This is a genomic window from Aquimarina spongiae (genome assembly GCF_900141785.1).
GTDB classification, from domain to species: domain Bacteria; phylum Bacteroidota; class Bacteroidia; order Flavobacteriales; family Flavobacteriaceae; genus Aquimarina; species Aquimarina spongiae.
The window spans coordinates 173,015-230,685 of sequence record NZ_FQYP01000001.1; the positions used below are offsets into that span (position 1 = coordinate 173,015).

Annotated in this window: 54 protein-coding genes (2 of these 54 running past the window's edge); 36 read left to right on the top strand and 18 right to left on the bottom strand. The window is 35.8% G+C overall.

The genetic code is table 11. The features are described 5' to 3' along the window. From BUE24_RS00715 to BUE24_RS00740, 6 genes are all read left to right on the top strand, one after another. Positions 1-1,978 carry the 3' portion of a hypothetical protein gene (locus BUE24_RS00715; RefSeq protein WP_073312564.1) on the top strand. The gene continues 3,533 nt to the left of window position 1, outside the view, so the window shows 1,978 of its 5,511 coding nt (coding positions 3,534-5,511); its start codon lies off the left edge, out of view; the stop codon is at positions 1,976-1,978. A gap of 21 nt (positions 1,979-1,999) precedes the next feature. Then, entirely contained in the window at positions 2,000-5,803 is a 3,804-nt protein-coding gene (locus BUE24_RS00720; protein WP_073312566.1) for an RHS repeat domain-containing protein, read from the top strand. 107 nt (positions 5,804-5,910) lie between these two features. Beyond that, on the top strand, positions 5,911-6,336 hold the full coding sequence (locus BUE24_RS00725; protein WP_139241885.1) for a hypothetical protein: 426 nt from the start codon (positions 5,911-5,913) through the stop codon (positions 6,334-6,336). A gap of 259 nt (positions 6,337-6,595) precedes the next feature. Beyond that, on the top strand, positions 6,596-7,336 hold the full coding sequence (locus BUE24_RS00730; protein ID WP_073312570.1) for a hypothetical protein: 741 nt from the start codon (positions 6,596-6,598) through the stop codon (positions 7,334-7,336). A gap of 152 nt (positions 7,337-7,488) precedes the next feature. Next, entirely contained in the window at positions 7,489-8,205 is a 717-nt protein-coding gene (locus BUE24_RS00735) for a toxin-antitoxin system YwqK family antitoxin (protein ID WP_073312572.1), read from the top strand. Between the two features lie 11 nt (positions 8,206-8,216). Continuing rightward, positions 8,217-9,188 carry a hypothetical protein gene (locus tag BUE24_RS00740; RefSeq protein ID WP_073312574.1) on the top strand — a complete coding sequence of 324 codons (972 nt, stop codon included), beginning with the start codon at positions 8,217-8,219 and terminating at the stop codon, positions 9,186-9,188. A 149-nt stretch (positions 9,189-9,337) separates the two neighbouring features. On the opposite strand, the gene BUE24_RS00745 is transcribed toward BUE24_RS00740, so the two are convergent. Further along, entirely contained in the window at positions 9,338-9,895 is a 558-nt protein-coding gene (locus tag BUE24_RS00745; protein WP_073312576.1) for a hypothetical protein, read from the bottom strand. Positions 9,896-10,114: 219 nt separating this feature from the next. Between BUE24_RS00745 and BUE24_RS00750 the strand changes: the two genes are divergently transcribed. Next, positions 10,115-12,295, top strand: coding sequence for a T9SS type A sorting domain-containing protein (locus tag BUE24_RS00750; RefSeq protein ID WP_073312578.1), 2,181 nt, complete (start codon positions 10,115-10,117; stop codon positions 12,293-12,295). A gap of 75 nt (positions 12,296-12,370) precedes the next feature. On the opposite strand, the gene BUE24_RS00755 is transcribed toward BUE24_RS00750, so the two are convergent. Both BUE24_RS00755 and BUE24_RS00760 read right to left on the bottom strand, forming a co-directional pair. After that, positions 12,371-12,751, bottom strand: coding sequence for a RidA family protein (locus BUE24_RS00755; RefSeq protein WP_073312580.1), 381 nt, complete (start codon positions 12,749-12,751; stop codon positions 12,371-12,373). 53 nt (positions 12,752-12,804) lie between these two features. Continuing rightward, positions 12,805-15,588 (bottom strand): putative LPS assembly protein LptD, encoded by a 2,784-nt coding sequence (locus BUE24_RS00760; RefSeq protein WP_073312582.1) that lies wholly within the window; start codon positions 15,586-15,588, stop codon positions 12,805-12,807. A gap of 201 nt (positions 15,589-15,789) precedes the next feature. Between BUE24_RS00760 and BUE24_RS00765 the strand changes: the two genes are divergently transcribed. The 9 genes from BUE24_RS00765 (at position 15,790) to BUE24_RS00805 (ending at position 25,823) form a co-directional block, all read left to right on the top strand. Then, positions 15,790-16,920, top strand: coding sequence for an N-acetylmuramoyl-L-alanine amidase family protein (locus BUE24_RS00765; RefSeq protein WP_073312584.1), 1,131 nt, complete (start codon positions 15,790-15,792; stop codon positions 16,918-16,920). 85 nt (positions 16,921-17,005) lie between these two features. Next, a complete protein-coding gene (locus tag BUE24_RS00770) occupies positions 17,006-17,956 on the top strand; it encodes an MlaD family protein (protein WP_073312586.1) in 951 nt (316 codons plus the stop codon). Between the two features lie 7 nt (positions 17,957-17,963). Next, the gene (locus BUE24_RS00775) at positions 17,964-19,283 is read left to right on the top strand and encodes a 4Fe-4S dicluster domain-containing protein (RefSeq protein WP_073312600.1); all 1,320 of its coding nucleotides are present in this window, start codon (positions 17,964-17,966) and stop codon (positions 19,281-19,283) included. A 52-nt stretch (positions 19,284-19,335) separates the two neighbouring features. After that, positions 19,336-19,782 (top strand): LNS2 domain-containing protein, encoded by a 447-nt coding sequence (locus BUE24_RS00780; protein WP_073312602.1) that lies wholly within the window; start codon positions 19,336-19,338, stop codon positions 19,780-19,782. Positions 19,783-19,827: 45 nt separating this feature from the next. After that, entirely contained in the window at positions 19,828-20,619 is a 792-nt protein-coding gene (locus BUE24_RS00785) for a (Fe-S)-binding protein (RefSeq protein WP_073312604.1), read from the top strand. A gap of 112 nt (positions 20,620-20,731) precedes the next feature. Then, positions 20,732-21,217, top strand: a complete 486-nt coding sequence (locus BUE24_RS00790; protein ID WP_073312606.1) for an ABC transporter ATPase — start codon at positions 20,732-20,734, stop codon at positions 21,215-21,217. Positions 21,218-21,311: 94 nt separating this feature from the next. Beyond that, complete coding sequence (locus tag BUE24_RS00795) at positions 21,312-24,218, top strand: serine hydrolase domain-containing protein (protein ID WP_073314378.1); 2,907 nt, start codon at positions 21,312-21,314, stop codon at positions 24,216-24,218. A gap of 41 nt (positions 24,219-24,259) precedes the next feature. Then, positions 24,260-25,168, top strand: coding sequence for an aldo/keto reductase (locus tag BUE24_RS00800; RefSeq protein WP_073312608.1), 909 nt, complete (start codon positions 24,260-24,262; stop codon positions 25,166-25,168). Between the two features lie 202 nt (positions 25,169-25,370). Further along, a complete protein-coding gene (locus tag BUE24_RS00805; protein ID WP_073312610.1) occupies positions 25,371-25,823 on the top strand; it encodes a hypothetical protein in 453 nt (150 codons plus the stop codon). A 4-nt stretch (positions 25,824-25,827) separates the two neighbouring features. Here the strand turns inward: BUE24_RS00805 and BUE24_RS00810 are convergent, their stop codons facing one another. From BUE24_RS00810 to BUE24_RS00820, 3 genes are read right to left on the bottom strand one after another with little or no spacing between them, the layout of a single operon-like run. Beyond that, positions 25,828-26,367: an RsmD family RNA methyltransferase gene (locus BUE24_RS00810; protein ID WP_073312612.1), complete on the bottom strand. Its 540-nt coding sequence runs from the start codon at positions 26,365-26,367 to the stop codon at positions 25,828-25,830. Beyond that, entirely contained in the window at positions 26,368-27,192 is an 825-nt protein-coding gene (locus BUE24_RS00815; RefSeq protein WP_073312614.1) for a DUF3822 family protein, read from the bottom strand. It lies immediately after the preceding gene. Continuing rightward, positions 27,173-27,817 (bottom strand): hypothetical protein, encoded by a 645-nt coding sequence (locus tag BUE24_RS00820; RefSeq protein ID WP_073312616.1) that lies wholly within the window; start codon positions 27,815-27,817, stop codon positions 27,173-27,175. The genes BUE24_RS00815 and BUE24_RS00820 overlap by 20 nt, the downstream gene beginning before the upstream one ends. 134 nt (positions 27,818-27,951) lie before the next feature. Between BUE24_RS00820 and BUE24_RS00825 the strand changes: the two genes are divergently transcribed. The 4 genes from BUE24_RS00825 to BUE24_RS00840 all read left to right on the top strand — a co-directional run bounded on the left by BUE24_RS00825 (position 27,952) and on the right by BUE24_RS00840 (position 32,536). Continuing rightward, entirely contained in the window at positions 27,952-29,379 is a 1,428-nt protein-coding gene (locus tag BUE24_RS00825; RefSeq protein ID WP_073312618.1) for an ATP-dependent DNA helicase, read from the top strand. 42 nt (positions 29,380-29,421) lie between these two features. After that, entirely contained in the window at positions 29,422-29,982 is a 561-nt protein-coding gene (locus tag BUE24_RS00830) for a DUF4126 domain-containing protein (protein ID WP_073312620.1), read from the top strand. A gap of 133 nt (positions 29,983-30,115) precedes the next feature. Beyond that, the gene (gene kdsB / locus BUE24_RS24435) at positions 30,116-31,957 is read left to right on the top strand and encodes a 3-deoxy-manno-octulosonate cytidylyltransferase (RefSeq protein WP_073314379.1); all 1,842 of its coding nucleotides are present in this window, start codon (positions 30,116-30,118) and stop codon (positions 31,955-31,957) included. A 24-nt stretch (positions 31,958-31,981) separates the two neighbouring features. Then, positions 31,982-32,536 carry a 1-acyl-sn-glycerol-3-phosphate acyltransferase gene (locus BUE24_RS00840; protein WP_073312622.1) on the top strand — a complete coding sequence of 185 codons (555 nt, stop codon included), beginning with the start codon at positions 31,982-31,984 and terminating at the stop codon, positions 32,534-32,536. On the opposite strand, the gene BUE24_RS00845 is transcribed toward BUE24_RS00840, so the two are convergent. The 3 genes from BUE24_RS00845 to BUE24_RS00855 all read right to left on the bottom strand — a co-directional run bounded on the left by BUE24_RS00845 (position 32,533) and on the right by BUE24_RS00855 (position 34,461). Next, on the bottom strand, positions 32,533-33,036 hold the full coding sequence (locus BUE24_RS00845) for a hypothetical protein (RefSeq protein WP_244548099.1): 504 nt from the start codon (positions 33,034-33,036) through the stop codon (positions 32,533-32,535). The two genes, BUE24_RS00840 and BUE24_RS00845, sit on opposite strands and share 4 nt — an antisense overlap. 124 nt (positions 33,037-33,160) lie before the next feature. Next, entirely contained in the window at positions 33,161-33,445 is a 285-nt protein-coding gene (locus BUE24_RS00850; protein ID WP_073312624.1) for a GNAT family N-acetyltransferase, read from the bottom strand. A 134-nt stretch (positions 33,446-33,579) separates the two neighbouring features. Further along, the gene (locus BUE24_RS00855) at positions 33,580-34,461 is read right to left on the bottom strand and encodes a helix-turn-helix domain-containing protein (RefSeq protein ID WP_073312626.1); all 882 of its coding nucleotides are present in this window, start codon (positions 34,459-34,461) and stop codon (positions 33,580-33,582) included. Positions 34,462-34,604: 143 nt separating this feature from the next. On the opposite strand from BUE24_RS00855, the gene BUE24_RS00860 reads away from it, so the two are divergent. The 3 genes from BUE24_RS00860 to BUE24_RS00870 all read left to right on the top strand — a co-directional run bounded on the left by BUE24_RS00860 (position 34,605) and on the right by BUE24_RS00870 (position 36,757). Beyond that, positions 34,605-34,988 carry a DUF983 domain-containing protein gene (locus BUE24_RS00860; protein WP_073312628.1) on the top strand — a complete coding sequence of 128 codons (384 nt, stop codon included), beginning with the start codon at positions 34,605-34,607 and terminating at the stop codon, positions 34,986-34,988. Between the two features lie 52 nt (positions 34,989-35,040). Then, on the top strand, positions 35,041-35,880 hold the full coding sequence (locus BUE24_RS00865) for a helix-turn-helix domain-containing protein (RefSeq protein ID WP_073312630.1): 840 nt from the start codon (positions 35,041-35,043) through the stop codon (positions 35,878-35,880). Between the two features lie 148 nt (positions 35,881-36,028). After that, entirely contained in the window at positions 36,029-36,757 is a 729-nt protein-coding gene (locus BUE24_RS00870; protein WP_073312644.1) for a cysteine hydrolase family protein, read from the top strand. Positions 36,758-36,868: 111 nt separating this feature from the next. On the opposite strand, the gene BUE24_RS00875 is transcribed toward BUE24_RS00870, so the two are convergent. From BUE24_RS00875 to rlmH, 7 genes are all read right to left on the bottom strand, one after another. Then, the gene (locus BUE24_RS00875; RefSeq protein ID WP_073312646.1) at positions 36,869-37,591 is read right to left on the bottom strand and encodes a YebC/PmpR family DNA-binding transcriptional regulator; all 723 of its coding nucleotides are present in this window, start codon (positions 37,589-37,591) and stop codon (positions 36,869-36,871) included. 111 nt (positions 37,592-37,702) lie between these two features. Then, positions 37,703-37,990, bottom strand: a complete 288-nt coding sequence (locus tag BUE24_RS00880; RefSeq protein ID WP_073312648.1) for a 4a-hydroxytetrahydrobiopterin dehydratase — start codon at positions 37,988-37,990, stop codon at positions 37,703-37,705. A gap of 36 nt (positions 37,991-38,026) precedes the next feature. After that, a complete protein-coding gene (locus BUE24_RS00885; protein ID WP_073312650.1) occupies positions 38,027-38,959 on the bottom strand; it encodes a septum formation inhibitor Maf in 933 nt (310 codons plus the stop codon). Positions 38,960-38,998: 39 nt separating this feature from the next. After that, complete coding sequence (locus tag BUE24_RS00890; RefSeq protein WP_073312652.1) at positions 38,999-39,586, bottom strand: Maf-like protein; 588 nt, start codon at positions 39,584-39,586, stop codon at positions 38,999-39,001. A 6-nt stretch (positions 39,587-39,592) separates the two neighbouring features. After that, entirely contained in the window at positions 39,593-40,465 is an 873-nt protein-coding gene (locus tag BUE24_RS00895) for a geranylgeranylglycerol-phosphate geranylgeranyltransferase (protein ID WP_073312654.1), read from the bottom strand. An 85-nt stretch (positions 40,466-40,550) separates the two neighbouring features. Continuing rightward, positions 40,551-41,519, bottom strand: a complete 969-nt coding sequence (locus BUE24_RS00900; protein ID WP_073312656.1) for an oxidoreductase family protein — start codon at positions 41,517-41,519, stop codon at positions 40,551-40,553. Between the two features lie 66 nt (positions 41,520-41,585). Beyond that, positions 41,586-42,059 (bottom strand): 23S rRNA (pseudouridine(1915)-N(3))-methyltransferase RlmH, encoded by a 474-nt coding sequence (gene rlmH, locus BUE24_RS00905; RefSeq protein ID WP_073312659.1) that lies wholly within the window; start codon positions 42,057-42,059, stop codon positions 41,586-41,588. 51 nt (positions 42,060-42,110) lie between these two features. On the opposite strand from rlmH, the gene nadC reads away from it, so the two are divergent. From nadC to priA, 7 genes are all read left to right on the top strand, one after another. Further along, positions 42,111-42,968: a carboxylating nicotinate-nucleotide diphosphorylase gene (gene nadC, locus BUE24_RS00910; protein ID WP_073312660.1), complete on the top strand. Its 858-nt coding sequence runs from the start codon at positions 42,111-42,113 to the stop codon at positions 42,966-42,968. Between the two features lie 3 nt (positions 42,969-42,971). Continuing rightward, entirely contained in the window at positions 42,972-43,889 is a 918-nt protein-coding gene (locus BUE24_RS00915; RefSeq protein WP_073312662.1) for a YihY/virulence factor BrkB family protein, read from the top strand. 36 nt (positions 43,890-43,925) lie between these two features. Further along, on the top strand, positions 43,926-44,489 hold the full coding sequence (locus BUE24_RS00920) for a chalcone isomerase family protein (RefSeq protein ID WP_073312663.1): 564 nt from the start codon (positions 43,926-43,928) through the stop codon (positions 44,487-44,489). Between the two features lie 148 nt (positions 44,490-44,637). Further along, positions 44,638-45,207: a chalcone isomerase family protein gene (locus tag BUE24_RS00925; protein WP_073312665.1), complete on the top strand. Its 570-nt coding sequence runs from the start codon at positions 44,638-44,640 to the stop codon at positions 45,205-45,207. 99 nt (positions 45,208-45,306) lie between these two features. Next, on the top strand, positions 45,307-45,735 hold the full coding sequence (locus BUE24_RS00930) for a DUF2147 domain-containing protein (protein ID WP_073312667.1): 429 nt from the start codon (positions 45,307-45,309) through the stop codon (positions 45,733-45,735). Between the two features lie 114 nt (positions 45,736-45,849). Then, a complete protein-coding gene (locus BUE24_RS00935) occupies positions 45,850-46,416 on the top strand; it encodes a chalcone isomerase family protein (RefSeq protein ID WP_073312669.1) in 567 nt (188 codons plus the stop codon). A gap of 140 nt (positions 46,417-46,556) precedes the next feature. Then, positions 46,557-49,013 carry a replication restart helicase PriA gene (gene priA, locus BUE24_RS00940; RefSeq protein WP_073312671.1) on the top strand — a complete coding sequence of 819 codons (2,457 nt, stop codon included), beginning with the start codon at positions 46,557-46,559 and terminating at the stop codon, positions 49,011-49,013. Positions 49,014-49,068: 55 nt separating this feature from the next. Here the strand turns inward: priA and BUE24_RS00945 are convergent, their stop codons facing one another. Next, positions 49,069-49,782 (bottom strand): LytR/AlgR family response regulator transcription factor, encoded by a 714-nt coding sequence (locus tag BUE24_RS00945; protein WP_073312673.1) that lies wholly within the window; start codon positions 49,780-49,782, stop codon positions 49,069-49,071. A gap of 165 nt (positions 49,783-49,947) precedes the next feature. On the opposite strand from BUE24_RS00945, the gene rpsF reads away from it, so the two are divergent. The 5 genes from rpsF (at position 49,948) to BUE24_RS00970 (ending at position 55,057) form a co-directional block, all read left to right on the top strand. Beyond that, the gene (gene rpsF / locus BUE24_RS00950; protein WP_073312675.1) at positions 49,948-50,286 is read left to right on the top strand and encodes a 30S ribosomal protein S6; all 339 of its coding nucleotides are present in this window, start codon (positions 49,948-49,950) and stop codon (positions 50,284-50,286) included. A 3-nt stretch (positions 50,287-50,289) separates the two neighbouring features. Beyond that, the gene (gene rpsR, locus BUE24_RS00955; protein ID WP_073312677.1) at positions 50,290-50,586 is read left to right on the top strand and encodes a 30S ribosomal protein S18; all 297 of its coding nucleotides are present in this window, start codon (positions 50,290-50,292) and stop codon (positions 50,584-50,586) included. Positions 50,587-50,602: 16 nt separating this feature from the next. Next, complete coding sequence (gene rplI / locus BUE24_RS00960; protein ID WP_073312679.1) at positions 50,603-51,055, top strand: 50S ribosomal protein L9; 453 nt, start codon at positions 50,603-50,605, stop codon at positions 51,053-51,055. A gap of 104 nt (positions 51,056-51,159) precedes the next feature. Continuing rightward, positions 51,160-54,387: a TonB-dependent receptor gene (locus tag BUE24_RS00965; protein WP_073312681.1), complete on the top strand. Its 3,228-nt coding sequence runs from the start codon at positions 51,160-51,162 to the stop codon at positions 54,385-54,387. 187 nt (positions 54,388-54,574) lie between these two features. Next, positions 54,575-55,057: a DUF6495 family protein gene (locus tag BUE24_RS00970; protein WP_073312683.1), complete on the top strand. Its 483-nt coding sequence runs from the start codon at positions 54,575-54,577 to the stop codon at positions 55,055-55,057. A gap of 15 nt (positions 55,058-55,072) precedes the next feature. On the opposite strand, the gene BUE24_RS00975 is transcribed toward BUE24_RS00970, so the two are convergent. After that, positions 55,073-56,308 carry an ABC transporter permease gene (locus BUE24_RS00975; RefSeq protein ID WP_073312685.1) on the bottom strand — a complete coding sequence of 412 codons (1,236 nt, stop codon included), beginning with the start codon at positions 56,306-56,308 and terminating at the stop codon, positions 55,073-55,075. Positions 56,309-56,491: 183 nt separating this feature from the next. Between BUE24_RS00975 and hisS the strand changes: the two genes are divergently transcribed. After that, positions 56,492-57,671 carry the 5' portion of a histidine--tRNA ligase gene (gene hisS / locus BUE24_RS00980; protein ID WP_073312687.1) on the top strand. Its footprint extends 191 nt past the window's final position, so the window shows 1,180 of its 1,371 coding nt (coding positions 1-1,180); the start codon lies at positions 56,492-56,494; its stop codon lies beyond the right edge, outside the window.

A 57,671-nucleotide genomic window follows, 5' to 3' on the forward strand; every position in this document is an offset into this window, starting at 1 on the left:
AATTAATTCTAATACTAATAGCTATTTGGAGAAAACGGTGTACAAATTCAAAGTGTTAGGTGAAAAAGAACAAAATAATATAAAATTTGGAGACTTGTTCCAGATAAATGATCAAACAATCTCCAATACCTATAATGCAGGTCAAAACAAGGACGTAAATATTCAGAAATTCGAAATTGAAGATAACTTAGCACGCTTAGGGCAAATTTTGGAAGTGAATACATTCAATAGTAGAGATCAATTGTTGTCTAAAACAATAAATAACTATGCGACATCTTCAGAGATAACTCAAGGAGTCATTAAGGAATCGTTTCAAACATACAAGGAGATTGATTATGATTCAAATATTAGGGATGAATGGATGATCAATACTTCTACTAGGACTATATATCCTTCCGTTCTTAAGAGTACAACTACAATACAAGGAGGGTTTAGTTCTACCACAAATTTTGATGTTCATGATAATGTGTCTGGACAATTATTAGAGACTACAACCGAAGATAGTAAGGGGAACAAGTTTAAAACCAAAACAGTTCCTGCGTATACAATACCACAATACTCTACTGGTTTAAGAAGTATGGCCTCTAAGATAGATGGTATTACAAATAAAAATATGTTAACACAAGAAGCAGCTAGCTTCACTTATCTTGATGTCAACGGATCTTGGAAACCTATTTCAGCACAAATCAATACATGGTCAAACCAATGGCGTAATCATTTTATTTTGAATAATACATATTCAGAAATTTTACCTAGCAGTGATAAATTAGTATGGCGGAAGTATCAAACTTATGTTTGGGGAGGAAACGTAAATCCTGATGGGACTTATCAGAATTATACGGGTGAGTATGATAGCTTTAACTGGAATATTGATGGTAATCAAACCAATTCAGAATGGAAGAACGTTTCGACTATAACGAGGTATGATAATTTCTCTATGTCAATCGAGGAAAAGGATATTAATGATAATTATGCTTCCACCAAAATGTGTGATGATCATACTAAGGTGTTAGCTACTGCTAATGCAAGGTATACAGAGATGTTTGCGTCGGGTGCCGAGTATTATTCAGGTACTTTAGGAACTTATGAAGGTGTTGTATACACAAATGCGCAACACTCTTCTGAAAAATTCCATACAGGTAGGTATTCTTCCAAAACTTCGGCTGGCAAACAAGGATTTAAAGTAGAATTATATGGGCCACATAGAAACGGTCGTTATCAAATCTCCGTGTGGGCTGATAAAATTAATCATACCAATGCAAGAGTTAATATAGGTAATGGTAATGTACCATTTAATGGCGAAATCATTCCTGCTGGAAATTGGGTGCAATTGAATCATTATTTTGAGGTTCCTGCTGTAGGATTGACTGCCTACGTTACTTCAGCATCCGGAACCATTTACTTTGACGATTTTAGAATGTTACCTGCAAATTCTAGTATTATGACCTATGTTTATAATGACTGGGACGAATTAACCCATATTATTGGAAGTAATAACTTGGCAACCAAATATGAATATGATGATGTAGGAAGATTAAGAAAAACTTATGTGGAAACAATTGATGATATTGGTGTAACCGGAGGATTCAAAATTAGTAAAGAAGTAAACTATAACTATAGTGAAAGTACTACGACAACTCCACCGCCACCTCCTACCTTATCCGTAGGTTTAGGTATAGGTGATATTAATGTGTCTAATACCACAATTACTGCCTATGTTTCTAGCGGTAGTGGTGACTATGAATATCGTTGGGCAGTAAGTAGTACAAATAATTCCAACTTAAGCTATGGATCTTGGACCACATCAAATACCCGAAGTTTGTATACAGAATGTGGAGAGTTTGGTAGACGATATTATGGTTGTATCGTAAGGGATAAAATCACTGGATTATCTACTACAAAAACAGGTAATCACCAACGACAAAATTGCTCAGGTGGCGGTGGCGGTCCAATTTTAGAAGAAATCAATCAACAATAATTAAGCTAAACAACAGATAAGATGAGAATCAATAAAATATATACTACGATTTTGTTATTACTAGGGTTTGTAGAAGTTAGTTTGGCTCAAACTACTCCTAAGTCTGTTACGAATACGGATATAAATTGGACTTCAGTAAATAGCTATGATATCACGGGAAGAGTTGTGGGAGCTTCAGTTAATTTTTTCGATAACTTAGGTAAAGCCACACAATCTCAGACTTTTGATGTAAAGACTGGTAAGCACTGGGCCAGTGAAGTACTATATGATAGAGAAGGACGCCCTGCTTTACAGACATTTAGTGCCCCGATTGGAGTAAGTACAGACTTTACTTATAAAACTGGGTTTATAAAAAAAACAAATAATGTTAATTTTGGCATTAGCGATTTTGAAGACTCTAATACAGAGACTCCATCTTTATTAGGAGCACAACTAAATACACTAGGCTGGTACTACAGTCAAAGTAATACTACAGAACCATATCAGGACGTAACACAGCGCCCCTATTCACGTACGATATTTAGTGAACTAAACCCTGGCGAAGCACTAAAAATTATAGGAGGCAATAGAATTAATGGTCAATGGAAGAATGGGTATGTTTTCTCCATGCCGGCAGGTCGAGAGTTGGCTCAAGCTGGAGCATTTAATGATACTAAATACTATGGAGAAAATTATAATATCATCAAAACAGTATCTCGCGATGTGCATGGGGTTGAAAATGTAGTTTTTACAGACGCAGAAGGAAAAACTTTGGCAACCGCACGAAGTGGAAATGAAGAAGGGAATACCGCTACCCGAATTTCTGTAGTACGTATCGGTGAACAAAGATATGTAGATGTTCATGTTCCTGTTGGGACTACAGGTATTACAGTAAGAGATTATCAAGGAAGAATTTTAAATAATGATGCTCGATTTGAGGTATATAACTTGATTACAGAGCAAAGAGTAAATTCGGCTTTTAGCAGTTTTCCTAATGGGTTTTATAGAATTGTTGTTGTGGATGGTAGCACAACCAACTATACGGTTAATTATTCAGAGAATTACTATGATTATGCTCTTAATGAGTACGATAACGCTGGACGATTAGTTGCTTCCTATCAGCCATTAGAAAAACTAAAAAGTGAATTTCAATATGATGCTTTGGGGCAATTAACCTATACCAAAAACCCGGATGAAGGAGAAGCTTGGTTTAAGTACCGCAGAGATGGGCAAATACGATTTTCTCAAAACAGCAAACAAAAAACGGCGGGTGAGTTTTCGTATACCAATTATGATGATTTAGGAAGGCCTATAGAAAGTGGTGTTTTATTAAGTACAGCATTTGGTACTGCAAATCCTGATAATACATTACCATCAGGAACCAAAAAAGAACAGTTTAACACGATTTATGATACCATCAGTACTACAGATAATAATGCGTTGCCTTCGGGATACAAAAATCCTTTGTTTTTGTCTGGGAATGTAGCTAAAACGTGGAATGAAAATACGACTACTTACTATAGCTATGATATCTATGGGCGTGTGGCATGGATTGTACAAAATATATCGGGATTGGGGATCAAAACTATAGATTATGAATATGATCCTGTAAGCAGTCAGGTAACCAAAGTGTATTATCAAAAAGGACAGACAGATCAGTTTATCCATAGGTATACCTATGATGCTGTAGATTATAGTTTAACCAAAGTAGAAACCTCTACGAACGGTTCAACATTTACCGAACACGCGTCGTATACATATTATGAGACAGGTGCTTTAAAACGCACCAATCTAGCACAAGGATTACAAGGAATCGATTATGTCTATAATTTGCAAGGCGCCTTAAAAAGTATCAATCACCCTAGTTTGTCAGGCTCTAATGACCCTGGGGGCGATACAAACGACTTGTTTGGGATGATTATCGATTACCATAGTTATGATTATAATCGACCTAAACGTAATATAAAAAGTGCAAGCTACGGTGTAGATCAATATAATGGTAATATTAAAGGAATTCGTTGGAACTCTAGTTACAGTCCCGTGGCAGGAAAGGAACATGCCTATAGCTATGGTTATGGTAGAGATAATTGGTTAAAAAGCGCTAACTATGGATATTTTACGGGTGATTACAGCAGTCTGCCAGTAATAAACGAAGGAGAAGCGGGGACAGCAGCTGATGAAAATATTACTACTTCTGCAGTATGGAATTCTGGAACTAGTAAAAACTACCTTGCTAATAATACCATTGTATTGAAACCAGGATTTCATGCAAAATCGGGAAGTGTCGTTTCTGCCAAGATTTCTGGATCTTCTACAGTCCATGATGTAAATGCTGGTAACTTGGTTATGAATGCTAATGGAGATTATAAGGTAGATAATTTGAGTTATGATGCTAATGGAAATATTCAAAGTCTGAATCGAAACAAAAATACAGTTGGTGGCAGTAACGCTATGGATCAATTAAGTTATGTCTACAAAACCAATAAGCCTAATCAGTTGTTACGGGTGGATGATGCAGCAGGAGACGTATCTGGAGCAGATGATATCGGCGATCAAAACGGGAACAACTATTTGTACAATGAAATCGGGCAATTAATACAAAATAATCAAGATAATATTAGTTATCTTTATAGCCCAAGGGGTTTGGTGACCGAGGTTAAACAAGGAAATCAACCCTTGGTAAAGTTCTTTTACAATGATAAAAACCATAGGGTAAAAAAGGAATCATATAATCCTACTAACGGTAGTTTAACCTATACTGAACATTATGTGCGTGATGCTGCGGGCACAGCGATGGCGATCTATCGTAATGGACAAATGATAGAGAATACGATTTATGGTAGTACTAGATTAGGAGTACGTAAAAGTGATGGAAGTCATTTGTATCAGCTTACTGATCATTTAGGCAATGTACGTGCTGTTGTGGGTAGAACAGCATCTGGTCAAGCCATGGCACTGACCAGTGCTACCGATTATTATCCTTTTGGGATGCCAATGCCTGGTCGTAACTTGCAAGGAGATTACCGATATGCATACCAAGGGCAGGAAAAAGATCCTGAGACTGGTAAAGAGGCTTTTGAATTGCGTTTATGGGATAGTCGAATAGGAAGATGGTTGACTACTGATCCTGCTGAACAATATCATTCACCATATATGGCAATGGGAAATAATCCAATAACTGGCGTTGATCCGGATGGCGCTAAAAATATTAGATTTGATAAAAAAGGTAATTATATAGGTATAGATCATGATGTGTGGTGGCATAATTTGTTTTTCGGTAATAGAGGACAGTATGCAGATGGTAATGGTGGTTGGACTAATTTTACCTTTAATGATGAATCAGATATTGCCAGGTTTCGCTTGGACCCAAGTGATGAAAAATATCTTAGTGGAATAAATTTAGATTTTCTTAATGGCGTTGGTTATGATAGGGTTGATCAGGCAATTGAAATATATGGAGGGAAAGATTTTTTTCCTGATTTAAGAAAAATCTACAATTCAAGTGGTGCAGGGGCAATATTTGATTATCAAAAGCATATACCTAGAGGTGTTTTATATCTTAATAAAAATTGGGCAGGAGCTAATGTCGTTTATAATCCAAAAGATGCCGGAAATTTTTTATGGGGGCGAACAATGAGACTTCTAGGAGTTCCTTTAGATTGGGCAGGAGCTGGTGCGGAGTACAATGCCTTTCGGTATGGAAAATCACAGAATGGAGAGTCTAATTATCATGATCCTTGGTATAAAAAAATTACTTTTTTTGGGGATTCCGTTCATGATAAAAGAGCTATCCGTAACGGATGGGGTTCAGTATCAGATCATTATTGGAATCGATTTCAACAGTAACTGCAAATTTGATTATCAAACTTTATTCGACAATGAATTTTTTTAAAACTTTTCTGTTAATTGGAATAATATTTTTGTGTATTATCTCGTGCAAAAAAAGAAAAAATGTGGAACTGGATTACATAGAAGAAAATTATGCAAACATTATTAGTAATTTAGATTGTATAACAGATCTTCAAGGTATGGTAATTCAACAAAGAGATATAGAATCAGGTTATTTTATTTCTAAGGATAATAATTCATGTTACTGTTTTTTTAACGAAAAGAAGGACTCATTGATAGCTGCTTTGGATACCCCTTGTTGCTTCAGAAATAATAAGGATAACGAATTATTGAGGACAATCAGTTGCTTGAAAAAAATAAAAGCAATCTCTTTAAAAGTTAGTGATACAAATAATATATCTATAACAATTAATAAAAATATTACATTCATTAAATTCGAAAAACTGCCAAAATATCCTGTAAATATTATAGGGAATAGAGGATGGTATTGGTACCATCATGATGTTTACAGTTCCGAATATACCCAATAATACGGAAATGAATTCTAAAGAAGATACTTAATGGTATAAAGAATAAGTCATTATGGAAAGTATGACAATAAAAATATCAAACTTTAATGACTAGGAAATGTTTTCCAATGTAATACACTGCATACTGTGAAATACTGTTCTGTAAAATAGAACTAAAAAAACATCAAACTTTAACATTTACAACAGGTAATAAAACACAAAAAACAGTCACCTACCCATAAGTGACTGTTTTTTTATATCATTTCAATAAATTTAATTTATGAAGAATCCAACAACGAGTTATGTAAGTATTGCGTATAGTATGCTAATTCTATTATTATTCTCCTGCTCCTCAGATAATACCGTAGACGAAGGACCAGAGGAAGAACCAGTACCCATCCAAGAATTTTTCTTTCAAGGGACTTTGGGAGAGGAAGAGTTTAATATGAAATCAGAGCTATATGCTTCTGGAGTCATACCACCTATCGATGATTATACATTTGATTTTGGTGGGTTTGGGATTCAAAAAAGACCACGTAACATCAATGGAGAAGAAGTAGAGTTTTGCTCTGGCTCTTATGCCTTTGGGTTGTTTCCGGTTATTGGGTCTGATGCTAATATTGTTTCAGCAAAACTGTTTATCAGAAATATCGACCTCGATCAATGTTCTATAGAAAATGAAAGACTGGGGCTGGAAGATGCGTTTGCTAATCAGGATTTTACTTTTGCAGAGGCTGTAGGAGATGATCGATTCAATCAGGTCACCTTTTTCTTTTTTCTACCAGATGTACCTGGGGTACCGGAAAATGAACAGGATTTTTACCGATCTAATGAAGAAAATTCCAATAGTACTTTTAAAATCACGAATGTAACTAGAGAAGAACCTAATAGCTTTGCAATAGAGGGGATTTTTTCTTGTAGAATGTATAGCCATTTGGATGAAACCAAATTTAAAGATATAACAGACGGAAAGTTTAAAGTAAGAATACTCACCAACCTGGATAGAGATGTGAATTTTTAAATGTATAGTTTCAAATGAAATAATTAGTTAGTTGATCTTAATATCAAAATAATACAAACCAAGTCATATCAGTCGGGTAAAACAATTAATCAACAGTCAAGTCAAAACAGGCTTGACTGTTTTTTGTATTTTCACCAACAAATAAGAAACGCATGACAAAGAATCATAGTTCATACATTTCCGTAATACTTTTACTATTTTTAGTATTAGCTTGCAAAAAAGAACCCAAAGGCACACAAAAAGTAGAATATCATGATAATGGGAACGTGAGTGGTATTGGTAAGGTAATTGGTTCTAAAAAAATAGGGGTGTGGGTGTATTATGACGAAGAGGCGATTATTTTCGATTCGATACCCTACAAGAACGGTGTAAAAGAAGGAGAAGCCAGAGGCTATGATAACCGCACAGGTGCTTTAGCCAGAAAAGGGATGTATGTCAATGATCAACAAGAAGGTGTGTGGGAGTCTTATCATGAAGATGGTGCCGTACATGGTAGAGAACTATTCAAAAAAGGTGTCCCGCAAAAAGAACGGATCTACTTTTTTGCAGACGGTACGGTTAAACTACAAACTGCCATACAAAATGGAGAGCTGCACGGTAAGCATAAGGAGTATTATCCCAATGGACAATTATCAGTCACCGGATTTTTTCACAATGGTAAAGTAGATGGAGAGTGGAAAGAGTATAGTGTTCAAGGCGTACTTAAAGAAGTTTATTACTGCCAATCCGGTCTATGGCATGGCGCTTACGAAAAATACTATCCTGATGGGAGCTTAGCCGAAAAAGGCACTTACGAATTGGATAAAAAATCAGGAACCTGGGAGTATTTTGATCAAGAAGGTAACGTATTGGCTACCGAGAAATTTTAAAACGTAAACCTGTGAAAATATATAAAGTACTGCTATTGTGTTTGGTGTTTTACTCTAGTTACGGGCAAGAACTGCAAAATACAGCCTCTAAAACGACTTCAGCGCATAAAATCATTCCTGGGACTAAGTTTAGTATTATTCCTCCACAAGGATTTAAGATGGAAGCGATCATCAAAGGGTTGATGATGGAGCATGGTGTGGCCAAAATTAAGACCATGACCTTGTCTAAATCCATGTTTTCCAACATTAAGAACACCGTTAGTGAAAAAAAGTTCAACTCATATGGTATATCCGGCACAAAGATCCTACGCTTTTTATTTAATAACAAAGAAGCGATATGGGTAAGTTTCGAAAGTACCGATGCACCTGGTATTGATACACATAATCATTTACTATATATAGAAATAGATCAGGGTAAAGGAGCAGTGGTCAATGCAAAATATCAAAGTTCTCTAAAAGATATTTTGGATCAGGATATTAGAAAGGCAATGCTGAGTATTGTATATCATCCTGAGCGAAAAATTTCTGATCTAGATGAGCTTGGGATTACCTTGGATTTAGAGACTTACGGACTCAAAAAACAGGGAGGATTTTGGGGAGGATCGGTTAGTTTTACAGGAGATGGAACCGGAAAACCACTATCGGACCCTGCTTTTTCTTATACCATAACTCATGCTTCGATACGAAACCAAATAGAAGATAAAAAAGAATTTGTGATCAACTATGGATATAAAGAAATTCGAAGCAAAAATACCACAGCCGACCCAATCACCATAGATAGTCTAGAAGGGTATGAACTGTATTTTTCGCAGCCAAACGACAAAGAGCAAATCATAAAGACCTACACATTGATCCTACTATTTGATGATCAAAATTATTATGCGCTTCAGGGAATAATAGATTCAAAAGAAATATCACCACAAGAGTTTGATGAGATCAAAACGCATTTTAGAGCTTTATCTCAAAGTTTGAAGAAAATGTAAAAATGGTGATCAAAAAATCGATCTCCTCAGGTAGCAAAAAGATCGATTTAGCAGAATTTTAAACGCCAGTATTGCTAGTAGGTTTGTAATGTTACAACGTTAAATAATTGATATTATTGTAGTTAGGGTGGTTTGTTTGTGTTTTTGATTCAAGAAGATAAGTTTTTGATACACTGTTCTCGTAGGTTCCAAACCTCTTCAAAAGATAAACTGATGTTGTTTTCTACAATCCATTCTTTTATAAAAATCTTATGAACGTCTACCTTATACGCACCCACTTGCTCTGGGATAATTGCTTGTTCTTCTAACACAGCATCTTGGATACGATCAAAACTTGAACTTGCTGAGGTTACATCTATAGTTTGATCTCCTATTCTTAAATAACAATGCGCCTCAGGAATATAGTCTAAATCATGTTCTTCAAGAACATTTCCAATTTTTGGAGTATTGTTCACATTCATTTTATATATCCCCATAATCAAGGTTGCTGGGATTGAATTAAGATCAGCCACCGTTTTTAATAAGGCATGTTTAGAACTACAGGTACCTTGATGTTCTTTTATGACTAAAGAGACATCTGTGCGATTCGCATTACGACCATAGGGGATGTGACGAACGTATTCGAGCAAACCAGACCAATCTTTAATTCCTTTGGATAGAATGGGTTGAGTAAGAGGATCTTCTGCCAGTAAATGGTAATTCTTCATGTTGTAAGAACAATTCTAATATTGTAAGTAACTGCTTTAAGATACTAATTCATTTCGAAAAATGGATAAACTACAGATTATTTCATAGGTGTGATTTCAGAAAAAATGGTTAGCTATTTTAAGCTTTGATTAAATGCAATTCTTTGGGTGTTTTTTGTAAAGAGGTTCACATATTTTCGCGGAAAATTCAACAACGCTAACACAAAAATTGAATCTAACATGAAAACACAATTATCTTTTGTTTTTGGGCTGCTATTAGTATCTCAACTTTTTTATGCCCAGCAAAAAGGACAGCTCACCAGGATTGAAAGAGCAACCAGCAACAAATCAATCGACACTTATTTTGATTCAGGTTTAGCACCTTTTTATCACGGAGTAGCTTCTGGAGACCCTTTGGAAGATGCGGTAATCATTTGGACGCGTGTGACTACCAATGATACTTCAGTTCCGGTATCCTGGAAAGTGGCTACTAATCCACAAATGACTCAGGTAGTACGACAAGGACAGCTTACTACCAATCAAAGTAAAGATTACACAGTAAAAATTGATGTTACTGGCCTGGATCCATTTACGAATTACTATTATCAGTTCGAAGCTTTAGGGAAACAGTCAATCGTAGGTAAAACGAGAACTGCTCCTGCACAAGATGACTTGGTAGATAACCTAAGATTTGCGGTAGTGTCTTGCTCCAACTATCAAAACGGATATTTTAATGCCTATAACCAAATCGCGAATCGTAATGATATCGATGCTGTGATTCATCTAGGGGATTATATCTATGAATACGAATCAGGAGGGTATGGCTATAGCAATGAGATAGGAAGAGGGCATTTGCCAGAAAATGAGATCATTACTCTAGATGATTACCGGGTGCGCTATTCGTATTATCGATTAGATGCCATGCTTCGCAATGTGCACCAGCAACACCCTTTTATTCATATTTGGGATGATCACGAATTTGCCAATGATGCCAACAAGTTTGGAGCAGAGAACCATACACCATCTACCGAAGGAAATTGGGAAACTAGAAAAAGCAATGCACACAAAGCTTATTTTGAGTGGATGCCGGTTCGTGCCAATTCCATCGAGCAATATCGTTTGTATCGTAAGATTTCCTACGGAAAGTTACTGGATTTGATCATGCTGGATACAAGAATAGAAGGAAGAGATACACAAGTGTCTACTTCAAAAAACCTAATAAGTGCTGCAGCTACCAACAAGGAGTTTAAGCAATATGTACAGCAGGTTATTGCCAAAAAGGACTTGAATAATATCAAAGATGTAAAAGAGATTTTGACCACGGTATTACCTATGGTTCTTCAGATAAAAGCTACCAAAACGTCTAATGGCAAAGGGCTGTCTACAACTGAATTTGAAAGAGCGGTAGATCTTTTTGCTGAAGCTATCGTACAGAGAAAAACTGCAGATGCTAAAAGCGGATCTATAGAAGAGTTGGAAACTTTATTAAAAAAAGGGACTTTATATTCTGAAGCAAATAATGCGAAAGACAACAAAGCAACCTATACTTCAATTTTGGGTGCTGAACAGTTTGATTGGCTAACCGATCAATTATCAGCTTCTACTGCAAAATGGAGAGTTATTGGTAATCAGGTAATGATGATGCCCTGGAACGGAGTCCCTTCTAATGACGCTTGGGATGGGTATAGTGAAGAAAGAGATCGCTTATTACAATATGTAAGAGATAATGATATCAACAATGTAGTAGTACTTACTGGAGATATCCACAGTACGTTTGCTGGAGAAGTACGGTATAGAAGAAATTGTGAAATGTGTGAATTTGTAGTGCCTAGTGTTACTTCTCAAAATTTGGACCTTGTTGGGGGAGTTGCCTCTGGAATAGGCCAGTTTTATATCCGCTTGTTAAATCGACATATTAAAGATGTGGATCTGGATAATCATGGGTACTTTGTGCTAGACGTAAATGAAAACAGAGCACAGGCCGATTGGTACGATATCGAAGACCTTACTCGCCCTAGAGTGGGAGAAAAACGCTCTCGAGGATGGTATGTAAATGCCAATGATTGTCGATTAAGAGAAGCGTCAAATCCTGCTCGAGCTGCAGCTAGAAGCAATGAAGAAGATGTATTCACCAAACAACCTACCGTAAAAGATACAGATGAAGATTTTGTAGTGATAGGAGTGTATCCTAACCCGATGCAAGACGAAGGGAATATTCATTATGTAGCAAACAAAAATGCGACGATCAAAGTTTCTTTGTTCGATATGAACGGAAAACTGATCACAGAACTTCAGCATCAAAGTGTAGAAAAAGGAATCTATAATTTATCCTTTGATCCTAACCAAATCAGAGAAGGAAACTACATTGTCGTGATCGAGTCTGGTGCGACCAAGGCCACTAGAAAAATCATTATAAAGTAATACTCAACCTAACCAATAAAAACAAAAAACCCGGTGTTAATCCTAACACCGGGTTTTGTATAGTTCAAAGAAATGTTATTTAACAGCGATTACCGAAATTTCTACATTTACAAATTTTGGTAGAGCGGCAACGGCAACGGTTTCTCGCGCTGGAGCAGTATCTTCGTTAAAATAGCTTCCGTATACTTCATTCACTTGTGCAAAGTTGTTCATGTCGTTTAGAAAAATGGTCGTCTTGATCACATTTTCGAAAGTCATACCTACTTCATCAAGAATAGCTTTTAGGTTTTGCATAACCATTTCAGCTTCGGTTTTAATGTCATCCATTACTAACTCTCCAGTTTCAGGATTGATGGCAATTTGTCCAGAGGTATACAGGGTGTTTCCGTTTAAAATAGCCTGATTGTAAGGTCCTATTGGAGCCGGAGCTTTTGAGGTGGTAACAATTTTTTTCATGATGTGAAGTGTTATAAGTTGTTTTATTTGATGTAAAGCTATTCTTTTTCCTCTTATAACTGGCGATCTGGTTCTCTTCGTTTATCCCATTTAATATCGCTAAGCACAGAGGATTTGATACCAATAAAGAAATTCCACGACGTACGTTCACTAAATGGAATCCAGTTAAAACTCATACGCCAACTTTCTAGATCTCTCTGAAATCTGAGATTGGTAAAGGTGAATCCAGGATTTCGTAGATCATATCCCGACGAGACCCCTACGGACCATCGGGGAGCCAATTCGACATCTCCCGAGAACATGATCGAATGCGAGGAAATCTCATTTTGCCGGGCGCTGTTATTGTAATTTACATTATAGGAGACTCGGAGATTCCAGGGGATCTTATAATGGTAATCCTTTTGATCTGTATCTGTTTTCTTGTCTTTATCTTCTACAAAGGATCGATCTTCTCCAAAATCAGTTACACCTCCAAAGAGGTTATCCGGTCGCCCTTCATTTCTAAAATTTTGATTTTCAAGAGGATCTTCATTGACCTTTCCTTTTTCAAAATCCTGACTAGAGAACGAATATCCAAAATTGGCACTTGCACGTGTTAATCGGAATAAACTTCCTCCGTTTTCAATATTAAAGACATCGATCTTTCGATTATTGTTATCCAGAGCATAAGGATCCAGAGCTGCACTAAAGTTGATGTCCAGCTTATTTTGAATAATAGGAATATTACCAGTAATAGATAACGGACTAATTTTTAAAGAATCTCCTGCGATATTGTATGCTGTGCTGAAGTTGAGGTTGTTTAACAAAGTTATTTTTCTGGGTTCGGTCGAAGTAGTGTCTTTACTTCGGACTTTCATCTCCACATTATTACTTAATGAGAAACCTATGCTGCTCGAGAATACATTACTTGGAGCTCCAAAGAAACCACCTTCAAATCTGGAGTACTCTACAATTTCTGTTTCATCTTCGGGAGTTGTAGGATCATCGGTGATTGTAAATTCATCATAGAATTGATCAAAAGCAGGGTTGATACTATAACTCACCGATGGACGCATGGTATGGCGAATGGCTTGTATCTTTTTACCTTCTTTAAAATTAAATGTACCATAAATAGTGGTTCCTAAACTAGCTGAAAAGTTATAGGTTCTAAAAGCATCAAATCCAGATATAGTATCTTCAACTACCTCTCGAGTATCTTCATCAAATCGTTGTTCAATGGTTTCAAAAACCCAGCTTTCCTGATAGTTAGTTCCTGCTGTAGCACTTAAATATTTAAAAATTTTAAAGTTAGTAGTTAGCGGAATCGAGTGTCGCATCCCGGTACTTGCATTTTCAAACATACGTGCCGAAAATAAATCATCATCATTAGTAACTATTCGATTCTCTCCAGTAAAGTTATATTGTGTGTTAATGTTTTGAATAATTCCTTTCTTAACTCCCACCTTTGGTGCAAAAGGGAATACCCGGGATACACTTGCATTTACATTAGGTAAGGACATATTGACGATACCCGTATTGGTGTTCGAATTATGCGTGGCTGCTACATTTATATTTACCTGGGGATCTCCAGGAAAGGTCTTAGAGTACGAAATATTCGAACTGATCTGATTGTTCAAGAAATTTCCAGTGTTTAACTGGTTGGTAGACTGCTGGAAGAAATCGCTACTTCCAAAGTTCACCGAAGCCGTGAAACGAGAGTTGGGATTTGCTTTGGCATCCTGACTATGGGTCCACTGAATATTATAAGTAGTGGTACGCGAAAAATCTGGAAATCCACGTTCACTTTGTAAGTTGTTCTCAAACCTGAAGCGTAAGTTTCCTCTAAAACGGTATCGTTTTGCATAGGCAGATTCGACGGCAAAGGTATAACTACCATTAGTATAATAATCTCCTAGTAGCGTTAAATCCGCATAATCACTAATTGCGAAATAATACCCACCATTTTGTAGAAAATAACCACGTCTGTTTTCTTCTCCGGGATTAGGGATAATAAATCCAGATGTCCTGTCCTCGGATAATGGGAAATATCCAAAAGGTAGACCTAAAGGAGTAGGCACATCTGCAATAAACATGTTTACCAATCCCGTAACGATTTTCTTTTTTGGTACAAATTTGATCCTACGGGCATAAAAGTAGTATTCTGGGTTTTCGATATCCTCGGCAGTGGTAAACTTTACATTACGCATATAGATAACCGAGTCGTTCTCCCGTTTGGATACTTCATTTTTGATTTTAAATCCGTTTTGTTCTGTTCTGGAATTATAGATCAGTGCTTTTTCTGTATCAAAATTAAAACGTATAGAATCAGGTTCGACCACGTTTTGAGCTTGTTTAAATATTGGAGTCTGAGTATACTCGCCCAAAGAATCCTTAATTCCATAAGCGTACACCTCGTTTTTTTCGTTATCTACGATAATCAATCCAGAATTGATCTGCATATCTCCATAGATAATCTCAGCCTCATTGTAGAGATACATTTTGTTTTCTCTTCTGCTTAGCCGCATATAATCTGTAGCCTTATAATCTACTTTGTCTGTAAGTAATTGCGGTTCTGGAACAATAGAGTCCTGATCTGTAGTGTCTTGCTCTCTTTCGTTTATCAGAAGTTCTGAATCAACTTTAATTTCTTCTTTATTATTGGTAATCGTGTCTCTGACAGAAATAGAATCTCTCTCTGCCGGGATTGGTACCTCTGTAGTCTTGTTTGTCTCCTGCGCAGTTATTTGAAATATACAAAACAGTGAAAAACTCAGTGAATAAAGTATGTGTCGTACCGTTGTTTGCAATGGTTTAAATCCTATTTTTGTAAAACTATGGCTTAGTTTTTGAAGTGCCAAAATTACATATATTTTTTATGCCTCGTTTGTAAATGATAAAAAAATAAAAAATTATGTTGTAAGTACATTCCTAAAGCCATTTAAACGAAAGGGATATGGAATTATTTTTATAGATCATAATCTTTATTTTTTTACGATATACATTAAATACGGGAACATAAAGAGAATGTTTCAATATAGATTGACAAATTATCAAAATTGATGAAAAAAAGAATTGTACATATTATTTTGCTGTGTGGGTTAATGGGAGGTGCATCATTTACTAACTTTGAAGCTTTTGCGCAAGAGAAAGATCAGTTTGTCGTGGTTTTGGATGCTGGTCATGGAGGACATGATCCTGGGAATAGAGGGAATGGATATAAAGAAAAAGAGATTGCTTTAAATGTAGTGCTTGCCGTAGGTAAAATTCTTGAAAAAGACGATCGCTATAAGGTGGTGTATACGCGAAAAACAGATGAATTCATAGAATTACATGAAAGAGGTAAGATCGCTAACAAGGCCAATGCCGATTTGTTTGTGTCTATACATTGTAATTCTCATCGTTCTCAAGCATATGGTACAGAAACTTTTGTACTTGGATTACATGCCAATAATGAAAATTTTAATGTAGCCAAAAATGAGAACTCGGTAATTCTTTTAGAGGACAATTATGAAGCTAATTATGATGGATTTGACCCTAATTCTCCAGAATCTATTATTGGACTTACTTTAATGCAAGAAGAATATTTGGATCAAAGTCTTACTCTGGCAAGTTTTGTGCAAAACCGTTTTAAAAAATCATTAGATAGAAAAAGTAGAGGGGTAAAACAAGCAGGTTTTGTAGTGTTGCATCAAACCTATATGCCTAGCGTATTGATCGAACTTGGATTTTTGACCAATATTAGAGAAGGGAAATATCTAAACTCAACCAAAGGGCAAGACGATATGGCAAAATCGATATCAACTTCTATTATAGATTATAAAGAAAGTTTGGATGCGATTTACTACGTGCCGGATCCGGTTGTTACTCCCGAAGTAGATACCACCGCTGAAACAAGTGGTGCTAATGATAAAATTTATGAAGGAATCACTTTTAAGGTACAAATTGCAGCAGGATCTACCGATATAGAATTAGAATCGTTTAATTTTAATGGATTGGATCAATTGACCAAAAGTAAAGATGGAGATTTGTACAAATATTTCTACGGAAGCACTTCTAACTATACTCTTATTCAGGAGTTAAAAGATATAGCTTTAGGCAAAGGGTTTGATTCAAGTTTTGTTGTTGCTTTTCGGAATAATGAACGAATTTCTTTAACAGATGCGCTAAAACCTAACACTTCTTCTAACTAATCTTAATAAATACTGATAATTCATCAAAAAATAAGCTACAGAAAAGTATTTTTATTCTAAATTTGTGTCCTAAATTTGATCTATTTTGAAATTTACAAGAGAAGTCAAGACTGGAATACTTGCAATTTGTGCAATCGCACTTCTAATTTTCGGATATAGTTTTTTGAAAGGGCAGAATCTGCTCGAAAACGACAGAACTTTTTACGCGGTTTATAAGAATGTAGAAGGCCTTATACCTTCTTCTCCCGTTACTATAAATGGGTTGGTAGTTGGACAGGTAGTTTCTATCGATTTCTTGGATACCAAAGGAAACTTGTTGGTAGAATTCATAGTGGATAGCGACTTTTCATTTTCAAAGAACAGTGAAGCCAAAGTGTATGGAGGAGGGTTGATAGGAGGAAAGTCTCTGGCAATTATCCCCAAATATGAACAAGGGTTTGAAGCCAAGGATGGTGATACTCTACCCGGTAGAATAGAAGCAGGTTTGTTGGAATTGGTGAACGACCGATTAACACCATTACAGGAAAAATTAGAATCTGCGATAACGGATGCCGATACACTGCTAACTTCTGTAAATGGTATTTTGAATGTAGACAATCAAAACAATTTGAATTCGATATTCAAGGACTTGAGCATAAGCGTTAAGCAGTTTAAGGGAACGTCAATTCGGTTGAATAATCTTCTTGCGCAAAACGAAGAAAAACTAAACTCTGCTTTTACAAATGCAGATCAGATTTCTACAAAGTTGAATGGAGTTTCGGATTCTTTAGCTCAAATCAATGTAAAGAAAATCGGAACAGAACTGGAATCGGTACTGGCAAACTTTAAGAAGATCTCAAACGATTTGAATGCTGGCAAAGGTTCAGCAGGTAAATTGCTTAAAGATGATAAGTTGTATACCAACCTGGAGCGTACCAGTAAAGAATTAGAACTTTTATTACAAGATTTAAGGTTAAATCCAACCAGATATATCAATGTATCCGTTTTTGGAAAAAAGAACAAGCCTTATAAAAAACCAACAGACTCAGTAAATTAATACAAGCATGCAATACATACCTAACATCTTATTTATCATTGCCCTGGTAGCAGGAATTGGATATTTTACCAAAAATATTCGTAAAGTAATCCGAAATATTCGTTTAGGTAAAGATGTTGACCGATCAGATAATAAAGGACAACGTTTTAAAAATATGGCGATGGTAGCCATAGGACAATCAAAAATGGTGAGAAGACCAATAGCCGGAATTCTACACATCATTGTTTACTTAGGATTTATCATTATTAACATAGAGGTACTAGAGATCATAATAGATGGGATCTTTGGTACGCACAGAATATTCGCTTTTCTAGGTGGATTTTATGATTTCTTGATCGGTTCCTTCGAGTTTTTAGCATTCTTGGTACTAGTGAGTGTAGTTATATTTTGGGTAAGACGAAATATAAGTAATATAAGAAGGTTTAAGACCTTGAAAGGATGGCCAAAAAATGACGGAAATATCATTCTGTATTTTGAAGTAGTACTAATGACTTTATTCCTGACCATGAATGCTGCAGATCTGCAGTTACAGGCTTTAGGTGCTGATCACTATATCAAAGCAGGAGCATATCCAGTTAGTCAATACATCGCTCCATTGTTTAATGGACTTTCTGAAGGGACATTGATCTTTTTGGAAAGAGGAGCATGGTGGCTACATATTTTAGGAATATTGGTATTCTTGAATTACCTATACTTCTCTAAGCATTTACATATTATGCTGGCGTTCCCTAATACCTATTACGCAGATTTAAATCCAAAGGGTGAGTTAGACAACTTAGAAGCTGTTACTAACGAGGTGATGTTGATGATGGACCCTAGTGCAGATCCTTTTGCAGCACCTGCTGAAGGCGAGGAAGAGTCAGAACCTGCAAAGTTTGGTGCTTCAGACGTTACTGATCTAAACTGGGCACAACTACTTAATGCATATACCTGCACAGAGTGTGGTCGTTGTACCAGTGAATGTCCTGCTAACCAAACAGGAAAGAAATTGTCTCCTCGTAAGATCATGATGGATACCAGAGATCGTTTACAAGAGGTAGGAGCTAATATAGATAAGAATGGAAGTTTTCAGGATGATGGTAAACAATTATTAAACGATTATATCACTCCAGAAGAATTATGGGCTTGTACAAGTTGTAATGCTTGTGTAGAAGCTTGTCCGGTAGGAATTAGCCCATTATCGATTATTATCGATATGCGTAGATATCTGGTAATGGAGCAAAGTGCAGCTCCTTCAGATTTGAATAATATGATGTCGAATATAGAAAATAATGGAGCTCCATGGCCATTCAACCAAATGGACCGTTTGAATTGGAGCAACGAATAAATAACCATAAAAATTAACCAATTAACCTTTAATTTAAGAGAAAAAAGAAGTTATGAAGAAGGAAGAAGTAGAGAAATTATTGCATGATAAGATTGAGGCAGGAGAGCATGTGAGTCCCGTATTACCAGAAGGGATTAAAAACTATCTTATCGATATCGATGGAACGATTACCGAAGATGTTCCTAATGAAGAACCAGAACGAATGGAAACTTGTGAACCATTTCCGGATGCTCTAGAAACCTTAAATAAGTGGTATGAAGAAGGACATATGATTTGTTTTTTTACTTCTCGTACCGAGGATCATAGAGAAGTTACAGAAATATGGTTGAAAAAGCATGGTTTTAAATATCACAGTCTGTTAATGGGTAAACCAAGAGGAGGTAACTATCATTGGATTGATAATCACTTGGTAAAAGCAACTCGTTATACAGGAAAGTTTACCGAATTGGTAGAAAGAGTGGTTACCATTGAAGTGTTTGATGATGGAAAGCACGACTAGGCGTAGCAAAAGAATTGTAAAGTAAAGAATTTTAAGAAGTAGTATATGAGTGAAACAGTAAAGGTGCCAACAATGGCAGAATATATGGCTGAAGGAAAACAACCAGAAGTTTTGTTTTGGGTAGGCTGTGCAGGTAGTTTTGATGATAGAGCCAAGAAGATAACCAAGGCTTTTGTAAAATTATTGCATAATGCCAAGGTGGACTTTGCTGTATTAGGGACCGAAGAAAGTTGTACTGGAGATCCTGCAAAAAGAGCAGGAAACGAATTTTTGTTTCAAATGCAAGCCGTTACGAATATTGAAGTGATGAATGCTTATGAAATAAAGAAGGTAGTGACCGCTTGTCCGCATTGTTTCAATACCATAAAGAACGAATATCCTTCTTTAGGAGGTAATTATGAAGTAATGCACCATACACAATTTTTGAAATCTTTGTTGGATGAAGGAAGGTTAGCTGTAGAAGGTGGTAAGTTTAAAGGAAAAAGAATCACATTTCATGATCCTTGTTATCTGGGTAGAGCAAATAGTGTTTACGAAGCTCCTAGGGATTTATTGAAGAAACTAGAAGTAGAGCTAATCGAGATGAAACGCTGTAAGCGTAATGGATTATGTTGTGGTGCGGGAGGGGCGCAAATGTTTAAGGAGCCAGAACCAGGAAATAAAGATGTAAATATCGAAAGAACTGAAGACGCTCTGGAAACAAAACCAGATATCATTGCTGCCGGATGCCCATTTTGTAATACCATGATGACTGACGGAGTGAAAAACAAAGAGAAAGAAGATAGTATCGAGGTACTAGATGTTGCAGAATTAATAGCAAATGCACAAGATTTGTAATTTTTTTTGAAATTATACACAATTTTAATAGAGTTAATATGTTTGTTCATATTAACTCTTTTTTATAACAGGAAAAAGTAATAGTTTTTAGTATTTTAGTAAAAAATAGCTGATGTTGGTAGATTTTAAGGACCTTCCGGAGACATCTCGAGTGTGGATTTATCAGGCAAATAGGTCATTTACTCAAGAAGAGTTAGAGGAAATAAAGGAAAAATTAGATGGTTTCTTAGCGCAGTGGACAGCACATGGTGCTAACCTTAGAGCGGGCTATGAAATTAAATATAAGAGATTTATAACCATTGGATTGGATCAGGGGCTCAATGCTGCTTCAGGTTGTTCTATTGATGCATCCGTTCATTTTATTCAGGAACTAGAGCAGGAGTACAGCGTAGACCTGATGGATAAAATGAATGTTTCTTTCAAACAGGGCGAATTTGTTGCGTATAAACCGCTGACGGATTTCAAAAAAATGGCGAAAAATAGATCAGTATCCCCAAATACTATCGTTTTCAATAACCTGGTGACCAACATCGCTGAGTATCGTACCAATTGGGAAGTGCCAGCAAAAGATAGTTGGCATAACCGTTTTTTAAATTAAAATATACGTGTGGCATAAAATTAATAAGCATTCTTTTTTATTAATTATTCTTTTATTGAGTTTTGGTGCTGGTGCGCAAGAATTAGAATCTGAGATTGTTGAAAATGAAACGCAAAATGATTCTAGTGCGGCGCAAGTGGCAGAACCGTATAACCCCTTGATTGTTGAGGATATTGAAGCCCAGCAACGATGGGTCGATAGCGTGTACAATACAATGACCCTGAAGGAAAAAATCGGGCAGCTATTTATGGTGGATGTTTTTTCCTCTCACCCCCCAAAAGATATAGATCGGGTAAAAGAACTTATCAAAGAATATCATATTGGCGGTATCATTTTTTCTAAAGGAGGTCCCAACAGACAAGCCAAAATAAACAATGAATTCCAGGAGCTTTCCAAAATCCCATTAATGATTGGGATGGATGCAGAGTGGGGGCTAGCCATGCGTTTGGATTCTACCAAAGCTTTTCCCTGGAATATGACGCTGGGAGCCATAAAGGATAATCAACTCATTGAAGAAACAGGAAGACAAATAGCAAGGCATTGTAAGCGATTGGGAGTACATATCAATTTTGCACCTGTGGTAGATATCAATACCAATCCCAAAAATCCAATTATTGGGAATCGTTCTTTTGGAGAAAATAGAGATGATGTTACCCAAAAAGCATTGGCTTTCATGAAAGGGATGCAAAAAGAAGGCATACTAGCCAGTGCAAAGCATTTTCCAGGACATGGCGATACGGATAGCGACTCGCATAAAACCCTGCCTACCATTAATTTTGAAGCAGAACGTATCGATAGTATAGAATTATACCCCTATCGTAAGTTGATTAATGATGGACTCTCTAGTGTAATGGTAGCACATCTTAATATCCCTAGCTTAGAGTCTAGATCAAATTATCCTTCTTCGATTTCAAAAAATGTAGTAACTGGTTTACTTAAAGAAAAACTAGGATTCAACGGACTGATTTTTACAGATGCTTTGAATATGAAGGGAGCTTCAGATTTTAAAAGCCCTGGAGAGATTGATCTTGCGGCTTTATTGGCAGGGAATGATGTTTTGTTGATTTCAGAAGATGTTCCCTTAGCTACCCAAAAGATTGTTTCGGCCTATTATTCAGGGTTGATTACCGAAGAACGCCTGGCGCATTCAGTACGAAAAATACTCATGGCCAAATATAAAGTTGGCCTTCATAAATACAAGCCTGTAGACTTTTTGTTTTTGAATGAAGAGTTGAACAGTGTGAGTAATGAGGTTCTGCATCATAAACTGGTAGAAAATTCTTTGACTCTCATCAAGAATAAAAGGGCAACGCTACCTGTAAAAAACCTGGACCTAAAGAAAATAGCCTACGTATCTCTAGGAGATGATTCTGGTGATGCCTTTTATGAGCAACTAAATAAATACACCCAGGTAGATTGGGTAAAAGCTGCGCAATTGGGTGAAATGATCGAGAAGCTTAAAAAGTATAACTATGTCATTGTAGGCTTTCATAAATCTAATGATAATCCCTGGAAAGGATATAAGTTTAAGGATAAAGAATTGGTCTGGTTGTATGAAATCGCTAGATTAAATACCACTATTCTTTCCGTTTTTGCCAGACCATATGCTATGTTGGATATGATGACTACTACCAACTTGGAAGGTATATTGATGGCATATCAGAATAGTACTGTGGCTCAGCAAAAAGCTGCGCAACTCCTTTTTGGTGCTTTTGAAGCCAATGGGAAACTTCCGGTAAGCCTGGGAGAAGAGTATCCGGAAGGAACAGGTCTGGAAACACGTTCCCTCAAAAGATTACAATACGGCCTACCAGAAAGTGTAGGGATGAATTCGTATCGTCTCAACCGAATAGATTCTATTGTAAACATCGCACTGAATGAAAATATGGCTCCTGGATTACAATTAATAGTAGCCAGAAAAGGAAAGGTGATTTTTGATAAAAATTATGGGTATCATACCTATAGTAAAACCAGAAAAGTAAAGGGTTCAGATATTTACGATTTAGCGTCGCTAACCAAAATATTGGCAACCCTTCCATTAATGATTGAGTTAAAAGATAAAGGGATTATTTCGCTGGATTCTAAAGTAGGAGATTTGCTGCCATCGTTTAAGGAGTCAAACAAAAAAGACATCACTGTGCGATCGATGCTTTCACATTATGCAAAATTGAAGGCTTGGATTCCTTTCTACTTGAAGACTATGGATAGTGTGACTGGCCGTCCGGATAAAAAGTACTACAGAACTACGTCCTCAGATGAATTTAAAATTAAAGTGACGAATAACCTTTATCTAAGAAGTGATATGAAAGATTCGCTCATGTTACGCATAAAGGATAGTGAGTTACGAACAAGATTAAGTTATAAGTATAGTGATCTTCCTTATTACTTACTTAAATCCTATATTGAGAAGCATTATGGTAATTCTTTGAATGCTCTTACGCAACAGCATTTTTATAAACCTTTGGGTGCTAATAATACCTCGTATTTACCTTTGTCAAGATTCAAGAAAAAGCGAATTGTTCCTACCGAAAATGATCAGGCTTTTCGAAAGGAAGTTGTTCATGGTTACGTTCATGATCAAGGTGCCGCAATGTTTGGTGGTATAGGTGGCCATGCAGGTTTATTTGCGAATGCCAACGATGTAGCCAAGATTATGCAGATGTATCTCAACGGTGGGTATTATGGAGGTAAACAGTATTTTAAACAACAAACCTTCGAAGAATTCAATACTTGTTACTATTGCGCTAGAGATGTGCGCAGGGGAGTAGGGTTTGATAAGCCTCAATTGGGAGAAGTGGGACCTACCTGTGGTTGCATATCAAAAACTAGTTTTGGACATAGTGGGTTTACGGGTACGTTTACCTGGGCAGACCCCGAAGAAGAAATTGTCTATGTCTTTTTGAGTAATAGGACCTATCCGGATTCGGCCAATAGAAAATTGATTTCAAACGATATCCGATCAGAGATACAGAGACTTATTTATGAGGCTATAGATTATTAGCCGTACCGTCAAATATTTATTTCGTTTTAAGAATTGCAACTATGAATACTAGAATTGATTTGCTTGAAAATGAGCTTTCTTTTTCAAGAATTGTAGCAGGATGTATGAACTGGGGAGAATGGGGAGCAAAACTATCTGTTGCCGAGGCACAACAATTGATTGAAGATTGTTTAGAAATTGGCGTAACTACTTTTGATCATGCCGATATTTATGGCCATTATACAACAGAAGCTTTGTTTGGGAGTGCAATCAAGAATAACCCTTCCTTACGGGATAAGGTACAATTGATTACAAAATGCGGAATCAAACTGGTAACACCAAATAGACCAGATTATCGAATCAAGTCCTATAATACCACAGCTGATTATATCAAACAATCTGTAGAAAACTCACTGGTTAATTTGTCTACAGATTATATAGATTTATTATTAATTCATCGACCAAGCCCTTTGATGCATCCAGAAGAAATAGCAAAGGTTTTTACAGAATTAAGAGAAGAAGGTAAAGTGCAACATTTTGGAGTTTCTAATTTTACCAATACTCAATTTGAGATGCTGAATACTTTTTTTCCTCTGGTTACCAATCAAATTGAAATTTCGCCATTACATCTCGAACCATTTGTAGATGGGACTTTGGATCAGTGTTTATTGCACCAAATAAAGCCAATGGGGTATTCCACTTTAGCCGGAGGTAGTTTTTTTGCTAAGAATGCAATGGAACAGGTAGTTCGAATTAACAAAGTTGCGGAGCAGTTGGCTGCAAAATATGGAGCTACCCTGGATCAAATCCTAACGGCCTGGATACTTAAACATCCTTCGGGTATATTACCTATTATCGGGTCCACCAAAATAAACAGGATTGCATCTGCGGTAAAAGCACTTCAAATAGAAATTACGGATGAAGAATGGTTTATGATTTGGGAAGCTTCTAACGGAGAGGAAGTTGCCTGATTAAGAGTGAATAACCTCGTTTCAGTATGGGTTTTCTGGATTTTGTTAATGTTAAAATACTTGTAAATTGTAGTGTTCATTGGTTTTTTACTTATATTTAAACTGTCAGACTCTTAACGAATACACAATAATAATCATTGTCGAACCGTAAAAAAGCTTAGATCCACACAAGTCATTCCCCCTAACTTTAACCCTAACACTAATGAACAAGTATAGATTAACACTAATCGGATTGGTATTGTCTATTTTTATTTATTTCACCTCCACATTTTTAGAACTCAACCTTTTTCAACAATTCGTATCTCTTTTAAATAGCATACAAGAGCTTAAACTGGAAGGAATTGTGATTCCTTTTATTATCTTCTCTGTTTTTGTTATTTATGATATCAGGCAACGTATTAAAAAGGTAAAAATGGAGAATGCAAAGCAAAACATTTATAAAGCAATGCTTTCTTCTAGTCATCATATTCTCAATAACTTTATTTATCAAATGGATCTTTTTAAGATCACTGCAGAGGATACCCCTGGCTTTGATAGCAAAGTATTGGCTTTTTATGAAGATATTATAAGTGATGCTTCGGATCAAATCGATTCCTTGAGTAATCTTACCAGTATAGATGAGTTTTCGATACGTTCTTCTGTAATGAGGAGTTAATGGGTTAGTGGCTTTTAAAAAAGCTAAAAACCGAACCTCCGTACCTTCTAGAGTTATCAAAAAAAGATGAACTCTCTAATGAGGTGTGCTTTGAATGTTCGATAATCAAAACACCATCTTCTTCAAGGAGTTGGCGTTCAAATACAAGTTCAACGATTTTTAAAAATTGTTCTTGTTTAAAATCATAGGGAGGGTCTGCAAATATGATATCTGCTTTTCTAGTGGTCTTTTCTAGATAGGTATATACATCACTTTTGATCGTTTCTATGGGGAAGTCCAGTTCTTCGGCAATACTTTTGATGTACCCCATACAGGCATAATGTGCATCAACCGCTGTAATCTCTTGTGCTCCTCTCGATGCAAACTCATAACTAATGTTCCCAGTACCAGCAAAAAGATCTATTACCGAAAGGTCTGTAAAATGATAGATGTTATTTAATATATTAAATAAGCCCTCTTTGGCCATATCGGTAGTTGGTCTTACAGGTAACTTTTTGGGAGCTACCAGTCTTTTTCCTTTATATTTTCCTGAAATAATTCTCATTTAGAAATGGCTTAATAAAACGAAATGCTGATGGGCAGGGATGGGGTTGATTTCACTGGATAGCTTCGGTGCTCTTTGATGTTTTCCGAAGGAAATATTCCGAACGTAATTATGTGCTATATCAAAATATGGACTGTTTTCTTCTATCTTTCCCAGGAAAATAAGCTTGAATTCTTCTGGATTAAGCTTTAGTTGCTCTGCTACAAATAATAAGTAATACAAGAAATCTTCTTTTGAAGTATGAATATAGGTGTTAGCAAGTAGTAATCTCCCTTTGTGGATAACCACGAGATCAAAAAATTTGTCTTGCATATTTGCATATACCCTCAAATCCTCATTATTCTTTTCTTGAACTAATAATGAAGAAATTAAGATCGTACTAGCGTGTTTATAGGTGAAGGATCCAAACGTTTCAAAAAAGAAGTTATTGATATTTGCATAAGGGATATAGACCACAACCATGTCATGCTGTTCTAATTCGTCATAAGCGATAAAATCATTGTCTAATACCTTTATATTGTATTTTAGATAGTCTTTTAAAGCGTCTTCTTTAAATAATGCTTTTGGAACGGTGGAGTATAAGTCATTTTGGTAAATGACTTCGATGTTGTGAAAATTCTTTTTTAACGCTTGGTGATGATCAAATGTATATTTGATCTTGTCTAATACCTGTTCTGGAGTTAATTGAATACCAAAGTGGTCACAAGCTAATGCAGTGATATGATCTTCTTGATCCCGTGTACAAAAAGAAAGTCCATTCAAGCTTACTTGAATGGACAATGTATGTAATGTATTGTCTTCTATGTTATTGGTCGTTTGCACCATAAGTTCTAGGCCAGTTACCAGAAGTTTTCACATCTGTCATTGATCCTACTAATAAATATGGACCATCAACTCCATCCACAGAAACCACTTCTTTTTCCTGAGCTAAAAGATCTTTATCTTGATCGTGTAACAACACTTCTTTAGAAACCTTAGCTTCAAATACAGGGATTCTAAGATCGTTTTTGTTGATATATCCAGCATCCAATTCAAATTTAGAATCTACTCCTTGAATAGGTACTTTCATCATGTTTTTGTGACTTCCTGTCTTAAATAAAGAATCCTTTACAGAAGCATATCCAAGTGTATCGATCACAACAGTGTCTCTAGGCTCATCGATTTTAAGCACTTTGTTGAAACGAATAAAACTAGAATCTCTTCTTTGCGTAAGCGTAAATTTCGCAGTATCAATAAAAGCGATTAGTTTTTCAGGATTTTTTTCGAATCTTCCAGTGATGGTTCTATGTGCTAACTGTGCTGTACGTATATCCCTTAGATTTTCAACTGCCTTAGCATATCTTGCTTGTTTAACCTTATTGAATTTCACAGGACCGTTAATAGAGTTGAATACCATGTATCCCAAAACTCCTATAACTACCCACAGTACTAATTGAATGACAATTTTCATTTTATGATTTTAGCTTTAAACATTAGTGTATACGCAAATCTACAATTTTTTTTTAATCGTAAAAGTTTATTGCGAAAAAATCATCCCTATCTTTGGATTCTTAACAAAATAAGGAAAAACAGAGAATTTACCGCATGAGGGAAAAAGAGTTTTATGAGTTGTTACGGAAGGATTTCCCCTTCGAACCTACTTTAAAACAAGATGTTGTACTTCAAAAATTGGCTTTTTTTGTTCTGGAAAGTAATAAAGACGCTTTATTTCTTTTAAAAGGATATGCAGGTACAGGTAAGACGACATTGATTGGGAGTCTGGTAAAAAATTTATGGAAAGCAAAGCTGAAATCTGTGCTACTGGCACCAACTGGTAGAGCAGCAAAGGTAATTAGTAATTATTCTGGAAGACAAGCGCACACTATCCATAAGAATATTTATTATCCTAAAAAAGACAAAGCTGGAGGAGTTGCTTTTCAGTTAAAACAGAATAAACTTCGGGATACCATTTTTATCGTTGATGAAGCTTCTATGATACCCGATACCCCAAGTGATAGTAAATTATTCGAGAATGGATCGCTGTTGGACGATCTGATGATGTATGTGTACTCTGGACATAATTGTAAAATTCTTTTAATTGGTGATACCGCGCAGTTGCCTCCGGTAAAATTAGAAGTAAGCCCGGCGTTGGATTATAATACTTTGGAAATTGGTTTTAATAAAGAAGTAGTACAAATTGAATTAGACGAAGTAGTGCGACAAGCAGAAGATAGTGGTATTTTGATGAATGCTACTGCTTTGCGTGAAACACTTCGCGAAGAGTTTTATGATTCCTTTCAATTTGATGTCTCTGGATATCCTGATATTATAAGATGTCAAGATGGACATGAGATTATGGATGCGCTACAAGAGGCGTACACAAATGTAGGACATGAAGAGTCTGTTATCATTTTGAGATCAAATAAGAGAGCTAATTTGTACAACCAGCAAATTCGATCCAGAATTTTATTTCAGGAAGAGGAGTTGGCAGCTGGAGACCATCTGATGGTTGTAAAAAACAATTATTTCTGGTTGGATAATAAAGCAGAAGCTGGATTCATAGCAAATGGGGATATTATTAAAGTGCTAGAAATATATGCTATAAAAGAATTATATGGTTTTCGATTTGCTGAAGTTAAAATTAGTATGATTGATTATCCTAATCAAAAACCTTTTGAAACTGTCTTGTTGTTAGATACTTTAACTTCTGAGACTCCTTCTTTATCCTATGAAGAATCAAATAAATTATATCAGGAGGTGTTAAAGGATTTTGAGGGAGAGCGATCTAAGTATAAGAAGTTCTTGGGCGTAAAAAACAACAAGTTTTTTAACAGCCTTCAGGTAAAATTCTCTTATGCTATTACATGTCATAAATCTCAAGGGGGACAATGGGATATTGTTTTTGTAGAACAGCCTTATTTGCCTGACGGAATATCTAAAGATTATTTACGATGGTTATATACTGCAATCACCAGAGCGAAGAGAAAAATATATCTGATTGGGTTTAAAGATGATTTTTTTATTGAAAACTAGTATCTTTTGAGTACGATTAAAAAATGTAATAGATAAAAAGATATGCAAGAAATTATACTGAGCATTTGTTTAGGAGTGGGATTAGCAGCGGCTGTTGGTTTTCGGGTTTTTCTGCCATTGTTAGTACTAAGCTTGGCAGGCCACTACAATATTATTCCTCTAAACCAAAGTTGGGAGTGGGTAGGGAGTACACTTTCGATCTGGGTGTTGGTAATAGCAACTTTGGTTGAGATTTTTGGGTATTTCATTCCCTGGTTTGATAATATTTTAGATACTTTGGCTATTCCTCTGGCAGCAGTAGCAGGTACAGCGGTTATGGTATCTACCGTTGCGGATTTAAATCCTGTGATCACCTGGGCGCTTGCAATTATAGCAGGCGGTGGTACCGCAGCTACTGTTAAAAGTACTATGGGAGCTACTCGATTAACCTCTACCGCAACAACAGGAGGTGTAGCAAATCCAGCTGTGGCAGCAGTAGAAACTGGCACAGCAGCGGTAATGTCTACAGCATCTATATTTGTTGCTCCTTTGGCTATTATTATGTTGCTCCTTTTAATCTTAGGATTCCGAAAAATTTATAAAAAGTTGTTTGCAAAGAGGTAACAAAACCTATTAGTAATACATTAATACCAAAAATATAAATCGTTACTTTTAGATATACTAATAAAAAAACTTACTTTTGTAATTTCAAAAAAGCAACAAAACTTTGAACAAAAATACTCTAAAAACCATCGCAATGATTCCTGCGAGATACGCTGCTACGCGTTTTCCTGGAAAGCTAATGCAGGATCTTGGTGGTAAGACAGTGATTAGACGAACCTACGAAGCTACTATAGAAACAGGTCTTTTTGATGATGTTTATGTAGTAACAGATAGCGATATTATTTTTCAAGAAATTACTACTCATGGTGGGAAAGCTATTATGAGTAAGAAGGAGCACAGTTGTGGGAGTGATCGAATCGCCGAAGCAGTAGAGGAAATGGATGTTGATATAGTGGTGAATGTGCAAGGAGATGAACCTTTTACAGAAAGAGAAAGTTTGGAAAAAGTACTTTCTGTGTTCTATGGAGAAGATTCAGATCGAATAGACCTAGCCAGTTTGATGACTCCTATCGATGATTGGGATGATATTATGAATCCTAATAGCGTAAAGGTAATTGTTGATGAAAATAATTATGCCCTATATTTTTCCAGAGCACCTATTCCTTACCCAAGAGATAAAGAAATAAACTACACTTATCATAAGCATAAAGGCGTTTATGCATTTAGAAAGCAGGCAATTTTAGATTTTTATCATTTACCGATGAGGGCATTGGAAGCATCAGAGAAAATTGAATGCATCCGATACCTGGAATATGGTAAAAACATTAAAATGGTCGAAACACAACACGAAGGTGTTGAAATTGATACCCCAGAAGATTTAGAAAGAGCAAAGAAATTAATTAACAAACAGAATCCATTGAATACAAAAACTGTCACAACTTCTAAAGAACATGCGGTTCATAAAAACTTTCCGATGGTTCCAAAAGTGGTTTTCGGAAAAGGGGCATTCAATCAGATAGAGGATATTATTTCTACCGAAAGAAAAGGTATTGCACCGTTTATCTACTTGATTGATGATGTATTTCAGAACGATACTTCTTTTATTGAAGATAGAATACCATTATCTTCGACGGATGAGATTATATATGTGTCCACCAAAGAGGAACCAAAAACCTCTCAGGTGGATCAAATAGTATTTACCATTAAAGATAATTATGAGTTCATCCCTAGTGGGATTATTGGTATCGGGGGAGGATCTATTCTTGATCTTTCTAAAGCCGTTGCAATAATGTTGACCAATCCTGGGAGCGCAGCCGATTATCAAGGATGGGATTTGGTAAAAAACAAAGCGGTGTTCCATGTAGGAATACCAACAATTTCTGGTACCGGAGCCGAAGTATCTAGAACTACTGTATTGACAGGCCCAGAGCGTAAATTAGGAATCAATTCAGACTTTACTCCTTTTGATCAGGTAATTCTTGACCCAGAATTAATTAAAGACGTACCCAAAAACCAATGGTTCTACACCGGTATGGATTGCTATATCCATTGTATAGAATCTCTGGATGGAACATATCTCAATGCGTTCAGCCAAAGTTATGGTGAAAAAGCGTTGGATCTTTGTAAGGAGATATTTTTAGAAAATTCGTTAGATAAAGCAGAAGCAGATGCCAAATTGATGATGGCTTCCTGGCATGGGGGTATGAGTATTGCATATTCTCAGGTGGGAGTAGCACACGCAATGAGTTATGGATTGGCTTATGTTTTGGGAACAAAGCATGGGATAGGTAATTGTATTGTTTTTGATAAATTAGAAGAGTATTATCCAGAAGGTGTAGCGGTTTTCAAGAAAATGAAGGCCTATCACAATATAGAATTGCCAAAAGGTGTTTGTGCTAATGTAACCGAAGAGCAATTAAATACTATGACTTCTGTTGCTTTAAGTCTGGAACCTCTTTGGGAAAATGCACTGGGTAAAGATTGGAAATCAAAGATAAATGATGATAAATTGAAGGATCTATACCGTTCTTTGTAGTTTTGTCTTTTTAAATGATTCTAGATGAAACGGCTTTCGTCCTTTATATACCATAAAATCCTGGGTTGGAAAATGATCGGGGATTTTAAAGGAGATAAGATCAAAAAGTGTATCGTAGTGGTTGTTCCTCATACGAGTTGGCATGACTTTTATATTGGTCTTCTAATACGACAAATAGTAGATCTCAAAATCAGTTTTTTAGGAAAAAAAGAACTTTTTAAATGGCCACAAGGATGGTATTTGAAAAAAGTTGGGGGTATTCCTTTAGATCGAACACCAGGTCAAAATAAAGTAGAAGCGATAGCTGAGCTTTTTAAAAAAAGAGATGAACTTCGAATAGCGATCGCTCCAGAAGGAACTCGAAAAAGAGTTACTGAATGGAAAACTGGGTTTTATCATATTGCAAAAGCTGCAGAAGTACCTATCCTTATGGTTACTTTTGACTTTGGAAAAAAACAAAACGTGATTTCTGAACCTTTTTATCCTACAGATGATACTGAAAAGGATATTCAATTTATGTATCAGTTTTTTAGAGGAGTAAAAGGGAAAGTAGCTAAATACAGTTTTAATGTAGATTAAAACTTACGTGTTTTTTCTTCGATGATTTTGGGTTCAGATTTTTCCTTAGCGGCACCTCCTCCAAAGATCAATTCAGTACTGGTAAAGGTGGTCCCAAATGTAGTAGCTGCATAATATACCTGAGAAATAGCACTTTCAATCTGTTCAGGAGTAAGTTCTTTTAAGGGGTGGATATATACCGACCATAGGATTCCATTAGAGATGGCATACTTTACATCCAAGGCAGAGTGAAAATTGGCGGTCATCGAATCCAAAAGTAAATCTTTATCCAAATTAGAAGATTCTGTTATAGGAGAAATGATGCGCATTCTGTTGTTGGTTTGATCCGTTACGCAAAGCATAGGAGTTTCTTTGTATAGAAGTTTCCAGTTTCCTGTTGCACCACCCAGAGTATCTGCATTTTTTTCTAGAATTTCTCCTAGTAAGCTGTTATCCATATTTTGAGAGAAGGAATACAAAGTTCCAGTAAAGAATAATAGAGTAAGAAACAGCTTTTTCATGATGTACGTTTTAAGAATAGTCGTTTTAGTCTTATAAACTTAACAAAAAAAAGAGGGTAATCATTATAGGCTTTTTGCATTGTTTATTTGAATAATTCATAGAGCATTTAATGGGGATGTTTTTCTACGATTTTAATACATCCTGGATATCATCTAGTTTTTTGAATATTGCACTTGCAAAAGGACATAAGGGTAAAATTTTCAATTCTTTTTCACGTGCCATATCAACAATCTTATAGAGTAACTTTTTACCTACACCTTGTCCCTTAAAAGCGTCATCTACCTCGGTGTGATCTATGATAATAAAATCACTATCCGGGATGGAGTAGGTCATCAATCCTGCCTTTTTTTCATTTTCTCGTGCAATAGCAAAACCTTTATTTTCTCGTTCTCTTATTTCAATTTCCATCTTTATTGTATTTCTATTTTAATCTTTACATCATATTACATGATGTGTAAGCTATCTTATCCTAGCTGCTAAAATTTTGAATACTAAAGATAAGGTACTGTTTGCTAAAATGAAAAAATAGAAACGGATGAGTTTTAGTATTTCTTTCTAAAATCAAAAGGAGTACTACCGGTGTTGGCTTTAAAAGTCTTAGAGAAATAGGAATACTCTTCAAATCCCAAAAGTTCGGAAATAGAGCTTAAAGAATGTGTACTGTGTACTAACATTCTTTTGGCTTCGAGTAATACTCTTTCTTTTATGACATCAGAGCTGGTTTTATTAATGGTAGCTTTTGTAATTCTGTTCAAATGCTTTGGCGTAATATTTAGTTGATCTGCATAAAATTGAACCGATTTCTCCGCTCGGAAGTGTTTTTCTACCGCAGCGTGGAAGTTTTCCAGTGCTTTTAAGTACGTTTTTGAAGTTTTTCTAATAACAGGGATGGAGGAGGTGTAATATCGAGTTAAATCAATATATAGTTGATCAATCAGACTGGTTAATTTCTGATATTTATAAACTTCGTCTCCCTGATGTTCTTCGTTAATTTGGTGGAATAAATATTTGAAATGAGCAATCATGGAATCACTCAGGTTCAGTATCGAGGGATTTTCAATCGAGAAATAAAAAGGAAACTGAGACAAACTTGCATTGACAAAATTAAACTCATAAAATCCTTGGGTGTGGAAAAATATGTATCCTTTTGGTGAAGAGTTAAAATCCCAAAAATGGGTTTGACCCGGCTTTAAAAAGAATACACTACCCGGTTGAATGTTGTAAGTGTTAAAGTCTATTTCATGAATACCGGTACCTTCAGTAAAAAATACACAAAGGAAGAAGTTATGGCTATGAGGTTTACTAATTATGCTTTCATTTCTTTTTAAATGATTTTCAAAAGTATTGCTGTAAAAATCATGGCTAGAGACCTTGTGATCAAACTGCTCGATTTTTAGAATGGGGACGGTCTTGTTTATTTCCATAATGTCCTAAAAGTACAAATTACTGGGATAATACTGTTATTTTAAGAAAGCTTCATATGTTAATTTTATAGGCTCAAATACAAAACGATATATCCGGTAAGTGTATATGATCACTATCTGGAATGCTAATAAAAATAAAGATGATGAATTTCTTGAAAGGAACAAAACTGCATAGTATTTTGGGAGGGAGTTGTCCTGTTTGTCAAAATGAAAGTATGTATAAGGAACCCAATCCATATGTGGTTTCTAAGCTGTTTGAAATGAACGAACGTTGCCAATCCTGCGGCACAAAATACAAGATCGAGCCTTCGTTTTTCTACGGTGCCATGTATGTAAGCTATCCTGTGGGGATTATTTTTGCCGCTACAGCCTTTGTGCTTTCCTATTTGGTTTTTGGTTTAGATCTTATCCCTACCTATATCATTATTGTAGCGGTGATGGTGATCTCATTACCGATCATAATACGACTGTCACGAAATATTTGGATTAATTTTTTTATGAATTACAGAAAAACAAAATCTGTTTAGGATGTATTGGTAAATACATTAAAACCAACAAAAACAAAGAAAATCAGATGATATGAAGTTCACTGGTAGTACAGAAGAGTTTATTTATCTAGATACTATAGATCATACCTCGTGCGAAGTGTTGAAACAAAAAGTCAAAAGTTCGCTCACTGTACTTTGGTTCAAATCTGATGAAAACATTTTGAGGATCGATGGAGAAGAAGTGGCCTTTCAAAAGGATCAAATTGTTTTTTTAACAGAGTTTCATCATCTAGAGCCTGTCAAGATCGTTACGATTAGGGTGCTTCGATTTAATCGTTCTTTTTATTGTGTACTGGATCATGATAGTGATGTAGGCTGTAAAGGAGTGTTGTTTTTTGGCGCGGCGCAATTACCTGTTGTTTCGATTTCTTCAGAAGAATTATACAAGTTTAACACCGTATGGGAAATGTTTGTTTTAGAAATTAATTCTCGAGACAAACTGCAACAAGAGTCTCTTCAGGTAATGCTAAAACGCTTTTTGATCTTGTGTGTTCGATTGTATACTCAGGAAAAACAGTATCCTAATGAAAAAAAAGAAATCAACCTTATACGTGAGTATAACTTTTTGATCGAACAATATTTCAAAAGTAAACATACTGTAAAAGAGTATGCCAGTTTATTACATAAATCTCCAAAGACCTTATCCAACATTTTTTCAAGGTCGGGCTTTAAATCTCCTCTATTCTATATACAAGAACGAATTTTGTTAGAAGCGCGCCGCCAATTGCTACATTCTAACAAATCAGTAAAAGAAATAGCTTTCGAACTGGGGTACGAAGATCTGCAAACCTTTAGTAGATTTTTTAAAAAACATCAAGGTTCCTCTCCTACAGAATACAAAAAAGACCTCAAAATGTCATCAGTAGCATAGTGAGCTATTGGTTTTGTCCATTCTCACAAGCGCTGAGAAAAATTGTTAACTCCTAGGGAATAGTTGTCTACCTCTTGCGCTGCTTTACTTCAGATCTTTGTAGGGTAATCAATAGATGATTATCAAAAACATTTAAAAATATAGAACTATGAAAAAAATATTGATGATGACTATTATGGTAATAAGTACATTTGCAGGTTATGCACAATTACCAGATCCTGGTTTTGAAGTAGATGCCAGAACGGCAATCGTGATTACAGATCCACAAAATGATTTTTTGAGCCCAGATGGTGTAACATGGGGAGTAGTAGGAGAGAGCGTTACTGCCAATAATACTGTAGAGAATTTGGAAAAGCTATTCAAGGTAGCCAAAGAAAAAGGGATGATGGTTTTTGTTTCTCCTCATTACTATTACAAACATGATCATAATTGGAAAATAGAAGGAGCGCTGGAGGCTTTAATGCACAAAATTAACATGTTTGATAGAAGTCATACTCTCAAAACCGATGGGTTTGAAGGTTCTGGAGCCGATTGGTTAGACCGATACAAAAAATATATTGACGAAGATAATGTAGTGGTTACCAACCCGCATAAAGTATATGGCCCAGAATCTAACGATTTGGCACTACAGTTGCGCAAGCACGGTTTTGATAATGTAATTCTGGCAGGGATGTCATCCAACCTTTGTACAGAATCTCATATGAGAGACTTGGTAGAATCTGGATTTAGAGTAGCTGTGGTTAAAGATGCAACGGCAGGAGCTATTTTACCTGGGTTAAATGCATATGAAGCTTCAGTAGTCAACTTTAAAATGATTGCGAGTCACGTATATGATACCGACGAAATTGTAACTAAAATAAAGGCTCACAAAAAATAGATTTTCAATAGTAATTTTTCATGAGTAGTGGTTAATTTTTGTGATAACCAGAAAAGGAGCTGTTTTTGAGAACAGCTCCTTTTTGTATGAAATAATAACTATAAATCTGTTTTATTCTCCAGAAGTCTCCTGCATAGTGTGATAGACATTCTGCACGTCATCATCTTCTTCGATTTTTTCTAGTAGTTTTTCAACATCCGCTACCTGCTCTGGAGTCAATTGTTTGGTCACTTGTGGGATGCGTTCAAAGCCAGAAGAAAGGATTTCTATGTTTCTGCCTTCTAGTTCCTTCTGTATCGTTCCAAAACTTCCAAAAGGAGCATAAATTAAGATTCCGTCGTCGTCCTGAAAAACCTCTTCGGCACCAAAATCAATAAATTCTAGCTCTAATTCTTCTGGATCAATACCTTCGCCATTAATTCTGAAATTGCAGGTGTGATCAAACATAAATTCTACAGAACCTGAAGTACCCAAATTGCCATCACATTTATTAAAATAGGATCTGATATTGGCTACAGTTCTGTTGTTGTTGTCAGTTGCTGTTTCTACCAAAATGGCGATCCCATGTGGAGCATATCCTTCAAAAAGCACTTCTTTATAATCTCCTTGATTTTTATCTGAAGCTCTTTTTATGGCTCTTTCAATATTATCTTTGGGCATATTAGCAGCTTTCGCATTTTGGATTACTGCTCTTAACTTTGAATTCGAATCAGGATCAGGGCCGCCTTCTTTTACAGCCATTACTATATCTTTTCCTAATCTTGTAAACGTTTTGGCCATGGCAGACCAACGCTTCATTTTACGTGCTTTTCTAAATTCGAAAGCTCTTCCCATAGTATAAATTTAATCGTGTAGAATACAAACATAAGTAGAAACCAAGTTTTTGGCAAATGTTTGTTCTACATATCTATTGCCAGTATGTATTGTCCAAAGAGAATTTAAAAATTATTCTCCTTGAATGATAGATTCGATACTTTTTGCAAGGGCAAAATCATTTTCGGTTACTCCTCCTGCATCATGGGTAGATAGACTAATGTATAGTTTGTTATACACATTAGACCAATCGGGGTGGTGCTGTTGTGCTTCTGCCTCGAATGCGATTCTGGTCATTACCGAGAATGCATCTTTAAAATCGATAAATTCGAAAGTAGTATGAATAGCATTTTCGTTATACTCCCATCCATTAATCTCTTGTAATTTTTCTTTTATTTCTGATTCTGAAAGTTTTTTCATTAGTGAATTCTTATAGGTTATTTGATATTTTTTTGGTTATTGAAGACCTAACTCTTCTCTTAAGACTTCATCCTTATTACTGTTTTTACCCCAATAGGCAGATTTAATACTTTTTATTTTGGTGGCCTTGGTTACCAATTCTTTGGCGTTGGGTCCAAAACCACTTTTAAAGGTTTCTGCCCAGCTTTCAATTTCATAAGGAAAAGCACTTGCAAAACGAATGCTTACCGTTCTATTCAGTTTTGGATAAGTAATCGTATATACATTTTGATCACCTTCTTTTTGTAAAGTGGTGGTCGCTGCATAGGCTTTTACTTCTTTATGTCTTAATCGGGTATACTCAAACGAAGGAATGATTTCTACTTTCCCTATCGGCAATTGATCCGGAGCAATTCTAAGTTGGGTCCAAAGTTCATTTTCAAGAATCGCTTTGTCTACTTTTAATTCCTGATCTGCCTCACCTTGAAAATAGGAATGCGACATGATCTCAAATTGCTCTCTGTTATTGAGCTGTGCGTACACATGACCACACCATTCTTGCATAGAACTGGATACTTTTATCGCGTGGCGATCGTTGGATACCGGATAAAATGTGCTTTGCATAATGGAGTAGGGATAAATACCTGTATTAAACTTTTTGGTGGCATTTAATTTGAGCACCGGAATGTTATTGGCGTTTTGATAATCGGCCTTCACCTGTACTTTTGGTAAGAAATCCTCAGTGACGTAGATTAATACTGCTTTACCCTGCCTGATTTCACCGTATCGTGCTTGTTCTAATTGATAAGAGGTTATTTCAGCTTCCCCAGCGTACCAGTATTTTTTAAATTCTTCAGAAAGTCCTTTTTTGTCGGTATTAGGAATTACTTTATCATTGGCAACATTTGAAGATTCGTCTGCAACCATATTGCTACATGCTATAAACACCAATACGGTAAGAACAGCAGAGAGTATAATGAACTTTTTCATAGTTTTCTTATTTGCATTTTTATGCAAATTACGATAATGCTATGATGTAGCCATCTGTGTTAACGTTTCATAAACAAGGTGGGTAGGGAGTCCCATGACATTAAAATAACTTCCTTCCAGATTAGTGATACCTATAAAACCAATCCATTCTTGTATCCCATATGCACCTGCTTTGTCCAGAGGTTGATATGTTTTTACGTAATACTCAATTTCTTCTTTAGAAATGGCTTTAAAAGTAACTTTGGTGCTTTGAAACACCGTTTTTGATTGGGTAGTCGTAGTAAAACAAACTGAAGTAATCACTTCGTGCGTATCGTTGGATAAAGAAGCGATCATTTTAGCAGCTTCATCCAGATCTTTGGGTTTACCCAAGGCTTTATTGTTATGCCATACTATTGTATCGCTTGTGATTAGAATATCATTGGGCTGTAAATCAGTAAATGCACTAGCTTTTAATTGGGCTAAATAGTTAGAAATTTCTTCAGCCTTTAAATGATCAGGATATATCTCTTCAATCTCTTTGAGTTGAATGGAGAAATCCAGACCAAGATCTTTAAAAAACTGTTGTCTTCTGGGAGAACCCGAAGCAAGAATTACATGATAATCTTTAAGTATTTCGTTGAGCATGTTATTCTATTTTAGCAAGTACTGATACATAAGTAAAGAGATGGCAGTAATCAATAATACAATCCGCAACAAGTGTTTCAAAAGTCGAAGTTGTTTATCAGTTTCCGCAGTAAAACTTTTGATAATAAAGAAAATTAACGGGGCAACTATCAAAGCTAATACAGCTACTACTGCCAGACTATTCGAAAACAAATAGGTATAGATGTAATAGATAACAGCCGCAATTGGTAAAACCGCTAGTATCCCGATTAGTTTAATGGTTCTCTCTTTTCCCAAGACAATAGGAATGGTTTTGAGTCCCATATTATGATCTTTATCAACATTCAGGCAATCTTTTAGAATTTCTCGTAGTACTATGATTAGAAAAGCAAATACAGAATAATCAAAAATAATGGAGAAAATTACCGTTTGCGATTCTCTGTTTTTCTCGGTAATGGCAGGTAATAGGTCAAAAATACCTATGGCCAGAATGCTTAAGGTGGCTAGTACACCAATAATTATATTTTTGACAACCAGAATCTCCTTTAGGTAGGTAGCATACATATAAAAGATCCCCGAAACGATAATAAATAAGACAGCAAATCCAGGCCTTCCAATTAAATTAGAAAGATAGAATCCTAGCAAAACTCCTATGACATTAAAAATAATAAATAAGCGATTTCCAAGTTTTTCATTAGTTTTTTCATCATCATTCAAATGGATAATCACATTCCCTGCAGCGGCAATCGAAAGAGTAGCTAAAATTAACAGGAAAATACCAAATCCATTAAGTGTAATTGCTATACCAAAGGGTTCAAACAATCCATAACGGATACATAATTGGGCTATAGCGATGATCAGGAGATTATCAAACTTTATAATTTTAAGGATGCTTAGCATAATGACAGGTTGATTTGTTGGCAAATGTAATAATTAAAAGCATTTTTATTTGATAGATTTCATTAGGGATGATTTGACTAGGAGACTATATACTGGATAATACAGAATTCATGATGTTGCGATTGTAGTTGTTTACTTTTTGATGTGTTGGCATCCAGCCCAATAGGAAACGAACAAAATCTGTACAGGCAATAGGATACATCTTTCTCCATTCACGCTCCAATGAGCTGAAATCAAAACCAAAATCATGGGTTTCAAATGATGTCTTCAGTACTGAAAAATAGAAATCCAGTAGCTCATCCTGATAGAATTCGCATTCTGAACTCGAGAGACAACTTCCTAAAAAATAAGCGATATCCTTTATTCCGCATCCCCCACCCACATACTGAAAGTCTACAGCCGCTACCTTTTTTCCATTTTCTGAAAAACAAAAATTAGCCAACTTAGCATCGCCATGAACAATAGTTTGATATTGACATTGATTTAATAATTCGTCAATACGATGGGCTTTCGATTTTAATTCTTGATGTTCTATTTTTTCGAATTCATCAGGGCGAGTCTGTAGATGCCAATAGGTACCTATTTCCCATAAGCCTTTGGGAGCTTTATTTAGAAAAGTGATATGAAAATTTGCCAACCATTGTAAGCATGCTTCTATTTCAGGTAGGGAAAGCTGTGTTTTTCGTAACGGAAAATTAGTGTTCAGATCTTCCAAAATAATCCATTGTTGATTTCCTTCAGTATAAGAACCTATCAAGCTAGGAATTTTACAATTCGCATTGCATAATGAGCTCCATTGTTGATACCAATTTGTTTCCACTTTGTAAGAGTGTATTTTTCTATTGTGCGAGTTTGTGGTGTTCCACCCTCGGGGATGCGTTCCTGATGAGTCTGGTGAGATACACTTTACAACTACGGTATTTATCGATGAATTCTTTAGTTGATACCTCGATATCTTACCGTACCCACTCCATAGGCTTTGGATGACTTCTACTTCTTTACATGAGGTAGCTCCCGTGGTTTCTAATAGATAATCTGTAAAATTGGAATTCATGAAATTTACAATCGAAAATTGAGTTGAAGTTGCTAGAGTTTGACTGAGATGAGTGCCTTTTATCAATTATCTATGATGATAAGGTTCGTTTCTTAGAATGGTATACCCTCTATATAGTTGTTCTATAAAAAACAACCGGATCATTTGATGAGAAAACGTCATTTTGGATAAGGATAGTTTGGCTTGCGCTCGTTGGTACACCTGCGAACTAAAACCGTAGGGACCCCCGATCACAAAAACCAATCGTTTGATACCACTATTCATATATTTCTGTAAAACTTCCGAAAATCCTACAGAATCGTATTGTTTCCCATTTTCATCTAAGACAATAAGCACATCAGCAGTAGTGAGTTTACCCAGAATAAGTTCGCCTTCTTTTTCCTTTTGTTGTGCTTCACTCAGGTTTTTTGCATTTTTGAGATCAGGAATTATTTCAAAATCAAATTTGATATAATGTGATAACCGCTTGATATAGTTGTCGATAAGCTGATTCATTTGCTTATCGTCGGTTTTGCCAATCGCCAGTAATTTTATATTCATAGTTTACAATTAGCGTTTACTTTGCTACATTAGCAAAAATAACCATTCAATATGATTAGCGAAGCGCAGTTTAAAAAAGAAATAGAATTAATCATTGCAAATGCCATTAGAGAAGATGTAGGGGACGGAGATCATAGTTCATTGGCTTGTATCCCTGAAACCACAATGGGAAAAGCAAAACTGTTGGTTAAAGATGAAGGTATTTTGGCTGGTGTTGAATTTGCAAAGCAGGTGTTTCAATATGTGGACCCTAATATGGAAATTGATGTTAAAATAGAGGATGGATCCAAAGTGAAATATGGTGATGAAGCTTTTTATGTTTCAGGAAGTTCACTTTCTATTTTAAAAGCAGAACGGTTAGTATTGAATGCTATGCAACGAATGAGTGCTATTGCGACCAAAACCAATCACTTCGTTGAATTGTTGGCTGGTACGGGAACCAAAATTTTGGATACCCGAAAAACAACCCCGGGGATACGTGCGTTAGAGAAATGGGCGGTAAAAATTGGAGGAGGAGAAAATCATAGATTTGCATTGTACGATATGGTGATGCTGAAAGATAATCATATTGATTTCGCTGGTGGGATCACTCAAGCCATAGAAAAGACAAAGAAATACTTAAAAGATCGAGACCTTGATCTTAAAATAATTGTAGAAGCCAGAGATCTGGATGAAATTAAAGAAATTCTACAAACACTAGGAGTGTACAGAATCTTGATCGATAACTTTAACTATGAGGATACTAGAAAGGCAGTTGAGCTTATTGGAGATACTTGCTTGACCGAGTCTAGTGGAGGGATTAATGAGAATACGGTACGAAAATATGCCGAGTGCGGGGTAGATTATATAAGTAGTGGAGCGTTAACACACTCTGTATATAATCTGGATCTAAGCCTGAAAGCAATGTAATATATGTCGAAGAAAATTGAAGATAAGCTTAATAAAATCCCTATTGTTAATTTGTTGGTTAAAATAGGGAAGAAGCTAGTTCTTCCTGGATTTCAGGGATTATCGGTATATGATTTAGTAGAGATTTATGTTACCGGTATCATCAAAGGAACTTTCTCAGCCCGAGCAGGAGCAATATCATGGAGTTTCTTTTTATCCTTATTTCCTTTTTTGCTGTTTCTTCTGAACCTTATTCCATATTTACCAATCAATCAGGAAAACTTCTTTGAGTTCATCAATGGGGCACTACCCAAACAATCCTCTGCATTTTTTAAAACCATTTTTGAAGATATAGCCTCAAATCCAAGAGGGGGATTATTGTCCACCGTTTTTTTGTTATCTATTTTTTTGATGACCAACGGAATAAATGCGGTGTTTTCTGGGTTTGAATATTCGTATCATGTAACGCTCAATAGAAATTTTATAAGGCAATATGTAGTAGCCTTGGGTGTGTCTATAATTGTGGCATCGTTATTGTTAATTACCGTTATAGGTACGATTTATTTTACCTATTTAGTGGATAATCTCAATAAAATAGGGATGGTAAATGATACAGTTTTTTGGCTTACAGTAGGGCGATATGCGTTATTTGTTTTCATGATATTTGTAATCATTGCTACATTATTTTATTTTGGCACCTCAGAAGGGAAACAAAATAAGTTCTTTTCACCGGGAGCTTTTATGACCACTTTTTTAATTATAGTAACAACCTATTTATTTGGAATATACATCGACAATTTTTCAAATTATAATCAGTTGTACGGCTCCATTGGAGCAATGCTGATTTTGATGATTTATATCTGGCTCAATGCAAACCTGCTATTATTGGGCTTCGAATTGAATGCATCATTGATTCAGCTTAGAAAGAATTTTGAACCGTAAATATTTATAACTAACACAAACATTCAAATTAACAAAATGAAAAGATTAAGTTTATTATTTTTTGCCCTTATCCTTGTTGTATCTGCTCAAGCGCAAATTAAAATTGGAGCAGCTACATTACCACAAACAGTAACCTTTAATAGCGAAAGCCTTGTGTTTAATGGTGGGGGATTAAGAGAGAAGTTTTTTATTGATATATATGCAGGAGGCCTGTATCTCAAGAAAAAAAGCGATAAGGCAAGTACTATAGCACAGGCAGATGAGACTATGGCTATAAAATTACATATCGTTTCTGGGTTAATGTCTAGAAGTAAAATGGAAGGAGCGCTTAGAGATGGTTTTGATAAATCAACAAATGGGAATATTGTTCCAATAAAAGATAAAATCGAAAAATTTATTGGCTTTATCAAAGAAGAGATAGAAAAAGGACAAATCTATGATATTGTCTACGAAAAAGGAAAAGGTAGTGTGATCTATAAAGACGGAGTTGAAAAAGGATACGTTGAAGGTCTTGACTTTAAAAAAGCATTATTTAATATCTGGTTAGGATCAAATCCAGCTGACAAAGGTCTTAAAAAAGAAATGCTAGGTGACTACTAATCAAAAGAATATAATCGTATTTTTGTACACTTGACAACGTAAACATTTTTTTAGATAAATGCTATGCTTGCATAATATTTATTATATTTGAAAGGCGAGAAAACAAATCTTAAGTATTAATCCACCCCCAAATAAACCTTAATTTATAATGAAAAAAGTTACTTTTTTAATGCTTGTTGCATTGATCTCAATGGCTTCTGCAAGTGCTCAAATTCGTGTTGGAAACAAGGCGATACTACCTTATGAGCAGACTTTTGCAGAAACAGAATTGAAATTGAATGGAGCAGGTTTGCGAGAAATGCTATGGATTGATTTGTATGCAGGAGGTCTATACCTGCAAGGTACGAGTAAGGATCCAAGAAAGATTCTGGATGCAGATGAAACTATGGCGATTAAACTCAACATTGTTTCTGGCTTTGTGACCCAAAAGAAAATGATTAAAGCCGTTAGAGACGGTTTTCAGAAAGCTACTTTTGGTAATACTAAGGCTCTTGATGAAAGAATTAATAAATTTATTAAGTTCTTTTCTGAGCCTATCGTTAAGAATGACATCTTCGACCTTGTATATATAAAAGGAGTTGGTGTTAAAGCCTACAAAAATGATAAGGAACTTGGAGTGATCGAAGGAAGAGATTTTAAATATGCTTTATTTAAAATTTGGCTGGGTGATGAACCAGCAAGCGAAGCTTTGAAAAAAGGAATGCTTGGATTGCAGTAAATCATTATGCGAATCTAAGCTGAAAAATATAAAACCATCTGCTTATGTTAGTAGATGGTTTTGTTTTCATATTTATCAAAACAAAAATACATAAACAAGATGAAGATTTTTTTTAGACTTTTTGCACTATTGATGATGGTGTCAGCAACAGTAAACGCACAGGAAGAAATTATTGGAAAATGGAAAACCATTGATGATAATACCGGAGAAGCAAGATCGATTGTTGAGATTTATAAAAAGGGAGATAAAATTTATGGTAAGATTCAACAAATATTGAACGAAGCCGATAGAGGAAATCTTTGCGAAGAGTGTAAAGGAAGTGATCACAATAAACCTATTGAAGGAATGGTGATCATCAAAGGTCTTGAGAAAGATGGAGATGGATATGAAGACGGTACCATCCTCGATCCCGAAAATGGGAAAGTCTATCGATGTAAAATATGGGTCGATAAAGACAATCCTAAAGTGCTCAATGTAAGAGGGTATATTGCATTTTTATATCGTACCCAACAATGGATTAAGGCGTAAATTTCCCCAATATTTTTTTTATACGAAATTGTTTTTTTTAAAATTTTAACATTTTCCGTGTTAGTTTTTAGAAGTTTAAGTAACTAAACGAGGGTAATCTTTAAAACAAAGACCATGAATAAAACAATTACCCTAGTTTTTATACTTATGCTTTCTGTCACATCATTTGGGCAGATAAGAATTGATGATATCGTTGTTCCTGAGAAATTAACTTTTGGAGAAGAAGAGTTGACTTTTAACGGAGGAGCAATGCGTAAAGTACTTTCATTCAAGACATATTCTGGAGCGTTATATACCAAGCAAAAATATAACGAAGACAAAAAAGTATTGGATTCTGATGAAACCATGGCTATTCGTTTGAATATCGCTTCCAAGAAGGTAACCAACGAAAGAATGATCAAAGTGTTCAGAAAAGGATTTGATGATGCGATGTACGGAAACACACAAAGCTTGGATGCAAGAATTGAAGATTTCTTGAAGTTATTTGATTCTCCAATGGAAATCAATGACTATTATGACTTAGTGTACTTAAAAGGACAAGGAATCAAAACGTTTAAGAACGGTAAAGAACTTGGATTCATTAAAGGAAGAGATTTTAAATATGCTTTATTCAAAATATGGCTAGGACATGAACCTGCTTGTCAAATTATCAAAGGAGGAATGTTAGGCATTAGCAAATAAAGAATTTCTACATATAACAAGATAAAAGCCTGAAGCATTGACCAAGCTTCAGGCTTTTTTTATTCTATAAGTTTATCGACATACTATCGTTTAAACTTGTATTTTTGTGACAATAGTTCACTTTTCAGTATTTTAATTTCTTGACAACGCCCTATTTCATAGATGTAATATTACCCATTCCGCTTCATAAGGAATTTACGTATCGTATTTCAGAAACCGAAGCAAACTTTATCCAACCAGGAATGCGAGTGGCAGTGCAATTTGGGAAAACCAAAGTATATGCAGCTATTGTCACCAATGTACATCAAACTCCTCCAGAAGTATATGAAGCCAAAGAAATCGAACATATTTTGGATGAGATCCCCATTGTTACTCAAAAGCAATTAGCGCTTTGGACGTGGATGGCAGAATACTATTTATGTAGTAAGGGAGAAGTAATGCGCGCGGCCTTACCTGGGGCTTTTTTGTTAGAGAGCGAAACGATCATCAATAAAAAGGAATTAACTATTGATGAATCTGATCTAAAAGATGATGAATTTTTGCTGTATGAAGCACTGCATTATCAAAGTGTACTAAGGATACAGGAAATTATTGATATCCTAGGAAAGAAAAATGTACTCCCGGTCATCAAAAGTTTGATAGAAAAAGGAGCAATTACTGTTCAGGAGGAGATTTATGAGCAATACAAACCCAAGTTAGTACGTTGTGTGCAATTGCATCAACAATATAGAGATGAGGATAATTTGAGAGCGTTATTGGATCAAATGAACCGGGCTCCAAAGCAAAAAGCAGTGGTGATGCACTTATTTACGTTGCAAGCGAAGAGCGAAGATCCAGTTAAGGTAAACGAACTTGTAAAAGCTTCAAATACTTCTTCTGCTGTGATCAAAGCGTTGGTAGATAAGCAAGTGCTTGAGGTGTATCAATTACAAACCGATCGAGTGCAATATCATTCGGATAGTGTAGAAGATGCCAAACAATTGAATCCGTATCAGCAAAAAGCTTTAGACGAAATTGAACATTCTTTTACCGACAAAGAAGTATGTATGTTGCATGGGGTGACTTCTTCTGGGAAAACCGAAATTTATGTACAACTGATTCAAAAAGTTATACAGCAAGGAAAGCAAGTATTGTATCTACTACCAGAGATTGCTTTAACCACGCAGTTGATTAGTAGATTACAACAGTACTTTGGAGAGCAGCTCACAGTATACCATTCAAAGTACTCGGTTAATGAAAGAGTAGAGGCCTGGAATAACATTCGAGACAATAAGTCAAAGGCACAAATAATTATTGGAGCCAGATCGGCAATTTTCCTTCCTTTTCAGGATTTGGGCTTGATTATCGTTGATGAAGAACATGAAAGTACATTCAAACAATATGATCCGGCACCGAGATATCACGCCAGGGATACTGCCATTGTAATCGCAAAAATGTTTGGCGCAAAAGTACTATTAGGGTCTGCAACACCAGCCTTGGAGACCTATTACAATGCAAAACAAGGAAAATACGCCTTGGTAGAGCTTACAAGAAGACATGGGAACGTTTTAATGCCAGAGATTAATTTGGTAGACCTCAAAACCAAGTATAAAAGAAAGGAAATGACGGGGCATTTTAGCGATGTGCTTTTAGAAAATATTCAGGAGGCGCTGAAGGAAGGAGAGCAAGTGATATTGTTTCAGAACCGAAGAGGGTATTCTCCAGTAGTGGAATGCAATACTTGTGGGCACTCTCCGCAATGTCCAAATTGTGATGTGAGTCTTACGTATCATAATTATAAAAACCAGCTTAGGTGTCATTATTGTGGATATCATATGGCGATGCAGCAGCAATGCATGTCATGTTCTAGTACAGACTTGTCTACTAAAGGTTTTGGAACAGAGCAAATAGAAAAAGAACTAGTAGACCTTTTTCCCGATCATGTGATCGCCAGAATGGATCAGGATACTACAAGAGGAAAGCATGGATACGAAAAGATCATCAATAGATTCGAGCAAGGAGAGGTTCATATTTTGGTAGGAACTCAAATGCTTTCTAAAGGCTTAGACTTTAGGAATGTAACCCTCGTGGGTATTATGAATGCTGATAACTTGCTCAATTTCCCTGATTTTAGAGCTCACGAACGAAGTTTTCAATTGATACAACAGGTGTCGGGTCGGGCTGGTAGAACCGAAAAGAGAGGAAAAGTATTAGTACAAACCTATAATCCCTTTCATCAAATTCTTCAGCAGGTTTCGGTTAATGATTATTCAGGGATGTTTAAGGATCAAATAGAAGAACGACATCAATATAAATATCCTCCGTTTTTTAGGTTGATTAAGATCACTATAAAGCATAAAGATTATAACAAAGTAAATAATGCTGCCGGGTGGTTGGCTAAATCTCTAAGGAATGTTTTTAAAGACAATGTGCTGGGACCAGAGTTCCCACCTATAGCCAGAATACGCAATCAATATCATAAAAATATCCTGATCAAAATCCCACAAGGGCAGTCACTATCTAAAACCAAAGCAGTGATCAAAAAAATAAATACCACGTTCAGCAGTATTAAAGACTTTTCTGGAGTTCGGGTAATTTATAATGTAGATAATCAATAGGGGTATAAAAAAATCCCGCAATGCGCGGGATCCTTCTAAATATTTTTATCCATTATTAACCGTTGAGAGCTTCTATTAAAGAATGCTTTTTATGACGGCTTAAAGGAATCTTTTCATCAGCGATTTCTATGTTTCGGCTGTTATAGCGTTCTACCTTATCCAGATTTACGATATAGGATTTATGAATTCTTAAAAAACGATCGCTTGGTAATTGTGCTTCAAAAGATTTCATAGTTGCAAGAACTACTATAGGATCTCCTTCTTCCATAATCAGTTTTACATAGTCTCCTAAAGCCTCTACATATTTTAATTGATTCAAAAAGATTTTACGCTTTTTCAAATTGCTCTTTACAAAAATGTAATCATCGTCTTCTACTGCAGCATGTTCTGAACCTAAACGAGACATACTTAATGCTTTTTCTACAGCAGCATTAAACCGATCTTTTTTGATTGGTTTTCTTAAATAATCAACAGCATCATAATCAAAAGCTTTAAAAGCGTATTTTGTTTTCCCGGTAACAAAAATAATATGTGGTTTGTTTTCTAGGTCGTCTAATAAATCAAACCCAGTAAGTATTGGCATCTCGATATCCAGAAATAAAAGATCAACCGGAGTGTCGAGTAAACCGTTTTTAGTTTCTATAGCATTGTTCCATTCTGCCACTAGTTCTAGTGAAGAATGTTCATCTATAAGTTTAACTATGGCGAGCCTTTGGAGGCGGGAATCATCCACGACCGCACATTTTAATTGAGATTGTTCCACTTGCATACTGTTAAATATTCCAATACAATATTAATGAATATATATTAGTTCCACAAACATTTTACGCTTTTTATCGATAAAAAAGGTGTTTCATCGAAGTGAGAGAGGAGTTTGAAAATACAAAAAATAGTATTACTTTTGCAGCCAATTTTAATTTAATTTTAGATTTTTATGAGTCAATACGAAACTGTTTTCATCTTGAATCCCGTTTTATCTGAAGACCAGATAAAGGAAACAGTTAAGAAATACGAAGACATTCTTGTTTCTAACGGTGCCAAGATGATATCAAAAGAGGACTGGGGGCTTAAGAAGCTTGCCTATGCTATCCAACACAAAAAGAGTGGTTTTTATCATTTGTTTGAATACCAGGTATCTGGTGAAGCAATTAACCCTTTAGAGGTTGAATTTAGAAGAGATGAACGAGTAATGCGTTATTTAACTGTAAAGTTAGACAAACATGCAATTGCTTGGGCAGAGAAGAGAAGAAATAGAAACAAACAAAAAGCTTAATTTATGTCATCTATAGAACAACAAGCTAAAGGAAAAAAAGACGGAGAGATCAGATATCTTACTCCACTTAATATAGATACTACAAAAAATAAGAAGTACTGTCGTTTCAAAAAGTCAGGTATTAAATATATCGATTATAAAGATCCTGATTTCTTAATGGCATTCGTAAACGAGCAAGGAAAGTTATTACCACGTCGTTTAACAGGAACTTCATTAAAATATCAACGTAAAGTAAGTGTTGCTGTAAAAAGAGCTAGACACTTAGCATTAATGCCATACGTTGGAGATTTATTAAAATAAAATTCGTCATAACATTATGGAACTTATATTAAAAAGAGACGTTGAAAATCTAGGATTTGCAGACGATATCGTAGAAGTGAAGAATGGTTATGGGCGTAACTTCCTAATACCTCAAGGTTTTGCTGTGTTGGCTACTCCTTCTGCAAAGAAAGTGTTGACTGAAACATTAAAGCAAAGAGCTTTTAAAGAGAAGAAAGAAATCGAAGATGCTCAAAAAGTAGCTAAGAAAATCGGAGATTTAGAAATTAAGATCGCTGCAAAAGTAGGAGCTGGAGATAAGTTATTTGGTTCTGTATCTAATGCAGATGTATCTGAGGCACTTGCTAAAGAAGGTGTAGAGTTAGAGAAGAAATATATTTCTGTACCAGGAGGAAACATTAAACGTCTTGGTCAGTACGAAGCTTCTGTTCGTCTTCATAGAGCAGTGATTGCTCCTCTTAACTTTGAAGTTATACCACAAGCTAAGTAGTTAATAACTCTAGTATAAATAAAGAAAAGATCGCTCATTTGAGCGATCTTTTTATTTTAAATTTAATAGTAGATTAATACTTACCTAAATTCACGCAAGTTTATATGAAAAAAGTTATTTTCCTCCTTTTTGTTACAATTGCTGGGTTTATTGGTCATTCGCAAGTAACTACTTCTAATATTTCGGGAGTGGTATACGACAATAATGATCAGTTGTTACCAGGAGCAAATGTAACTGCCGTTCATAGTCCTACAGGTACATCGTATGGAGGCGTTACCAATTTTGACGGACGTTTTGATTTGATTAATCTTAGGGTTGGTGGCCCCTATAGAATTACGATTAGCTATGTAGGTTTTAAGAAGCAATTAATTGATGATGTTTTTCTTCAATTAGGTCAAACCTATAATGCTTCGATTGTTTTGGTTGAAGATGATAACCAGTTAGAAGAAGTGGTTATCACATCTAATAAGAGTAATACCTTTAGTAGTGAGCGTACTGGCGCAGAGACTAGTATTGGGAACAGAGAATTGAAAGCACTCCCAACCATTACCCGCTCTGCGGCAGATTTTTATCGTTTAGAACCTACTGCGTCTAGTAATGGTTCTTTTGGGGGTAGAAATGATCAGTTTAACAACTTTAGTTTAGACGGTTCTATCTTTAATAACCCTTTTGGATTGGATGCTGCTACTCCAGGAGGTCAAACCAATGCGCAACCTATCTCTCTGGATGCCATTGATCAGATTCAGGTGTCTACCGCACCTTATGATGTCACTCAGGCAGGTTTTACTGGAGCTTCGGTAAATGCAGTCACCAAGAGTGGTACCAATCAATGGAAAGGTACGGTATATGGATTTTATCGTAATCAGGATATGACCGGAGATAAAGTAGGGGATGATGATATTATAGTACCTGATCTTACGCAAGCTCAATATGGGGTGAGTGTAGGAGGACCAATCATCAAGAACAAATTATTCATTTTTGGAAATTTTGAAAAAGATGATCGTGAAGATCTAGGGTCAAACTTCTTGGCAGCAAGACCTGGATTATCAGGAGCAAATGTATCCCGTGTAACTGCTGAAGATTTGGAATTTGTATCCCAGCAATTGGCTACTTTGGGTTACGAAACGGGTCCATTTGAAGGATATACGCATGACACCGAATCTACAAAGGGTATCCTGAAATTAGATTGGAACATTAATAACAATCACCGTTTGGCAGTTATTTACAATTTTTTGGACGCTTCAAGAGATCTTCCTGCTAATCCAGAGGCAATTGGTAGAAGAGGTCCTGATTTGACAACACTTCAATTTAGAAACTCAGGATATAGAATCAATAATAAGATTAACTCCTTCTTAGTAGAGTTAAACTCAAACTTTGGATCCAAAGGTAATATTTCTAATAAGTTTCAAGCTGGATATACATTTTTTGATGATAGTAGGGATCCATTTTCTGCTCCTGCACCACCGATCAATATTCAGGAAGAAGGTGTACGCTATATTGTTGCGGGACATGAGCCTTTTTCGATCAACAACCGTTTGGAACAACGAGTGTATCAGGTGACAAATAACCTTAATATTGTAACAGGAGATCATACCTTAACCTTTGGGGGTACTTTTGAAAGATTTGAGTTCGACAACTCCTTTAATCTTGGGGTGTTTGATTTTCCTGGAGATGCCGATGCTGGTCAGGGGCCAGTAAGTACCTTTTTTGATGCCTTTCAGAGTGTGAGAACAGATCCGTTAAACCCAGGAACAAGTTTTGAAGAAGCCATTAATAATGGTACCATTGGAGCAGCACTGGCTAATGCACAAAATGTATTTGCTGCCAATAATGCCAACGATAGTTGGGCCTTGGCAGAAACCAATGTGGGTCAGTTTGCATTGTATGCCCAGGATAAATGGAAAATAAATGATAAACTTACGGTGACTTATGGATTAAGAATCGATCAGCCGCTATATTTTGATACCGAAGATAAAATTGCTGAGAATATCGAAAGAGCGGCAGGAGGAACTTTTCCTGATGGGAACTATCAGCCAGGTATTACCTATTTTGATGAGAATGGAAATCCAACACAGTTAAATAGTTTGGATCTACCAACACGTAGATTGTTGGTGTCTCCAAGATTTGGATTTAATTATGATGTAAAAGGAGATAACTCTTTCCAAATTCGAGGAGGAATAGGTATTTTTACAGGACGCTTACCTTTTGTTTGGATTGGAAACCAGGTAGCAAATCCAAATTTCTTTTTCTATACCACCTCGTCTCCTGATTTTAGATTTCCTCAAGTTTGGAGAAACAGTCTAGGTATTGATTACCGATTTAAAAATGGGATCATAGCTACTACAGATATTATTTATACAGAGGATGTAAATGCGCAGATGGTAAGAAACTTTGGATTGAGAACGCCGAGCGGTACACTAAATGGGGTTGATAATCGACCTGTATATTTACCTTCGGATAGAGCAGTTAATGAATTTGGCGGAATTACCAATGCTTATGTCTTCACCAATACCAATGTTGGGCACTCATTCAACTGGTCTTTTAAGTTGCAGAAGAATTTTCAAAATGGTTTGTATGCGAGTATAGCCTATAATTTCCTCGAAGCAGAAGATGCAAGTTCTCTAGATGCTGAAATCTCTAGTGACGCTTTTGATCGAAATCCTGCATTGGGAAATGTAAATCAAGCGGTGAGTACCACCGCGCGTTATGGGGATAAGCACCGTATTGTCGGACAGTTAAACAAAACGTTCAGTTACGGTAAAAATAAGCAATGGAGAACATCTATTGGTGCTTTTTACGAATATGCGCAAGGAGGAAGATTCTCGTATACTTATTCTGGAGACATCAATGGAGATGGCTCGCCACTTAATGATTTGATTTATATTCCTACTACAGATGAATTGGCGACCTATAACTTTAGTGGAGCCGATTTCAACGAGAGAGAAGCACAAAGAGTCGCTTTGGAAGCGTATATACAGCAAGATGAGTATTTACGCGAGCGAAGAGGTAGCTATGCAGAGAAATATGCAATATTAAGCCCCTGGAGGGGAAGATGGGATATCAAATTACTTCAGGATTATGATATTCAAATCGGAGACAGAACCAATACCATTCAATTAAGTTTGGATATCCTTAATTTTGGTAACTTATTGAATTCGGATTGGGGGGTAATCGAAATTCCTGTAAATGATCAGCCTATAGGGGTGAGTGTAGATAATACAGGTACTCCTTTGTATTCATTTGATGTTTCTCAAACCAGGACTTTTGCCAACGATTTTAGTTTGGATTCTAGATGGCAGGCACAGGTGGGATTACGATATATTTTTAATTAAGGTCATAATATACTTAAGATAAAAGGTGCCGGTTTAGGCGCCTTTTTTTGTTTGGGTAAATTTCTTGGCAATTCATTTTTTTAAGGATGATCAAACTGAAATGTACTTTGAATATTATTGATGTAAATCCTCAATTTATAGTTACTTTTGCAAACCATTTCAAACGAGAAAATAAAAGTTTATTACAATGAAATACCAACGGTTAAGCAAGGAACAATTAGAAGAGTTACATGTTGAATTTATTAACTTCTTGGCAACCCAATCGATAACTGCAGAAGAATGGAGTGAAATCAAAGTCAATAAACCTGAGGTAGCAGAGGAAGAGATAGACGTGTTTAGTGATCTCGTATGGGAAAAAGTATTAGGGAATGCACAGTACTTAGAACATTTTTCACAAGATCAAATACATCTGTTCGAATTAGACGAAAACGAAATGCATCTAATTGCGATAAAAGTAAATAACGACAGTATTGATCTTACAACTCAAGAAGGTTACAGTTGGCTTCGCGACAATTTGATGAACGATGATGTGGTTTTTTACAATGCATCAAAAGGGTATAGTGAAGATAGAAACCTGGATAAGTTTCAGCTAATCCAGAAAGGAGCCAATATCACCCGTGGGGAACTATATCATTATTTTGAAAAATTGGTAAACGCTAAAGAACTATAAGTTAGCGGTTACACATTATTCATATCGCAAAGATTCTATAGGATCTTGCTTGGCTGCCTTTATAGCGGGGTATAAACCAGAGACAACAGCAGTCAAAAATGAAGTCACCACTGCGGCGAACATGGCAAGCCAAGGTACAGAAAACTGAAAATTAGATAAATTTGCAGCAAGACTTCCTACCAGAATCCCGAGTATTATACCGATCACTCCTCCAAGTTGCCCTATGATTACTGTTTCCAGGAAGAACTGACCAGAAATAGTGTGTTTTTTGGCTCCTAAAGCTTTTCTAACCCCTATTTCTCTAGTGCGCTCAGTTACAGATACCAACATGATATTCATTAGTGCGATCGAAGAACCAAAGATGGTAATAATACTAATGATCCATGCGGCTATGTATAAATAAGAGGTAATGCTAGCTATACGATTAATTAGATCATCACTACGCTCGAGCCCAAAATTGTTTTCTTCTATGGGATTCAGTCCTCTCACATTTCTAAAAGTGATAATAGCTTCATCTTGAGCGCCTTCCAAATATTGTTTGTCATTAACTTTTACACTTATGTTATAATTGATATTGGGCAAGGTATAAATTGATCTTGCGGTTTGAATAGGGATAAGCACGCGTAAATCTTGATTGTTTCTGAAGGTAGCTCCTTTACTTTCTAATAAACCGATAATCTTAAATTTTGCACCACGAATACTGATCGTTTTACCAATAGGATCTGTGTTTTTAAACAAACTCTTTTTGAAATCGGATCCAATTAAACAAACATGATTGTTATTTTCGATATCAAAAAAGGTAAAGTTTCTTCCTTTTTCAATTTCTGTACCGGAGTTTTCCAAATAATTTTCATTAACTCCCAATACTGCCACTTCCGGATCTGTTTTTTCACTTTCAAAACGCACTTCAGCATTTCGTGTACCCGTAAAATATAAAGATGTTTTGGTATAAGGGAACTCAAACTTATCGACAAATTGTTTTACGTTACGATAACTGATAATAGGATTAACTTTTTCCCGATTACGATTGTTTCTGGTATTAAATTCGTATCGCTGGATATTAAAAGTATTTGAACCCATGGAGGCAAAATCCCCAGTAATGGTCTTTTCCAAAGCACCCAAAAATGTCAAAATACCAACAAGGGCCGTGATCCCTATGGCAATAATTAGGATAGTAAGGACAGTACGCAGTACCTGACCTCGAATTGAATCCATCGCGATTCTAACATTCTCTCTAAACAGTGAAAACATAAGTATACAATTAACCGGTTTGCTCTATAAGACTACAAAACCCCTTTAAAGTTACTCCAAAAAAACAAAATTTATGATTTGAAGAAAGTCTTATACATATTTGTCTTCAAATTTTGAGTCTTTTTTAGATATTTGCAACCTTATAACAGACGAATACAATCGTCTTGAATTTGAACAAAGCAAATGGCACAAAAACCTTCTATACCTAAGGGAACAAGAGATTTTTCACCAGTAGAGGTGGCAAAAAGAGGATACATCATGGATACGATCAAAGAACAATTTAAGTTGTTTGGTTTTCAGCCTATTGAAACTCCTAGTTTTGAAAATAGTGAAACCTTGATGGGTAAATACGGTGAAGAAGGAGATCGGCTTATTTTTAAAATCCTAAACAGCGGTGATTATCTGAAGAAAGTAGATGAAACCTTATATCAGGCTAAGGATAGTACAAAAATGACTGCAAAGATTAGTGAAAAAGCTTTGCGATACGATCTTACAGTACCTTTTGCGCGATATGTGGTACAACATCAAAATGAGATTGACTTTCCGTTTAAACGCTACCAGATTCAACCGGTATGGAGAGCAGATCGACCTCAAAAAGGAAGATTTAGAGAATTTTATCAGTGTGATGCCGATGTGGTGGGTAGTACATCGCTTTGGCAAGAGATAGATTTGATCCAATTGTATGATAAGGTATTCACTAAGTTGAACTTGCAAGGGGTTACGATCAAAATCAACAATAGGAAGATCCTTTCTGGTATTGCCGAAGTGATTGGTGCTAGCGATAAGCTCATCGATTTTACAGTAGCTTTGGATAAATTGGATAAAATTGGTGAAGATGGTGTAAAAAAGGAGATGAAAGAAAAAGGGATCTCTGATGAAGCGATAGAAAAGGTGAAACCATTATTCAGTTTTGAAGGAAGTACTACAGAAAAAATAGCCAAGCTTAAAACGTTGCTAGCTTCTTCTGAAGAAGGAACAAAAGGAGTAGAGGAGCTTGAGTTTATTACCAATACAATTAATGAAATATCGCTACAGACTGCGAATTTGGATCTGGATGTAACTTTGGCAAGGGGGTTGAACTATTATACAGGAGCAATTTTTGAAGTAGCTGCGCCAAAAGAGGTGAAAATGGGATCCATTGGTGGTGGCGGAAGATATGACGACCTTACGGGTATTTTTGGATTGAAAAATGTGAGTGGGGTAGGGATATCTTTTGGTTTGGATAGAATTTATTTGGTGCTAGAAGAATTAGGACTCTTTCCAGAAACCGTAGCCTTATCCACCAAAGCGTTGTTTATTAATTTTGGAGATAAAGAAGCGTTGTATTGTGCCAAAACAATTATCAAGTTAAGAAGCGAAGGAA

Excerpts from the sequence above, each read along its gene's own strand:
- BUE24_RS00720 (WP_073312566.1), top strand. The coding sequence starts at position 2,000 with ATGAGAATCAATAAAATATATACTACGATTTTGTTATTACTAGGGTTT.
- BUE24_RS00730 (WP_073312570.1), top strand. The coding sequence starts at position 6,596 with ATGAAGAATCCAACAACGAGTTATGTAAGTATTGCGTATAGTATGCTA.
- BUE24_RS00735 (WP_073312572.1), top strand. The coding sequence starts at position 7,489 with ATGACAAAGAATCATAGTTCATACATTTCCGTAATACTTTTACTATTT.
- BUE24_RS00745 (WP_073312576.1), bottom strand. The coding sequence starts at position 9,895 with ATGAAGAATTACCATTTACTGGCAGAAGATCCTCTTACTCAACCCATT.
- BUE24_RS00750 (WP_073312578.1), top strand. The coding sequence starts at position 10,115 with ATGAAAACACAATTATCTTTTGTTTTTGGGCTGCTATTAGTATCTCAA.
- BUE24_RS00755 (WP_073312580.1), bottom strand. The coding sequence starts at position 12,751 with ATGAAAAAAATTGTTACCACCTCAAAAGCTCCGGCTCCAATAGGACCT.
- BUE24_RS00765 (WP_073312584.1), top strand. The coding sequence starts at position 15,790 with ATGAAAAAAAGAATTGTACATATTATTTTGCTGTGTGGGTTAATGGGA.
- BUE24_RS00775 (WP_073312600.1), top strand. The coding sequence starts at position 17,964 with ATGCAATACATACCTAACATCTTATTTATCATTGCCCTGGTAGCAGGA.
- BUE24_RS00780 (WP_073312602.1), top strand. The coding sequence starts at position 19,336 with ATGAAGAAGGAAGAAGTAGAGAAATTATTGCATGATAAGATTGAGGCA.
- BUE24_RS00785 (WP_073312604.1), top strand. The coding sequence starts at position 19,828 with ATGAGTGAAACAGTAAAGGTGCCAACAATGGCAGAATATATGGCTGAA.
- BUE24_RS00790 (WP_073312606.1), top strand. The coding sequence starts at position 20,732 with ATGTTGGTAGATTTTAAGGACCTTCCGGAGACATCTCGAGTGTGGATT.
- BUE24_RS00800 (WP_073312608.1), top strand. The coding sequence starts at position 24,260 with ATGAATACTAGAATTGATTTGCTTGAAAATGAGCTTTCTTTTTCAAGA.
- BUE24_RS00805 (WP_073312610.1), top strand. The coding sequence starts at position 25,371 with ATGAACAAGTATAGATTAACACTAATCGGATTGGTATTGTCTATTTTT.
- BUE24_RS00810 (WP_073312612.1), bottom strand. The coding sequence starts at position 26,367 with ATGAGAATTATTTCAGGAAAATATAAAGGAAAAAGACTGGTAGCTCCC.
- BUE24_RS00815 (WP_073312614.1), bottom strand. The coding sequence starts at position 27,192 with ATGGTGCAAACGACCAATAACATAGAAGACAATACATTACATACATTG.
- BUE24_RS00820 (WP_073312616.1), bottom strand. The coding sequence starts at position 27,817 with ATGAAAATTGTCATTCAATTAGTACTGTGGGTAGTTATAGGAGTTTTG.
- BUE24_RS00825 (WP_073312618.1), top strand. The coding sequence starts at position 27,952 with ATGAGGGAAAAAGAGTTTTATGAGTTGTTACGGAAGGATTTCCCCTTC.
- BUE24_RS00830 (WP_073312620.1), top strand. The coding sequence starts at position 29,422 with ATGCAAGAAATTATACTGAGCATTTGTTTAGGAGTGGGATTAGCAGCG.
- kdsB (WP_073314379.1), top strand. The coding sequence starts at position 30,116 with ATGATTCCTGCGAGATACGCTGCTACGCGTTTTCCTGGAAAGCTAATG.
- BUE24_RS00840 (WP_073312622.1), top strand. The coding sequence starts at position 31,982 with ATGAAACGGCTTTCGTCCTTTATATACCATAAAATCCTGGGTTGGAAA.
- BUE24_RS00845 (WP_244548099.1), bottom strand. The coding sequence starts at position 33,036 with ATGAAAAAGCTGTTTCTTACTCTATTATTCTTTACTGGAACTTTGTAT.
- BUE24_RS00850 (WP_073312624.1), bottom strand. The coding sequence starts at position 33,445 with ATGGAAATTGAAATAAGAGAACGAGAAAATAAAGGTTTTGCTATTGCA.
- BUE24_RS00855 (WP_073312626.1), bottom strand. The coding sequence starts at position 34,461 with ATGGAAATAAACAAGACCGTCCCCATTCTAAAAATCGAGCAGTTTGAT.
- BUE24_RS00860 (WP_073312628.1), top strand. The coding sequence starts at position 34,605 with ATGAATTTCTTGAAAGGAACAAAACTGCATAGTATTTTGGGAGGGAGT.
- BUE24_RS00865 (WP_073312630.1), top strand. The coding sequence starts at position 35,041 with ATGAAGTTCACTGGTAGTACAGAAGAGTTTATTTATCTAGATACTATA.
- BUE24_RS00870 (WP_073312644.1), top strand. The coding sequence starts at position 36,029 with ATGAAAAAAATATTGATGATGACTATTATGGTAATAAGTACATTTGCA.
- BUE24_RS00875 (WP_073312646.1), bottom strand. The coding sequence starts at position 37,591 with ATGGGAAGAGCTTTCGAATTTAGAAAAGCACGTAAAATGAAGCGTTGG.
- BUE24_RS00880 (WP_073312648.1), bottom strand. The coding sequence starts at position 37,990 with ATGAAAAAACTTTCAGAATCAGAAATAAAAGAAAAATTACAAGAGATT.
- BUE24_RS00885 (WP_073312650.1), bottom strand. The coding sequence starts at position 38,959 with ATGAAAAAGTTCATTATACTCTCTGCTGTTCTTACCGTATTGGTGTTT.
- BUE24_RS00890 (WP_073312652.1), bottom strand. The coding sequence starts at position 39,586 with ATGCTCAACGAAATACTTAAAGATTATCATGTAATTCTTGCTTCGGGT.
- BUE24_RS00895 (WP_073312654.1), bottom strand. The coding sequence starts at position 40,465 with ATGCTAAGCATCCTTAAAATTATAAAGTTTGATAATCTCCTGATCATC.
- BUE24_RS00900 (WP_073312656.1), bottom strand. The coding sequence starts at position 41,519 with ATGAATTCCAATTTTACAGATTATCTATTAGAAACCACGGGAGCTACC.
- rlmH (WP_073312659.1), bottom strand. The coding sequence starts at position 42,059 with ATGAATATAAAATTACTGGCGATTGGCAAAACCGACGATAAGCAAATG.
- nadC (WP_073312660.1), top strand. The coding sequence starts at position 42,111 with ATGATTAGCGAAGCGCAGTTTAAAAAAGAAATAGAATTAATCATTGCA.
- BUE24_RS00915 (WP_073312662.1), top strand. The coding sequence starts at position 42,972 with ATGTCGAAGAAAATTGAAGATAAGCTTAATAAAATCCCTATTGTTAAT.
- BUE24_RS00920 (WP_073312663.1), top strand. The coding sequence starts at position 43,926 with ATGAAAAGATTAAGTTTATTATTTTTTGCCCTTATCCTTGTTGTATCT.
- BUE24_RS00925 (WP_073312665.1), top strand. The coding sequence starts at position 44,638 with ATGAAAAAAGTTACTTTTTTAATGCTTGTTGCATTGATCTCAATGGCT.
- BUE24_RS00930 (WP_073312667.1), top strand. The coding sequence starts at position 45,307 with ATGAAGATTTTTTTTAGACTTTTTGCACTATTGATGATGGTGTCAGCA.
- BUE24_RS00935 (WP_073312669.1), top strand. The coding sequence starts at position 45,850 with ATGAATAAAACAATTACCCTAGTTTTTATACTTATGCTTTCTGTCACA.
- BUE24_RS00945 (WP_073312673.1), bottom strand. The coding sequence starts at position 49,782 with ATGCAAGTGGAACAATCTCAATTAAAATGTGCGGTCGTGGATGATTCC.
- rpsF (WP_073312675.1), top strand. The coding sequence starts at position 49,948 with ATGAGTCAATACGAAACTGTTTTCATCTTGAATCCCGTTTTATCTGAA.
- rpsR (WP_073312677.1), top strand. The coding sequence starts at position 50,290 with ATGTCATCTATAGAACAACAAGCTAAAGGAAAAAAAGACGGAGAGATC.
- rplI (WP_073312679.1), top strand. The coding sequence starts at position 50,603 with ATGGAACTTATATTAAAAAGAGACGTTGAAAATCTAGGATTTGCAGAC.
- BUE24_RS00965 (WP_073312681.1), top strand. The coding sequence starts at position 51,160 with ATGAAAAAAGTTATTTTCCTCCTTTTTGTTACAATTGCTGGGTTTATT.
- BUE24_RS00970 (WP_073312683.1), top strand. The coding sequence starts at position 54,575 with ATGAAATACCAACGGTTAAGCAAGGAACAATTAGAAGAGTTACATGTT.
- BUE24_RS00975 (WP_073312685.1), bottom strand. The coding sequence starts at position 56,308 with ATGTTTTCACTGTTTAGAGAGAATGTTAGAATCGCGATGGATTCAATT.